This is a genomic window from Psychrobacter sp. UBA6739, from assembly GCF_002453835.1.
Classification (GTDB): domain Bacteria; phylum Pseudomonadota; class Gammaproteobacteria; order Pseudomonadales; family Moraxellaceae; genus Psychrobacter; species Psychrobacter immobilis_A.
On the sequence record NZ_DKHR01000058.1, the window covers coordinates 57,672 to 115,342 of the forward strand.

General features: G+C 42.2%; 48 protein-coding genes (2 of these 48 cut by a window edge). 28 read left to right on the forward strand and 20 right to left on the reverse strand.

Annotated features, from left to right (window positions below; genetic code table 11):
• Together B2575_RS12425 and B2575_RS12430 are read right to left on the reverse strand one after the other, a co-directional pair.
• Positions 1-574, reverse strand: partial view of a flavin monoamine oxidase family protein gene (locus tag B2575_RS12425; protein WP_060490921.1) — the 5' portion only. Its footprint begins 1,028 nt before the window's first position; only the first 574 of its 1,602 coding nucleotides appear in the window; its start codon is at positions 572-574; its stop codon lies off the left edge, out of view.
• A 165-nt stretch (positions 575-739) separates the two neighbouring features.
• Entirely contained in the window at positions 740-2,209 is a 1,470-nt protein-coding gene (locus B2575_RS12430) for a cytochrome c (protein ID WP_296242390.1), read from the reverse strand.
• Between the two features lie 640 nt (positions 2,210-2,849).
• Here B2575_RS12430 and B2575_RS12435 point away from each other — a divergent pair.
• Positions 2,850-3,035 (forward strand): hypothetical protein, encoded by a 186-nt coding sequence (locus B2575_RS12435; RefSeq protein WP_296242393.1) that lies wholly within the window; start codon positions 2,850-2,852, stop codon positions 3,033-3,035.
• A gap of 103 nt (positions 3,036-3,138) precedes the next feature.
• Here B2575_RS12435 and B2575_RS12440 read toward each other — a convergent pair whose 3' ends face one another.
• From B2575_RS12440 to B2575_RS12450, 3 genes are all read right to left on the reverse strand, one after another.
• Complete coding sequence (locus B2575_RS12440; protein ID WP_238049054.1) at positions 3,139-3,741, reverse strand: flavodoxin family protein; 603 nt, start codon at positions 3,739-3,741, stop codon at positions 3,139-3,141.
• 86 nt (positions 3,742-3,827) lie between these two features.
• The gene (locus tag B2575_RS12445) at positions 3,828-4,793 is read right to left on the reverse strand and encodes a polyphenol oxidase family protein (RefSeq protein WP_296242396.1); all 966 of its coding nucleotides are present in this window, start codon (positions 4,791-4,793) and stop codon (positions 3,828-3,830) included.
• A 109-nt stretch (positions 4,794-4,902) separates the two neighbouring features.
• Positions 4,903-6,156: an RluA family pseudouridine synthase gene (locus tag B2575_RS12450; RefSeq protein WP_296242397.1), complete on the reverse strand. Its 1,254-nt coding sequence runs from the start codon at positions 6,154-6,156 to the stop codon at positions 4,903-4,905.
• A 780-nt stretch (positions 6,157-6,936) separates the two neighbouring features.
• Here B2575_RS12450 and B2575_RS12455 point away from each other — a divergent pair.
• From B2575_RS12455 to yfaE, 19 genes are all read left to right on the forward strand, one after another.
• Positions 6,937-8,136, forward strand: coding sequence for an outer membrane protein assembly factor BamD (locus B2575_RS12455; RefSeq protein ID WP_238034152.1), 1,200 nt, complete (start codon positions 6,937-6,939; stop codon positions 8,134-8,136).
• A 208-nt stretch (positions 8,137-8,344) separates the two neighbouring features.
• Entirely contained in the window at positions 8,345-10,507 is a 2,163-nt protein-coding gene (locus B2575_RS12460) for a DNA primase (protein ID WP_296242398.1), read from the forward strand.
• A gap of 532 nt (positions 10,508-11,039) precedes the next feature.
• On the forward strand, positions 11,040-12,956 hold the full coding sequence (gene rpoD, locus B2575_RS12465; RefSeq protein WP_045452235.1) for an RNA polymerase sigma factor RpoD: 1,917 nt from the start codon (positions 11,040-11,042) through the stop codon (positions 12,954-12,956).
• A 178-nt stretch (positions 12,957-13,134) separates the two neighbouring features.
• Positions 13,135-13,341, forward strand: a complete 207-nt coding sequence (locus B2575_RS12470; protein ID WP_045446174.1) for a ParD-like family protein — start codon at positions 13,135-13,137, stop codon at positions 13,339-13,341.
• Entirely contained in the window at positions 13,334-14,107 is a 774-nt protein-coding gene (gene map, locus B2575_RS12475) for a type I methionyl aminopeptidase (RefSeq protein ID WP_201559801.1), read from the forward strand. The genes B2575_RS12470 and map overlap by 8 nt, the downstream gene beginning before the upstream one ends.
• A 185-nt stretch (positions 14,108-14,292) precedes the next feature.
• Positions 14,293-15,219 (forward strand): bestrophin family protein, encoded by a 927-nt coding sequence (locus B2575_RS12480; protein WP_201614446.1) that lies wholly within the window; start codon positions 14,293-14,295, stop codon positions 15,217-15,219.
• 633 nt (positions 15,220-15,852) lie between these two features.
• Complete coding sequence (gene tenA / locus B2575_RS12485; RefSeq protein WP_296242404.1) at positions 15,853-16,500, forward strand: thiaminase II; 648 nt, start codon at positions 15,853-15,855, stop codon at positions 16,498-16,500.
• A 163-nt stretch (positions 16,501-16,663) separates the two neighbouring features.
• Positions 16,664-17,362 carry a class I SAM-dependent DNA methyltransferase gene (locus tag B2575_RS12490; RefSeq protein ID WP_296242406.1) on the forward strand — a complete coding sequence of 233 codons (699 nt, stop codon included), beginning with the start codon at positions 16,664-16,666 and terminating at the stop codon, positions 17,360-17,362.
• A gap of 256 nt (positions 17,363-17,618) precedes the next feature.
• A complete protein-coding gene (locus tag B2575_RS12495) occupies positions 17,619-17,939 on the forward strand; it encodes a YbeD family protein (protein WP_198330996.1) in 321 nt (106 codons plus the stop codon).
• A gap of 537 nt (positions 17,940-18,476) precedes the next feature.
• Complete coding sequence (nrdA, locus tag B2575_RS12500; protein ID WP_296242409.1) at positions 18,477-20,753, forward strand: class 1a ribonucleoside-diphosphate reductase subunit alpha; 2,277 nt, start codon at positions 18,477-18,479, stop codon at positions 20,751-20,753.
• Between the two features lie 182 nt (positions 20,754-20,935).
• Positions 20,936-23,884: a hypothetical protein gene (locus tag B2575_RS12505; protein ID WP_296242411.1), complete on the forward strand. Its 2,949-nt coding sequence runs from the start codon at positions 20,936-20,938 to the stop codon at positions 23,882-23,884.
• Positions 23,877-24,341, forward strand: a complete 465-nt coding sequence (locus tag B2575_RS12510) for a response regulator (RefSeq protein ID WP_296242413.1) — start codon at positions 23,877-23,879, stop codon at positions 24,339-24,341. Before B2575_RS12505 ends, B2575_RS12510 begins: the two co-directional genes overlap by 8 nt.
• Complete coding sequence (locus B2575_RS12515) at positions 24,322-25,485, forward strand: response regulator (RefSeq protein WP_296242415.1); 1,164 nt, start codon at positions 24,322-24,324, stop codon at positions 25,483-25,485. The genes B2575_RS12510 and B2575_RS12515 overlap by 20 nt, the downstream gene beginning before the upstream one ends.
• Positions 25,486-25,551: 66 nt before the next feature.
• On the forward strand, positions 25,552-25,779 hold the full coding sequence (locus B2575_RS12520; RefSeq protein ID WP_296242416.1) for a hypothetical protein: 228 nt from the start codon (positions 25,552-25,554) through the stop codon (positions 25,777-25,779).
• A 79-nt stretch (positions 25,780-25,858) separates the two neighbouring features.
• A complete protein-coding gene (locus tag B2575_RS12525) occupies positions 25,859-26,110 on the forward strand; it encodes a type II toxin-antitoxin system Phd/YefM family antitoxin (protein WP_296242417.1) in 252 nt (83 codons plus the stop codon).
• Complete coding sequence (locus B2575_RS12530; RefSeq protein ID WP_193007955.1) at positions 26,100-26,387, forward strand: type II toxin-antitoxin system RelE family toxin; 288 nt, start codon at positions 26,100-26,102, stop codon at positions 26,385-26,387. The genes B2575_RS12525 and B2575_RS12530 overlap by 11 nt, the downstream gene beginning before the upstream one ends.
• Before the next feature lie 36 nt (positions 26,388-26,423).
• Complete coding sequence (locus B2575_RS12535; protein WP_296242418.1) at positions 26,424-26,807, forward strand: hypothetical protein; 384 nt, start codon at positions 26,424-26,426, stop codon at positions 26,805-26,807.
• Positions 26,808-26,879: 72 nt separating this feature from the next.
• Positions 26,880-28,013 carry a class Ia ribonucleoside-diphosphate reductase subunit beta gene (nrdB, locus tag B2575_RS12540; protein ID WP_296242420.1) on the forward strand — a complete coding sequence of 378 codons (1,134 nt, stop codon included), beginning with the start codon at positions 26,880-26,882 and terminating at the stop codon, positions 28,011-28,013.
• Between the two features lie 52 nt (positions 28,014-28,065).
• A complete protein-coding gene (gene yfaE, locus B2575_RS12545; protein ID WP_045446158.1) occupies positions 28,066-28,332 on the forward strand; it encodes a class I ribonucleotide reductase maintenance protein YfaE in 267 nt (88 codons plus the stop codon).
• A gap of 126 nt (positions 28,333-28,458) precedes the next feature.
• Here yfaE and B2575_RS12550 read toward each other — a convergent pair whose 3' ends face one another.
• Positions 28,459-29,787, reverse strand: a complete 1,329-nt coding sequence (locus B2575_RS12550; RefSeq protein WP_045452213.1) for a S1C family serine protease — start codon at positions 29,785-29,787, stop codon at positions 28,459-28,461.
• A 317-nt stretch (positions 29,788-30,104) separates the two neighbouring features.
• Here B2575_RS12550 and B2575_RS12555 point away from each other — a divergent pair, with 317 nt between their 5' ends.
• A complete protein-coding gene (locus tag B2575_RS12555; protein WP_296242424.1) occupies positions 30,105-30,938 on the forward strand; it encodes a Nif3-like dinuclear metal center hexameric protein in 834 nt (277 codons plus the stop codon).
• Between the two features lie 1,054 nt (positions 30,939-31,992).
• Entirely contained in the window at positions 31,993-33,201 is a 1,209-nt protein-coding gene (locus tag B2575_RS12560; protein ID WP_296242426.1) for a transglycosylase SLT domain-containing protein, read from the forward strand.
• Positions 33,202-33,339: 138 nt separating this feature from the next.
• On the opposite strand, the gene B2575_RS12565 is transcribed toward B2575_RS12560, so the two are convergent.
• The 3 genes from B2575_RS12565 to B2575_RS12575 form a co-directional block, all read right to left on the reverse strand.
• A complete protein-coding gene (locus B2575_RS12565) occupies positions 33,340-36,339 on the reverse strand; it encodes a LysM peptidoglycan-binding domain-containing protein (RefSeq protein WP_198330995.1) in 3,000 nt (999 codons plus the stop codon).
• 350 nt (positions 36,340-36,689) lie between these two features.
• On the reverse strand, positions 36,690-37,184 hold the full coding sequence (locus B2575_RS12570) for a nuclear transport factor 2 family protein (protein WP_060490899.1): 495 nt from the start codon (positions 37,182-37,184) through the stop codon (positions 36,690-36,692).
• Positions 37,185-37,652: 468 nt separating this feature from the next.
• Positions 37,653-38,936, reverse strand: a complete 1,284-nt coding sequence (locus B2575_RS12575) for a CNNM domain-containing protein (RefSeq protein WP_296242462.1) — start codon at positions 38,934-38,936, stop codon at positions 37,653-37,655.
• Between the two features lie 552 nt (positions 38,937-39,488).
• Here B2575_RS12575 and yajC point away from each other — a divergent pair.
• The 6 genes from yajC to B2575_RS12605 all read left to right on the forward strand — a co-directional run bounded on the left by yajC (position 39,489) and on the right by B2575_RS12605 (position 46,331).
• Positions 39,489-39,818 (forward strand): preprotein translocase subunit YajC, encoded by a 330-nt coding sequence (gene yajC, locus B2575_RS12580; protein ID WP_045446152.1) that lies wholly within the window; start codon positions 39,489-39,491, stop codon positions 39,816-39,818.
• Positions 39,819-40,226: 408 nt separating this feature from the next.
• On the forward strand, positions 40,227-42,104 hold the full coding sequence (secD, locus tag B2575_RS12585; protein ID WP_296242429.1) for a protein translocase subunit SecD: 1,878 nt from the start codon (positions 40,227-40,229) through the stop codon (positions 42,102-42,104).
• Positions 42,105-42,113: 9 nt separating this feature from the next.
• Complete coding sequence (gene secF / locus B2575_RS12590) at positions 42,114-43,367, forward strand: protein translocase subunit SecF (RefSeq protein WP_296242431.1); 1,254 nt, start codon at positions 42,114-42,116, stop codon at positions 43,365-43,367.
• Between the two features lie 313 nt (positions 43,368-43,680).
• Positions 43,681-45,102, forward strand: a complete 1,422-nt coding sequence (locus tag B2575_RS12595; RefSeq protein ID WP_414707441.1) for an MATE family efflux transporter — start codon at positions 43,681-43,683, stop codon at positions 45,100-45,102.
• A 142-nt stretch (positions 45,103-45,244) separates the two neighbouring features.
• Positions 45,245-45,976 carry an AzlC family ABC transporter permease gene (locus B2575_RS12600; protein ID WP_296242433.1) on the forward strand — a complete coding sequence of 244 codons (732 nt, stop codon included), beginning with the start codon at positions 45,245-45,247 and terminating at the stop codon, positions 45,974-45,976.
• On the forward strand, positions 45,966-46,331 hold the full coding sequence (locus tag B2575_RS12605; protein ID WP_045452206.1) for an AzlD domain-containing protein: 366 nt from the start codon (positions 45,966-45,968) through the stop codon (positions 46,329-46,331). Before B2575_RS12600 ends, B2575_RS12605 begins: the two co-directional genes overlap by 11 nt.
• A gap of 275 nt (positions 46,332-46,606) precedes the next feature.
• Here B2575_RS12605 and purF read toward each other — a convergent pair whose 3' ends face one another.
• The 11 genes from purF to B2575_RS12660 all read right to left on the reverse strand — a co-directional run.
• Positions 46,607-48,142 carry an amidophosphoribosyltransferase gene (gene purF / locus B2575_RS12610; protein WP_296242435.1) on the reverse strand — a complete coding sequence of 512 codons (1,536 nt, stop codon included), beginning with the start codon at positions 48,140-48,142 and terminating at the stop codon, positions 46,607-46,609.
• Between the two features lie 317 nt (positions 48,143-48,459).
• Positions 48,460-48,957 (reverse strand): CvpA family protein, encoded by a 498-nt coding sequence (locus B2575_RS12615; protein WP_045446136.1) that lies wholly within the window; start codon positions 48,955-48,957, stop codon positions 48,460-48,462.
• A gap of 136 nt (positions 48,958-49,093) precedes the next feature.
• Positions 49,094-50,128, reverse strand: a complete 1,035-nt coding sequence (locus B2575_RS12620; RefSeq protein ID WP_060490895.1) for a quinone-dependent dihydroorotate dehydrogenase — start codon at positions 50,126-50,128, stop codon at positions 49,094-49,096.
• Positions 50,129-50,310: 182 nt separating this feature from the next.
• A complete protein-coding gene (locus B2575_RS12625) occupies positions 50,311-50,856 on the reverse strand; it encodes a DUF4870 family protein (protein ID WP_296242437.1) in 546 nt (181 codons plus the stop codon).
• Positions 50,857-51,021: 165 nt separating this feature from the next.
• Entirely contained in the window at positions 51,022-51,588 is a 567-nt protein-coding gene (gene gspM / locus B2575_RS12630) for a type II secretion system protein GspM (RefSeq protein WP_296242439.1), read from the reverse strand.
• Positions 51,589-51,636: 48 nt separating this feature from the next.
• The gene (gene gspL, locus B2575_RS12635) at positions 51,637-52,893 is read right to left on the reverse strand and encodes a type II secretion system protein GspL (RefSeq protein ID WP_296242441.1); all 1,257 of its coding nucleotides are present in this window, start codon (positions 52,891-52,893) and stop codon (positions 51,637-51,639) included.
• 115 nt (positions 52,894-53,008) lie between these two features.
• The gene (locus B2575_RS12640; protein ID WP_296242443.1) at positions 53,009-53,467 is read right to left on the reverse strand and encodes a SixA phosphatase family protein; all 459 of its coding nucleotides are present in this window, start codon (positions 53,465-53,467) and stop codon (positions 53,009-53,011) included.
• 84 nt (positions 53,468-53,551) lie between these two features.
• Positions 53,552-54,847, reverse strand: a complete 1,296-nt coding sequence (locus B2575_RS12645) for an NAD(P)H-dependent glycerol-3-phosphate dehydrogenase (RefSeq protein WP_193011029.1) — start codon at positions 54,845-54,847, stop codon at positions 53,552-53,554.
• A gap of 170 nt (positions 54,848-55,017) precedes the next feature.
• The gene (locus B2575_RS12650; protein WP_413786968.1) at positions 55,018-55,602 is read right to left on the reverse strand and encodes a nitroreductase family protein; all 585 of its coding nucleotides are present in this window, start codon (positions 55,600-55,602) and stop codon (positions 55,018-55,020) included.
• A gap of 248 nt (positions 55,603-55,850) precedes the next feature.
• Positions 55,851-56,951 carry a cell division protein ZapE gene (gene zapE / locus B2575_RS12655; RefSeq protein WP_193007911.1) on the reverse strand — a complete coding sequence of 367 codons (1,101 nt, stop codon included), beginning with the start codon at positions 56,949-56,951 and terminating at the stop codon, positions 55,851-55,853.
• Between the two features lie 300 nt (positions 56,952-57,251).
• On the reverse strand, positions 57,252-57,671 hold the 3' portion of the coding sequence (locus B2575_RS12660; RefSeq protein WP_201605626.1) for an alpha/beta hydrolase. 240 nt of this gene lie beyond the right edge of the window; the window shows 420 of its 660 coding nt (coding positions 241-660); the start codon falls outside the window, past its right edge — the gene reads right to left on this strand; its stop codon occupies positions 57,252-57,254.

A 57,671-nucleotide genomic window follows, 5' to 3' on the forward strand; every position in this document is an offset into this window, starting at 1 on the left:
CACCAACGTTAACTGATTTCGATAGTAGCTCCGCGACATGACCTTGGATGTCGTTTTTCACATCACCCAAGCGCTGCGGCACGCCGTCGAAATGAGTACTGCGATGCAAATAAGCACGATCATTGGTTTGAATAAAGGGCTGCATTTCAACGCCAAACTGTTTGCAATAATGGAAGACGGCATAATGATGGCTTGGCAGACGCCACGGTCCACCATTAAAGTAATTGCCCTCTTCAAAATCACAGGTGACTTCTTCGCCGCCAAGCTCGGTATATTTGTCCCCACTGTTCAATGTCCAGCTACGACCGCCGCCACGATTTTGATATTCGAGTACTTTGACATCGTAACCCGCTTTACGTAACTCATAAGCTGCAGTCAGCCCGCCAAGACCCGCACCAAGAATGACGATACTAGCGCCAGGAGGTGCACCCTTAAGATCCATGGTCTCTTTAAAACTCGACTCTGACGCAAATCCTAACGTCGTCATTGCCTGATACATCGCAGTCGCGCCCGCTGTTTTACCAATCATCGAGAGCAGTTGGCGCCGCGTTGGTGATTGAAGCATGTCTTTCATAATAATGTCCTTAAAGTAGACGTTCCTGCAAGACGGTAGGCATATATATTATTAATCAACTCGACTTAGTTCTACGTCTGTTTTTCGAGCTGTTGTGCCTTACCATGTTGCCTGTAGATCTTGTCCTATAATAAATATGTAAATCGTCTTTATAGAATCAATGAATTAACGACGGCGCCTAGACCGCAAGATTGCTCGTATAATAAACACAATGATAATAATAGCCACGATGATGCCGATTACTGCCAGTAAGCCCGCATATTTGATTAAGAAGGGCTTGTCAGTACCTGTCGTTGCGATACGATCAACATCACTAGCACTCACCTCACTACTGTTGAGACCACCAAAATTCACACGCACATAATTGGTAATACCAGCGATTTGCTCGCTATTTAGCTCATCTGAAAACCCTGGCATGATAGGTGACGTGTTAGTCGCGCCTTCTACCCCATGAAGAATCATATTGACCAGCGCATCAGGTTTCTCACGGCGAATACTGCTGAGTCCAACGATAGGGGCGTAACGCGCATCAGGCTGACCATAACCGTCAACGCCGTGACAGCTGCCACAGGCTGCCAAATATAGCGATTCTGGTGAATTGCTGCCATTACTCACCTGTGCTTTGGCTTGGGCTAAATAATCTTTTTGCGCCAGTAAATCATGAGTGATAGATTCGCTAATGGGTGTTGGTAAACGCGAGACATCAACGGCTGCAACCTTATCATCTGTTTGGATAGCAGGCACCGCTTTTAGATAAGAAGCAATGGCATTCAAATCTTCATTTTTTAAGTAGCGCGTACTATGTGCAACCGCCTCGCCCATAGGACCACCCGCATAGGCACGCTGGTCAAGCTCACCAGTACGCAGATAAGTGACGATATCTTGCTCACTCCAACTACCGATACCGCTCGACTCGTCAGGCGTGATATTTGGTGCATGCCAATGACCAAGCTGAGCACCTGATAGATACATTTTTTTATCGAAACCCATAGTGCTATTACGCGGGGTATGGCAAGTGCCGCAGTGCTCTAAGTTATTGACAATATATTCACCACGTTGCTGCGTCTCGGTGAGACCATCACGGTTTTCAGTAGACGGAACATTAAGAAAATTCCAGCCAATCATTAAGCTGCGAATGTTAAAGGGAAATGGCAGGTCAGTTTTATATTTTGGTGCTTCATCGATAGCAGGTACGGTTTGCAGATAAGCAAACAACGCACTGATATCTTCTTCTTTCATGCCACTATAAGAAGGATATGGCATGGCAGGGTAAAGCATATGGCTTGGCGTAAGACCTTTTTGCAACGCGTTCTTTAGGTCCGTTTCGGTATAATCACCGATACCATAACGTTTAGACGGGGTAATATTGGTTGAATAGATATCTCCCATCGGCGTTTCGATCGCTGTACCGCCAGTATAGTCTTCGCCATGACATGCCATGCAATCGGCCGCACGGGCAATGTAAGCACCGCGATTGACAAGCTCGCTATTGGCTGGACTAATATTAGGTAAACTGGCATTAGGCAGGCTAGCATTCGCTAGGCTGGTATTGACGACGCTTGCGCCTTCAGCCATCGCAGCGCTGGAGGTCATACCAATGACGAGCATCGATAACATCACAGAAATTGGCTTCATAATATCCTCATATAGCTGGCACCTAGGGTGTTGTAATTATTATTAGTATGAACGATTTAGATGAAACATTTAGTATTGAGCAAGCCTTAATGAGTGACGACTTGTTATACTCAATTGACAGTCCATTAAATGAGGTAGCAAATCATCCAGTAAATGCTTAATAAAATAGCGTGATAAAAGTAATTTCATAAACATAGTTACTAAATGATGTCTACTCACTCTACTAATGTAAGACTATTTCGCTACTATTACTTAATGAGTAACGTATTGGTCTCAAATTTTTACAAAACGTAAAGAACTGCATTATCATTATCAGTTTTTGATAACGTAATATATTTTTTTATATTATAATAATAAGCTATTTGAATAATATCTTTAAAATCAGTAACTAAAGTTCTATTTTTTGGGCGCATATCTTTTATAGAAAACCTATCATTGTGAATAATTGTCATATATGCGCTTCATTTTTTGTCATCATCGATTTTAGTTGTACATAATAGATACATAGACTTAAGTTAGCACTCGCTTTTCTTACCAGTCAAATTTTTATAATGCTATGAAACAAGCTATTGCAACGCACCATATTTTCTTTATGATAGGCGCTATTTCCACGTTGCCGATCGCCGCCTGAGACACCAATATGAAGTTACCGATTCTTGCTTATATACTTACATCAGCGCTGTTAATGACAGGCTGCCAATCATTTCAATTTGTCGACAGCCCTATCCCTGTGAATACCACCCCTACCAATAGCATCTTGGTCAAAAATACGCCTGCCACCACTGTGCAGGTTCAAAATAATGCCAGTACAAAAAATCAAAATTAGTGCCATCACATTCATAAAATAAGCAAAAAAAAGGCAGATATCGGTTTGATATCTGCCTTTAATGTTTAATAAATTACCTTGAATGATTCAATAGCCATTCATTTCAAGGGCGCGCCGCTGGCTGATGCTTGATAATTGTCTTAGCCAAATGATCGCCGAACCAAATAGCCGTATCAATATCTCCCCGTCCTGGCGTTTCCTCAGGGGGACCATCAAGCGACTGGGTCATCAAGCCCAAAAAGCTAGATAAACGGTTTAAATCATGAGCCTCATGACCTGTCGGCATCAGCGGTAATCCAATCCAGTTCATGCCATGCTGCATCGCATACAAAGAAATCTGCTGCAATACCGCCAGCTTATCACCGCTCAGCCCACCAGAGTTAGCAAAAGCGGCTGCCCATTTGCCTTCCCATTTACGATGATACCAGCGCTTTGAGGTTTCATCCATAAAAGTCTTAAATTCAGCAGTGACACTACCCATATATACGGCACTACCGAAAACCAGCAAATCCGCCTGATCCAAATAATCCCAGTCAACCTTGTGGACATCAACGGCTTTGGCCTGTGCTGCTGGCAATTGCTGATGCGCCCCTTTAACGATCGCTTCAGCGACGCGCTTGGTATGACCGTAGTTGCTATGATAAATAACAGCAATAGATACAGTCGGTATGCTATCAGTAGTGGACGATTTGGCAGGTGTATTCATACAAACTCTAATAATGGCTATAAATGGTTAAATAAAAACAATATAAGTTCAACAGTTAATTGCGCGCAACAGCAAATAGCGTAATCCTACGCAGCGCCACGTACAATGACCAGCGCCATTCGACCTGTAGCAGGCTGCTGCAAATGCGTTTGACGCCGATAAGAATAATAGTGGTCATCAGTATAACTACAGCTGCTAGATAAGGCATCATCTACTATAACGCCCGCCGCACTAAGCTGATCTGCTGCCAACTTTGGTAAGTTTAGCTTGATTTTTCTCGCGTCAACTGTGTTACAGCTTGACAGCTTATCAACCGTATCCTGTACATGTTGAGTATTGCTATCGCCTTTAATAGTAGCCACAGAATCTATGACATATAACGAATCAAAATGTTCAATACTGGCTGTGTTCAATAACTTATTTTCTGTGCAACCTTTCAATAATTGATGGCGAACCTGAGCGCCAACTTCATAGCTGTCTTGACTGATACAAACACCAATCCAAGCTTTGATTTGTCCCGACTGCGTAAAACAGTGCACAGTCGCTTGAATAACCCCGCAAGCCAGACCTTGCCAACCCGCGTGAATCGCTGCTATTTGACCACTAGCTGGCTGATATAGAACTATCGACACGCAGTCAGCCGTCATTATCGCCAGCCCAAGCCCTTGTTGCCGACTGACCATCGCGTCAGCAGACATTGGCATCATACCTAGCGCTGTGCCATCAATATCATGAATTTGCTTACCGTGAACTTGGTTAACCCAGTGTAAGCGTTTGATGGGTACCTGTTGGCAGGCTGTCGACGATAAGGGTGCAAGCTGCTCATTGATGGCAGATAATAAACGCATGCGATTGCTCAGTACTTTTGCAGCATCGTCATTGACATGCAAACCTAAATTTAGCTCACCATAATTCGCTTGACGTTGCTGCCGTACTAGCTGTACTGTGGGCTGGTCTTGTGAGTCAACGTCATCGCTTGAAAAGGCAGCTGTTTGAAAAACAGCCACATCATCAATCTGTGCAAGCAATGTCATAGGAAACTGATGAGTCATGGCTGATTTACCGTCTTAATGAGTCATTTTTATGTCACGGATCGCTATTTACTACTAGGCTCTGTTTTTTACAAGCGACTTTACGCTCTCGCCTACAAGGAGCGGCGGTCTACTCGTCATCATAGCCATCACTTAGCACAGCCATTAACTGCTGCATATCTTCAGGCAATGGTGTGGTGACTTCAATATCTTCACCAGTCGTTGGATGCACGAAACCCAGTGTATAGGCATGCAAGGCTTGACGCGGAAAATTATTAATCGCTTGACGCTGGGCTTCTGTCAGTCCTGCCCGCAATTGACGACGACCACCATAGACACGATCACCCACTATCGGATAAGTAACATGACTTAAATGCACACGAATTTGGTGAGTGCGTCCCGTTTCAAGACCTACATCCAACAAGCAATAATTGCCATTAAGCGCGGTCACATTCAATAAATGTGTCACAGCTTCGCGTCCTGCCGTCATTACCGTCATTTTAGTACGCTGGTTGCGGTGACGACCGATTGGGGCGTCAATACGGCGATGGCGCGATAGACTCGCTGCATCCCCTGCTACCACACATTGATAGTGACGATAGACCGACTTGTCCTTTAGTTGCTCCATCAGCGCAAGCTGTGCTGGCTTGGTTTTGCCAATCAACAATAGCCCTGAGGTATCTTTATCAATACGGTGCACCAGACCTGCACGCGGCAGATGGTGCTGCTGCGGATAGTGATACAGTAGTGCATTGACCAAGGTGCCGGTTTGGTTGCCCGCACCAGGATGCACTACCATGCCAACAGGTTTATTGATGACCAATACGTCATCATCTTCATAGACCACATCGATGTCTATATTTTCTGGTTGATCTTCACTATGCTGCTCTAATGTGGTCGTTAACTGCAGCACATCACCCGCTCTGACACGAATTTTCGGTTTTTGCACGCCACCATTATACAGCAGGCTGCCATCACTGATCCAACCTTGTAATTGAACACGTGAGAAATCGGTAAATATTTTTGAAGCCAATTTATCAATACGTAAACCAGCTTCGTCTTCTATAACCGTATGCGTCATATTAATAATTACTGGCACCACTTGACCGGCGGCTGACGCTTCATCATCGTCGCTATCATCAATGTCGTCAGCATCTTCATCGCTGCTATCTATCATATCATCGTCAAGCACATCACTATCTTTTAACATAGCTTTTTCTGACACAGCGTCTTCTAAAACATGATCGCTATGGCTTTGCTCATCAAGCATCGACTGATTATCGTCAGGTAATTCACTATTATTTAAAACGTCATTTGGCATCGGTGACTCTTGTGCTGATGAATCAGTCTGTCGTGATTGATTCGGTGGTAAATGGGTAGTCATAGCATTATTATTCATAGCAGATTTATATATGGCAAAGCGCCTGACATGGTTTTGAAAGGTAGCTTTTGAGAAATTTCTAATAAAGTGTTAAGCGTAACGCTATAAAAAACAAAAGGCCATTCGCTATCAATCACTTATCATAAAAGCGATCGTCGTCGAAAAAAGCGGAGGCAATACCGTGCTAGTGTATCACGCCAAGCGCCTAAGCCCTATAGAAGCTGTGTGTTATCTGTCATTTTTTGATTATACCGCGGTGAGCGTCAGCGCCGTACTTAACTCTCTAAAATATGACATTGCTGTAATTTACTGTATATTTGTCAGTGTCAGCGACATTCGATATCGCTCGTGACAGCAGCTCATGTTAAAATGCCAAACTGACATGCGCTGGTGTACAGCTCATTGCGAGCAGCAGCATATCGCATCTGTGTTGCAGTAGACTAATAACTGTACAATACTGACTCAAATTCGATGAGCACGATTGGATTAAGTACAATATAGATGGCGAAAAAATAGACGAAGCAAACGTTATTCTATAAAGTATAGCCATATTTTGCTGTATGCTATGCCACTGTATGCTTATCGAATTTTTATTAAAAGCATTTGGTTTGATATAAACCCTATGCCATCAAGCGTTTTTTAATAACGATAACTGGTATGTCCGATGATTGACATAGTAGATGACAGACCACTATTGATGCCTACGCATCGTTTTTTATCATTAACCTAATATCTAGTATGATAGCGTCGCTGCTATTATACGTCTTGTGTCGGAGAAGAAGTATGCAAGCTGTTGGCAATACGTTTATCAAACTGTCCTCAATAACCCTACTTGCGCTAAGCGTAAACTTAGTGGGCTGTCAGACTTTCAAAAATCTGACTGGCGGTAAAGACGTCGATGCGGTAGAAACTGCCGAAAAATCAGAGCAGAACTATTATAACGACGCCATTACCCAGATTGATAAAGGCCGCTATACACAAGCCATCGAAGATTTGACCAATCTGCGCACTTTTTATCCTACTGGACAGTACGCTGAGCAAGCATTACTCGACATGATGTACGCACAATATGCCAGTGGTAAGTATGAAATGGCAGCTGCCAGCGCTGAGCAATTTATTAATCTGTATCCTTCTAATCCGCAAGTCAGCTACGCTTACTATGTGCGCGGCGTGGCCAATATGCAAGGCTCATCAGAAGGTCTAAAACTGTTTAAGCTCAATCAAGCTGAGCGTGATACCGCCTATTTACGTATTGCCTTCGCTAACTTTCAAGAGCTTATTAATAAGTACCCTAACAGCCCTTACGCGCCAGATGCCGCTCAGCGCATGACTTTCATTTATAATCAGTTTGCTGAAAGTGAGATGAGTGCCGCCAACTGGTATATCGAGCGCGAAGCTTATGTCGCTGCTGTTAACCGTGCCAAATGGGTGTTTCAATACTATCCACTTAGTGAATCCATCCCAGACGCAATCGCGGTCTTAGCTTATAGCTATGACAAATTGGGTATGTCTGATTTGGCAGCAGAATACAAAACTCTATTGCAGATTAATTATCCCAACATGTTAAGTGCTAATGGACGCGTTAAACTCGACACCAAACGTGAGCGTTCTTTCATCAACAAATTGACTTTTGGACAGTTAAGTCGTTTTAACAAAGATACTTCATCAGTTGCGACAGGCGACTATAACGGCGCGACCAAAACTCAGGTTATTCGTAACGCCAGTCAATTGAGACTGCCAAGCGATAATGCAGCAGCCAGTGCAGCGCAAGGTACTTCACCTGTGCGCGCCAATACTGGCATTAACGTCGGCTTGGGTCTGCCTGAAGCTTCCGCTGAGCGCATTACTAGCCAATCGAGCACTGGCTCTACGGCAAGAGAAGCCAATGTCGATCCGCAAAACATCAATCCTGTACGCCGTACGACATTGCCTGTTCAAGGGATTGATATCATGCCAGCAGATGTCGATATGAATGATGAATAAATGCGCTGGATTTGAGGCAACGTCTTTTCTTTAATTAAGAGAACGTTTCTTCTTTTTAGCACATCAACGCACATCATGAAAAAAATAAGGTCAACGACAGAGTTGGCCTTATTTTTTCTGTTTCTGTTTCATTATCTATGCCCAATATTGTTTGTGCCCGATATTGCCTATGCTTAAGATAATACACCTATGGTAAACTGTTTTTTGCATGAGTATTCCAAATCACATTCTCGACCAATTAAATAGCCAAGCTGACTTAATCAGTATCATTGGGCGTCATACGACGCTTAAACGTGCTGGTAGTGAGTTTAAAGGCTGCTGTCCATTTCATGGCGAAAAGTCGCCCTCTTTTTATGTCAATCCACAAAAAAACATCTATCACTGCTTTGGCTGTAGCGTCGGCGGTAATGCCATCAGTTTTTTACGCGATTACGAAAATTTAACGTTCATTGAAGCGGTTAATGAGCTATCAAAGCAGACAGGCATCGAAGTCCCAAAAGAAGAGCAACAAAACGTCAGCTACCAGCGCCGTGTATCAAAACCGATTGCACCACCGCCAACACGTAATCCGACTATCGACGCTAAAAGTCCTGCTCAAACAATTAATGTACCTTCTATTAACGCTACTTCGGCTATTCAGCAACAAAACCAGTACGGCGATACCGATCAACCCGTTTATCACGACAGTAACAACGGCTACGATGGGTATCCGCCGCTAGATGCTTACGACTCAGCATCTTATCCAGAAGATTCTTATGGCGCAGACTACCAGGATGATCATAGCTATCCGCCAGAATGGTTGACAGGTGGCGATACTGACGCTGCGGCATTGTACGATGATCATAGCGTTTCCGATAAAGACGGTAACCTGTATGAGCTGTTAGAGCAAATCCAGCAGTTTTATCAGCACAATCTCACCCTTCATCCGCATGCCAAGCACTATTTTTTATCGCGTGGTATTACAGAAGATATCTTTGAAACGTTTGGTTTGGGCTATGCGCCATTTGGTTGGCAGCATCTTGAGCATCAGTTTCCGCAGGATATTGAAGGGCTCAAAGCGTTAGGCTTAGTGCGCCAGTCCGAGTCTGGACGTGATTATGATCTACTCCGTGATCGGGTCATTTTCCCGATTCGAGACAATCAAGGACGCACCATTGGCTTCGGTGGACGGGCGCTCGATGATGAAGTAAAACCTAAATATATCAACTCCTCTGACTCGCCCGTTTTTCATAAACAGCATGTGCTGTATGGCTATTACGAATCACGCCAACAACGTGCCGACAGCTGGCTGGTGGTCGAAGGCTATATGGATGTGATCGCCCTTTACCAAGCGGGTATCTATGGCGCTATTGCTTCCATGGGTACGGCGATCAATGAAAGTCAAATATCACGATTACTGACGCTGAACCCAACCCTAACGTTGAGCTTTGATGGCGATAGCGCTGGGCAAAAAGCCGCTTGGCGCACCCTTGAAGTTGCGCTACCCGTGCTTGCCGATGACAAAGAGTTGCGGTTTTTGACCCTACCCAACAATCATGATCCTGATACGTTTATTAAAAGTCAGGGTGGCGATGCCATGCGTGAGCAAATCGCGAATGCCATGCCATTGTCACAGTATATTTTTGCCTATTTAAGCGAGCGTTACGATTTAACCTTAGCAGAAGGCAAAGCCAAGCTCATGTCGCAAGTACGTGCCTTGACCACTGCATTACCTAAAGGCAGTAGCTTTCGCTATTTGCTGAACAATGACGTCTATCAGAAGCTGGGTGGTAAACGTAGCCAAAATATCGAAGCCAAAGATGCGCTGCTAGATTTTGATGGTGACATGACCATCAGTCAGCAATTGCAGCTTTGTTTTTTGTTTCAGCCACGTGCCTTAATTGAAGACCCTATCGAAGCCATTTGGCAGCAGGCAGGTATTAATGATTTACAGCTGCCAGCACACATCAAGCAAAAAGCCGCGCCTGACATCTTGCGTCCGCTGGCTTGGGAAGATTTGCAAGATATCGCCTTGCTGGATATCGTTAGCACCATCAAACGCTGCCTGAATCATTTACCCAAAGATGCCAACGCCGCCGCACACTTTATATTGTCTAATGTCAAACCAATCACCCAAGAGACACTTAGCCGTAGCTGGGGCGGATTTTATAAGACATTAATTGGCAGAAATATTTTGAGCTTGGATGAGTTGATCGAAAACTTGGTGATGCAGTTGCTCAAGTTACATCTGCAAAAAAAGATGCAAGAGCTCATCAAAAATCCTGATCATATCAAGCTGGCGATTGTCCGTAAGCAGTCGCAGTTATTAAATGACTGGTTACGCGCGCAGCAAGCTGAGCAGTCAGCGCAGATGGTTACCGTCAAATCTTAACGTTTGCCATTATTTTTGCTAAAAAATCTCTAACCCTTTAAAAGTATAGCGGCTGCCCCCACTACTAATGATTATGCCCAATAGCATGTATTACCATTTAATCATTTGGCTGATATAAAATAATCAGCAAAAAACGGTCGGTAGATATCACTACCTCGTGCTTGATTACGCTGGTGTGTGTTAAACTGTGTCGCTAACTATTTATAGCCCGATTTAATAGATGGCGATAAATCCGCCTCATTAAGCACAAATTTTAGATATTATTTTGAAGTATCCGTTTTTAGGTACCGTTATCTTTATATATTATTTTTTAGATAATGTTATCTTGAAGAGTTTTTAGCGCGACCAATTTCTAGCAGTTTTTTAGCATTGTAATTGTAGTATTTTGAGCCTTTATTCATATCAACTCATTTTTGATATTATTGACAACCTCTACGCCATATTTTGATGAATCGATTGATTACATCAACGCACTGAACGAGCGATAGCGCGTCACAATATAAAAATGTCCGATGCAAGTAAGCGAGTATTTATGAACGATAAGTCAGTTTCTAAGTCCACATCTCAACTGGCCACCTTAATCCAAATGGGTAAAGAGCAAGGCTATCTCACCTATGCTGAGGTGAATGACCAACTGCCCGACTCTATTACCGAAAGCGATCAGATCGAAGATATTGTGCAAATGCTGACCGACGTTGGTATCAAAATCTTTGAATCTGCGCCTGATGCCGATGACATCTTGATGAACGACGATTCAAGCGATGATGACATGGCAGCGGATGAGGCAGCGGCGGTATTGGCCTCTGTTGAGACTGAGCCGGGTCGCACCACTGACCCTGTACGTATGTATATGCGTGAAATGGGTACGGTTGATCTATTAACCCGTGAAGGTGAGATTGCTATTGCCAAGCGTATCGAAGAAGGCATTCGTGACGTACAGCATGCGATGTCTTACTGGCCGGGCACCGTACAGTTCGTCCTTGATGAGTATCAAAAAGTACAAGATGGCGAAAAAAAGCTTTCTGACGTCATTACTGGCTTTTTAGATCCTGAGACCGAAGCAGACAAAATCGCTGCCCAAGAAGCGAAAGAGGCAGCAAAAGAAGAACGTGAACGCATAAAAGAAGAAAAAGAAAATCCACCTGTGATCAAAGCAAAAGCCAAAGCAGCGGCGCTTGATGATGAGGACGAGGATGAAGACGACGTTGAAGAGGAAGCTGAAGAAGAAACCAGCGGTATCGATCCTGAAGAAGTACGTCTGCGTCTAGAAGAAATCGAACACTTATTTATTAAAGCCAAGCAAGCCTTGCTAGATTATGGCCGTGGTAGCACAGAAGCAGATACTGCTTATGCCCTACTTGCCGAACGCTTTATGATGCTTAAGCTAAACAATCGCTTGTCAGACCAAGTCATGGCCATCATGCATGATGTCTATGATGATGTACGTAAGCAAGAGCGTCAGATTATGCGTTTGGTCATTCGCCGTGGTCGTATGCCACGTGAAGAGTTCCGTAAGACTTTCCCTAGCAACGAAACCAACGTTGATTGGCTGATTGAGCGCATCAAAGGTAAGCCTGCATTTGCTGGTACGCTAGAAAAAGTCACTGATGATGTTATTTTATTGCAACGTCGCATTCGTGACTACGAGCAACAGCTCGACATGAAAATCCACGACATGAAAGACGTGGCGCGCCGTATGGCAGTCGGTGAAGCAAAAGCTCGCCGCGCCAAAAAAGAAATGGTCGAAGCTAACCTGCGTTTGGTTATTTCTATCGCGAAGAAATATACCAACCGTGGTCTACAGTTCTTAGATCTAATCCAAGAAGGTAACATCGGTCTAATGAAAGCAGTCGATAAATTTGAATATCGCCGTGGTTATAAGTTCTCGACCTATGCGACATGGTGGATTCGTCAGGCAATTACCCGCTCTATCGCTGACCAAGCGCGTACCATCCGTATTCCTGTACACATGATCGAGACCATTAACAAAATAAATCGTGTTTCTCGTCAGTTGCTACAAGAAATGGGACGCGAGCCAACGCCTGAGGAGTTAGGTGAACGCTTAGAGATGGACGAAGTTAAAGTCCGTAAAGTACTGAAAATCGCCAAAGAGCCTATCTCTATGGAGACACCCATCGGTGATGATGAAGACTCGCATCTAGGTGATTTCATCGAAGATGGTACGATCTCAAGCCCTGTTGATGATGCGACCGCAGCTGGTCTGCGTGAAGCGACTCGTGATGTATTGGGCAATCTGACTGAGCGTGAAGCACGCGTACTAAAAATGCGCTTTGGTATCGACATGCCAACCGACCATACCTTGGAAGAAGTGGGTAAGCAGTTTGATGTAACACGTGAGCGTATTCGTCAGATTGAGGCAAAAGCACTGCGTAAATTGCGTCATCCGTCACGCTCTGAGCATCTGCGTTCTTTCTTAGAGAATGATTAATCATAAAGCAAACTAAGCACCAATAAAAAAGCCGAGTCTATCTCGGCTTTTTTGTGTCATCGATTTGATGGCTCGAATGCTATAACTACATGTCTTCATCGAGGAATACAAGAACGAGCTTGCAATGGAACTATACAATATGTATGATTCGTATACATTTCATATACTAGGTAAAACAATGGGTATTGTTAAAATTGATGATGCGCTACACGAAGAGCTTCGTAAAGCCAGTGCGGTAATGGTACGTTCGATTAACGCGCAGGCAGAGTATTGGATAAAGATAGGTATGTTGGCCGAGGCCAATCCTCACGCATCTTATACCGATATCATCAGCGAGCAGTTAAAACGAGCAGATGTTAATATAGGAAATCTTATCGATGGCTAAAATCGCGCTAAAAACTACTGAAGAGTTGGCCATCATGCGTGAGTCTGGACGCTTATTGGCATCGGTTTTTGCTTACTTAGATACGCACATGGTCGCTGGCATCTCCACAATGACTGTCAATGATTTGGCTGAGCGCTATATTGTGGATGTTTTACAATCACGACCTGCCAGCAAAGGTCAATACGGCTACCAATACGTGCTCAATACTTCTGTCAATCAAGTAGTTTGTCATGGTGTACCCTCAAGCAACCAAGTCCTAAAATCAGGCGATATCATCAATGTGGACATTACTTTAGAAAAAGGCGGTTTTATTGCCGACTCTAGCAAAATGTATATGATTGGCGATGTGATGCCCTTAACAAAATGCCTCGTCGATAACACTTATGAGGCCATGTGGGCAGGTATCCGTGTTGTCAAACCGGGTGCAACGCTCGGTGATGTTGGGCATGCCATTCAAAGCCATGCCGAACAGCACGGTTACTCTGTCGTTAGAGAATACTGCGGGCATGGTATCGGTCGCGAAATGCACGAACAGCCTGAAGTTTTACATTATGGTCGCGCAGGTGCAGGCTTGGTTCTAAAACAAGGTATGACCTTTACTATTGAGCCAATGATTAATCAAGGCAAAGCCAAAGTAAAAATGAAAAAAGACGGCTGGACGGTGGTGACTGCAGACAAAAAGCTTTCTGCCCAATGGGAGCATACCATCGCGGTGACTGCCGATGGTTATGAAGTGCTGACGCTGCGTGAAGAAGAGACCCGTTAGAGCGTGCTTACAGTTTTCCTTGCTGCTGCGTAATACAAGAGTGATTCAAGTATTTAAGTATTTAAGTATCATCTTATTATTGCCATATTGGTAACTACTGATATCATAGGTCGCGATGATTTGAGTATACGCTGATTGATACCCTTGCCATCGCTTTTTTATACATGCCATCGATAGGAAACACCATGATTGTCCGGCAAACCCCAAACGCTCTCAAGATACTTTTTACCCTGCACGGCTCTGTCATTCCAAAAATTTATCCGCAAATTTTGCTGATCGCGCTTCTCAGCACACTTATAACAATTATTCAGCACTGGCTTCCTGACTCTTTTCCTTATTATGGTATGGCTCCTTTTACCTTGCTAGGAATCGCGTTGTCGCTATTTCTTGGTTTTCGCAACAATGCCAGTTATCAACGCTGGTGGGAAGCTCGAGGACTTTGGGGTCAGTTGGTATATGATGCGCGTAGCTTAACCCGTCAAGTGCTTTCTTTTATAGATGCTGATACCGAAAATGGGCGCGAGACTGGGCGAACGATGGTTTACCTGACCATTGCTTTTGCGCATGCTGTGCGCCATCGCCTGCGCGGATCGTCACCTTGGCATGATGTCGAGCCTTTTGTCGCATCAAAACACCATGATAGTATGCGCCAAGCGCGCAATCTACCTGATTACATCATGCGCCTCATGGGTAAGCAGCTCGGCGACATTCGGCGTCAAGGGCTGGTATCAGAACAAGTCATACAGAATATGGACGAGCGCCTGACGTCTATGACCATTGTATTGGCGGCCTGCGAGCGCATTCATAATACACCGCTGCCGTTTGCTTATATGCTGCTGGTCCATCGCACGACCTATCTGTATTGCATCATGTTGCCTTTTGGCTTGGTGGCCTCGCTCGGTTGGGTGACCCCACTGATTTGTGCCGTGATCGCTTATACCTTTTTTGGTTTGGATGCCCTCAGTGAAGAGCTAGAAGAGCCTTTCGGCTTAGCCGCCAACAAACTACCCCTGACTGCATTGTCGCGTACTATCGAGATCAATCTGCGAGAAGCACTAGAAGAGGCAGATATTCCGCCTGAGATCACTCCTATCAATGGTTATTTACCATAGCCTCTTAGCTGAACGCCTATAAATCATAAAGCAATCAATGCTAAATGAGACAGTGCCCCATAAACATATTGACTTAATTTATGAGATATTTTTTATATACCCTACCGTCGGGTAGCTAAATAATATAGGCAATAGTAGAGCGTTTATGAATAAAAAATGCATTTGAAAATAGTGCTTTCTCTCGCCATTATCGTGGTACTTGACCAGCTTAATAGAAGGTAAAATCTTGCCTATTTACGCTTGCAAGACAACCTTTATTCATGGTTTTTTGCGCATCACTTGCTAATGATGACTGAATTCGTCTACCATAGGGCCGATTGCTTAAGTACGAGCAGTTTAAACTTATGTAAACTTTATATTTATTTCTGAAAAATAAACCTTGTCGGGGTGCTTTGATTTTTGATGCTTTAACTACAATTCAAAATCATGGCTGAGAGTTACCCGCGAACCTGATGCAGTTAGCACTGACGTAGGAAACAAGCGTGACATTTTATAGCACACCTCTTAAGCATACATTGCTAAGCAAGCCTTGCCAGTTTATTCACATAATTTGGTAAGGTTTTTTTGTGCCTGCTTACTTATCACCTCCTACTCTTTGCTTACTCGCGCATTTTATAACAGTAAGTGAATACTATGAACTACCAAACATTACGCCACCATTGCCCCACATGGGCTGACTACATCCAACATGATTTTGTCAAACAGCTAACGGCAGGTACGCTCGCCCCTGACAGCTTTCGTCACTATCTTGTGCAAGACTATTTATATCTTATTCACTATACCCGTGTGATGGCGTTGAGCGTGTATAAGAGTGATACGCTGGCACAAATGCGTGTCGGTCAAGCAGGCATTAACGCCATGCTCGATATGGAAATTGGCATGTATCTCGATTTATGTCATGAGTGGGGCATCCCACTTAAAGAAGTAGAAAGCAACCCTGAATCTGCCGTGACTATCGCCTATAGCCGCTACCTATTGGACGCTGCAATGTCAGGCTCATTGGCTGAGCTTTATGCGGCGATTGCTCCTTGTTTGATGGGTTATGGCGAAATTGGTAAACGCATTAAAGAACAAGGTTTTGTCGCGGACAATCCTTACCAGCCATGGATTGATGTCTTTGCCAGTGACGAATTTCAAGCGATTACCGCGCAGAATGAAGCGCAGATTAATACGCTACTAGCACAGGCTAACCCCTCTCAGGCAGACAAATTCCAACAGTTATTTAATACTGCTTCACGTATGGAAGTGAATTTTTGGCAGCAGGCGCTTGATCTGTCCTAGCCCCTATGCAAAGTGCTAGCTTTATGGCAAATTTAACGTCACGTACTATTCAATATAATTGATTCAATTTAAAACAGTGATAAGGCAACCGAGTGCAGATGAACGCTGTCACTCTTTTATAGTGGATTAACGATACAACAAAAAATACTCAAGGAGAAACACCATGGCAGCATTCGATGAACACGCAAGCGCGTATGACAGCTGGTTTTTTGACAACCAAAACTTACTGACCAGTGAGCTAAAACTTGTCGCTCATTTCTTAAATAAGGACAGTGAGATATTGTCTATCGGCTGCGGTAGTGGACTGTTTGAGTCACTATTGGCGCAGGATTATGATCTCCATATCAGGCACGGCATTGAGCCTTCTAAAGACATGGCCGCCATTGCCGAAAAACGCGGTCTGCAAGTGGATATTAGTCCTGCCGAGACTTGCGATATTGAGCCAAATAAGTTTGATATCATCATGTTTAACGGCAGTGTCAGTTATATTAGCGATTTGGATATCTGCATTAAAAAGGCATTTGATGCCTTAAAAACGGGCGGTAAATTGATTGTTATCGATGTGCCAAAAGAAAGCGGTTTTGCCAGCTTATATAATTTAGCAAGCTCATTAAATACTTGGGAGCATCCGCTACTTGCGCACATCTCCCCTGCTGATCCCTATCCTATTGAGCTGGTTAAATCAGCAAATTGGCGCACCTCTGATGAAAAAATCGCGCTGATGCAAGCCAATGGTTTTGTCGATTTTGAGTATGCACAAACCTTACTGACCCATCCTATGTATGCCAATGACAAAGTGCAAGAAGTCATCGAAGGCTATGACCGTGGGGATTACGTCGCTGTTTGTGCTTATAAAAAATGAGCTGATATGTGTATTAGCATTTGATTATCATGGATAACTGAGCAAAATTTATGACAGATCACAGTGATCCATAGCATACTGTCATTGCCATTTTAGCACTTGAATTATAAGTTTAGTGCCACTATAAATGGTGAATAAAGCTCTTATGCTAATAGCTAACATTTAATAAAGCGAGGCACACATCATGACTGACGATCCAAAAGACAGCACCAATCAAAACAACAACCAAGCACCAGCAAATGAAAAATCAGTAAAAATGACCAACCTAACGCCCAATCAAGGTGTGGTCACAGGCAAAAGAACGGATATTCAAAATCCTGAGCTCTGGGACTTTCCAATGAACTATCCACTTAGCATCATTGGTCATGAAGGCGAGCGTGAGAACTTACTAAACGAAGTGAAGCTTATCTTGGGCAGTCAGTTCCCTGATTTCGATTTGGCCTCGATAGAAGTGAAACCGTCTAAAACGGGTCGCTTCCATTCAGCACGGGTCAATCTATATCTTACAGCAGCCGATCAGGTCAATGTACTGTATGCCTCACTCGACGCTGCCAAAACAGTCCGTTTGGTCGTATAAACAGATAATTGTCGTTTAAAAAAAGCCAGCTGCTTTTCCGTCGAAATCGTCACTCGCTATTAATCACATACGGGTGGCGATTTTTTGTGGTTTGCTGTACAATCTGCGCCCTCATGATTATTGTTCTATATCCCCTTATTGGTGGGTCATTTACTCGCGAATGAAAAGCAAATGATCCTACGATTTTTACAAAAAACTTATTATTTGAGTCAATCGCGTCTAACCCTTACCCCATCGTCCTTTGCTAAAATTCGGACACAGCACAACCTCACAGCAACATAGTTTGATGCTAAAATCAATATAGTATTTTCAAAATTTTCCCGCTATATTGTGCCTACCTACTAACAAACACGCTATATGTAGTACTCAGTGAATTTAATTGTCACTATGAGTAGCGGTAGATTTTTGCCTAAAAAAACACCTATCGCGGCGCAAGCATCGTAGCATTATAAAGAATGCCTGCCGTTTACTGACTGTGCAGCATCACTATAAGCAACATTATAAATAATTACCAAGTTATCAACTTAAGAGGGCAACATGACACACATCGACAAAATCAAAGTGACCAAACGTGACGGACGATTAGAGCTTATTGATTTGGATAAAATTCATAAGGTAATCGAGTGGGCAGCTCACAATTTGGATAATGTGTCTGTGTCGCAAGTTGAGCTAAAGTCGCACATTCAGTTTTATGAAGGTATCAAGACTCGCGATATTCACGAGACCATCATCAAGTCAGCAGCAGATCTTATCTCTGAAGATACGCCTGATTATCAGTATTTGGCTGCGCGTTTGGCGATTTTCCATCTGCGTAAAATTGCTTACAATAAATTCCCCCCGCCGCACCTTTATGATCATGTCAAAAAACTGACCGACGCAGGAAAATACGATCAGCATATCTTAGCTGATTATAGCCGTGCTGAATTTGACGAGCTAGAAGAGTATCTTGATCACTGGCGCGATATGAACCTTGCTTATGCCGCTGTTGAGCAAATGGCAGGTAAATACCTCGTCCAAGACCGCGTCAACAAGACCGTCTTTGAAAGCCCGCAGTTCTTGTACATGCTGGTTGGTATGTGTTTGTTTAGTCGTTATGACAAGTCAGATCGTTTGGACTACGTAAAGCGTTTTTACGATGCGACGTCGCAATTCAAAATCTCGCTACCAACACCTATCATGGCAGGCGTGCGTACGCCATCGCGTCAGTTTAGCTCATGCGTATTGATCGAATGTGGTGATAGCCTAGACTCAATCAACGCGACCACCAGCGCCATCGTACGCTATGTGTCACAGCGTGCTGGTATCGGCATCAACGCGGGTCGCATCCGCGCCCTTGGTAGCCCTATCCGTGGCGGTGAAGCCCAGCATACTGGCTGTATCCCATTCTATAAATTGTTCCAAACTGCTGTTAAATGCTGCTCACAAGGCGGCGTCCGTGGTGGTGCAGCGACGTTGTTTTACCCACTATGGCATTTAGAAGTCGAGTCATTACTGGTACTTAAAAACAACCGCGGCGTGGAAGACAACCGTGTGCGTCATATGGATTATGGCGTCCAGTTAAACAAAACGATGTACACTCGCCTGATCAAAGGTCAAGACATCTCGTTATTTTCACCAGGTGATACCCCTGGCTTGTATGATGCGTTCTTTGAAGATCAAGACAAATTCGAAGCGTTATACACCAAGTACGAAAATGACCCAAGCATTCGTAGCCGTCAAATCCCAGCCGCTGATTTGTTCAGCCTAATGATGCAAGAACGTGCGAGCACGGGTCGTATCTACATCCAAAACGTCGATCATTGCAATACGCATAGCCCATTTGACCCAACGGTTGCGCCGATTCGTCAGTCAAACCTATGTATGGAAATTGCCCTACCGACCAAGCCACTTGATAATATCAATGACGAAGAAGGCGAAATCGCGCTTTGTACGCTATCAGCGGTCAACTTAGGTAAAGTTGAAAACGTCAGCGATATCGAAGAGCCAGCCGAGCTAATCGTCCGTGCGCTTGATGCCCTGCTCGACTATCAAGACTATCCAGTCAAAGCAGCTCAAAACGGCAGCATGCGTCGTCGTACGCTCGGTGTGGGCGTGATTAACTATGCTTATTACTTAGCTAAAAATGGCGTGCGCTATTCAGATGACAGCGCGCTTGGTCTAACGCATCAAACGTTTGAAGCATTGCAATTCTATCTCTTGAAAGCATCAAACAAATTGGCAAAAGAGCAAGGCGCGTGTCCTGCGTTCAATGAGACGACGTACTCGCAAGGTATCCTACCGATTGATACGTACAAAAAAGACTTAGATAAAATCTGCCAAGAACCACTACATCTCGATTGGGAAACGCTACGTACTGAAATCACCACTCATGGTCTGCGCAACTCTACCCTAACCGCCTTGATGCCGTCTGAGACCTCTAGTCAGATTGCCAACGCGACCAACGGTATCGAGCCACCACGCGGTCTGGTGTCTATCAAAGCGTCAAAAGATGGCATCTTAAAGCAAGTCGTGCCTGAGATTGATAAGCTAAAAAATCAGTATGAGCTACTATGGCAAATGCCAAACAATGACGGTTACCTAAGGCTGGTCGCTGTCATGCAGAAATTCGTCGATCAAAGTATCTCTGCCAATACCAACTACGATCCGGTTCGTTATGAAGGTGGCCGTGTACCAATGAAGATATTGCTTAAAGATTTACTAAACGCGTATAAACTAGGTGTGAAGACGCTTTATTATCACAACACCCGTGATGGTGCGAACGATGCGCAAGCGGATATGGAAGATGATTGTGCTGGCGGTGCATGTAAGATTTAAGCTTTTGTTGGATGGCGGGTTTGGCTTTTGGGTTGGACTCGCTGTTCGTGATTCTTATAACATAGAAATAATATTCCCAATTGAAAAAAATATTATTAAATAATATTTCTATTATATAGATAAAGTTTTATAAGTAGATTACAACATAAAATTCAAAGTAAAGTTGATAGTTGAGTCACGAAATGAAGGATTTTAAATTACTTTCTATATTAAATAATCATAATACCAATGATGATGAAAAATGGTTTTTTAAAAACGCTAATATTAAGAAAAGAAATTTATTGAGAGCTTTATTATATGATGAAAATACTGACGCGAAGAAATCCGTTCATAAACTAAGACGAATATGTACAGTACAAGAAATTATTGTGATAGAGAATATAATAAATCATCTAAAAAAGGCTAATAATGACGATGAAGTAAACGTACTCGTTCAAAATTTATTTCCTAAAAAACCTATTATTATCAATCATTATAGACCCTTAAAGGCTTTAGACCTAAAAAGAACACTAGGACTAGTCAGTGCATATGCTGAACAAAATAAAGAAACGTTAAAATTCTTCTTAGAAAATATCTTTATTATTAATGAGTGTATATTACAAAAAGAGTTTAATAAGTGCGAAAATCATATAAATGAAGTTTTAGAAAAGTGCGGTTATAGTGCATTCTTGATCAGAAAAATTATATTGATAAATGAACTAACACACTACTCTAGTTCTGTAGATAGCCATTATACTCAAAATTTTATAGATGAACATAATGCAAATGGGATCAATAGCCTTTTAAGCTCTATTCAGCAATGCTACCAGCCTGACTTAGATTACTTTAGTTTGAAGAAATCTTTAATGAAATACACATCGGCAGATTCATTTTTATCATCTATGATTCGTATTCCGTTTAAACATAGATCTAAAGAATCTGAATTATGTACAAACTTGTACAATAATTTATCCAGTTCACTTATTGATGCGCTTATCTATATATACTTAAATGATGACTTATACGATATAGATTCATTAAGCGGCATAAATTGGTTTGTTAATATTATCGACTCTTACAAGGTTAATAAAACTGATATCTGTGAATTTTATATTGATTATTTTTTAGAAGAAAAAGAGTTAAGTGAAATCGAAAGTATATTTTATAGACATTCCAGTGCTTGGTATGAAGTAAAGGACATCAAATCATATAAATTATTCTTAGATTTCTTTAATGATAGTCCAGATTCAACCTATTTGGATTTCAATGATGATTCAATGCTATTAATTTTAGAAAAATATGTTAAAAAACATAATTTATCAACTTTGATCTCTGAAATTAGTACCTCAAATAGTGATAATAGCAATTATTTTACAGATATGATAAATGAAGGTTATGTTACAAAATCTGCTATGTTTAATTATACGACTTTTGTGACTAACGGAATGTGGATGTTATCAGATAAACATTTATTCTTGTTGATGGAACAGACTTCTGATTTGCCAAGAACTATTGATAGCGAGAAAATTCAGATAATGGCTGATGCATCTCCAAATTTATTATCAAAAATAATTTATTATATGTTAATAAGTAGAAAAACTAATAATGATGAGCACGGCTTCTTACTTAGAAAAATGATACAAGGTATTACGATAGAAAAATTTGGATCTAATCTTATAACTTTATTAGAATACTTTAATGAATTGTCTCCAACTGTTGCACTATATACGTACGAAGTATTGACTGAAGACTGTCTAGCTCTTATGCCATTTCTTATTGATTCCGCGTTTATGATTACAGAAACAAGAGCTAATCTTCATAACTGGAGAGCTGAACATTCCTCTACTGAGCTTAGAAATAGATATTATGAGATGGCGAAGACACTAAGAATCGAGCATCAAATAAATGAAATAAGAAACGAAATAGATGATCATAGGATTTATGTTGATATAACACGTTTTAATGAATGGTTATTTAATGAACTATACATAAATCTTAATAGTGCTATTATATCATCAGTACATTCAAGCTTATCAAACTCTGAGTCTCCATTACTTTTAGATTATATAGATATAATCTATAGACAGTTTTGCACAAATAGTGTGTTTGGAATTACATCTTACTTAGGTAGAAGGATAAGGCATGGTACTTTTAAAGGCCATGCTTTTTCGAGTATAAATAGCGCCTTAGAAGAAGAATTTCCATTTTTAGTAGATTCACCTTTTTTACATACTTGGCTGAAATGGAAATCCGAATATGAAGATAGAATAGATTACATAATTAACGAAAAACTTCACATTAAAACTGATACTAAAATGAACGGATTGATTAAACCAACTATTTATGATGGTTCATTTAAAGAAGCAATAGCTAAAGATTGTATAGAATATTTAATTAAAGACTATGAAGATAATGATGGAAATGGTCTTATATCAATAATTGATGAATATTGTTGGAACTTGATAACCATTAATTTACTTGAAATAAATAATTTCTTTCAGAAAGAAAGGTTTGAAATTATCGAACTTGCTAAAAATAACTTATTAGATAAGGCTGAAATATTTCTATTAGAAAATAATATTGAAACCTTAAAACCTTTTAGTCTAGATTTTCAAAGAAAAATTGATGATAAATATAAAAAAATCAATGATTGGTTTCAAAAACCAAGTAGCGTATCTCCCAAAGTTTTACTATCTTTATTATTTACCGTCGTGGTTAAACAGGTGAAAGAGACTTATAAAAACTTTAGATGTAAAGAAGAAATAGATATAGTTAATGATATTGAATTTATAGGAAGCCGTTTTCTTTGCGTATATGATGCGTTGTTTGTAGTTATTTATAATGCTGCTAAGCATGGCAAAGAGAATTCTTATCTATCTAGTCATATATCTTACGATCTCAGAAGTCAGCTTATTGACTTTGAATTAGTCTCCGAAATAAAGGACAAAGATACTGAATCTGAGATTAATCAACGATTACATATATCAGGTGACGAAGACATTGAAACAGCGCAATTGATTGAAAACAATAGTGGTATTAAGAAACTTTATAATTTAGATAGATATGATGAATATTTTACGCTTAGTAAAATTAAATGTTACGATAGAAAAGTATACGTATCCTTTAATTACTGGATTAAAAATAATGTTTAAAATTTTAGTTGTTGAGGATGATGAATTTAAGCTGAGTAGCTTAAAGCAGTTTTTGGTAAATAGTTTCAAATCTGTCGAACTACACGAAGCAACTAATTTATATGATGCTACTATAATCATAAATGACATTACTTTTGACTTAATCTTACTTGATATGTCAATACCTAGTCATCCTTTTAAAGTAGCTGGAGGTACTCCCAAATCTCTACCTATTGGCGGATTACAAGTTATTTTCGAACTAAAATCTTTGAAAAGGACAGATGATTGTATAATTATCACACAATATCCAGATATCGAAATTTGTGGAAGCCATTATCCAACAGCTAAAGCGGAAAAATCTATATTTGAACATTACAACTATAGAGTATTGAAATGTATCCAATACTCAGAAGGAGCATCGTTGTGGAAATCGGAACTTACTAAGGCACTAAGTAGTTATGAAAATTTTAATTCTTGAAGATGATACTTCTAAACTTGAAAGAATACGCTCATTTATAAATAGTGTTGATTTTGATATTTCACTAGAAGAATCCAGCAACTACAATTCTTTTTATAAGCAAATACTTACTCACAAGTATGACTTAATATTAATGGATCTTTTAGTTCCTCATTTCGACGGTGATGAACCAAAAGACTTAAGTAAAGAGTTAATGAAAGCAGTTAGAGATGAAAGTTGTATGAATTCAACTACAAACGTTATTGCTCTTACCAAGTTTCAAGATAAAGCTATAGCTCATTCTAATGATTTGAACACTAAAGACATAACTGTAATTACATTTTCGGATGATAATAATTGGCATGAACCTATAATTAGATATATATCTAAAAACATGTCTCTGCCTAAATATGATTTCGTAATCATATGTGCTTTAGAGAAAGAGACATTAGCTTTCGCCAAATTAGATTGTAGTCTTACAGAAAATAAACCTGTTAGGGGTTTAGACTGTAGAGAGTTAAAAATAAATGATTTTAGAGGTATGATCATAACCTGTCCACGCATGGGTTTGGTTGATGCAGCAATTACTTCCTCTAGAGCAATTGAGATTTTTCAACCTAATCTAATTTGTATGAGTGGTATATGTGCAGGTATAAAAGATGAGGTAAATATTTACGACTTAGTAATACCTGATGTATGTTATCAACATGACTCTGGAAAATGGACTGTTGAAGGCTTAACTAGTGAACCTTACTCAGTACAACTTGATAACGAAGTTTCTCTTAGATTAAAAAGCATCATAAACGTTAATAATTTTAATAATAGTTTAATGGATGGGATAACGCTAAAACGAAGTCAAATACCTGAGCATCTTGAAAGTATTGATTTAAAAACTATATTAGGTGTAGCTTCGAGTGGTAGTACTGTTGTTGCTGACAATGAAATGAGTAAAAATGTGTCAAATCAGCACAGAAAAGTAATATCTTTCGATATGGAAAACTATTCTGTTTATGAAGCTGCAAGATTAGCTAATTCATCGCCAATATTTTTCAGCATTAAGAGTGTAGTTGATAACGGAAACGATGAAAAAAGTGACAAATACCAAGAACTAGCTTGTGAAATTGCTGCTAAAGCTACATTAAGAATTATTGAATCAATTTTATAAGTTGCTTTATATTTACATATTAGAAATTGTTTCTTTAGTATTTCAGATAACGAACGAACTATCCCCATGTATACTCTCGAAAAGGAAAATTCATTTAGAAAGACTAACCTTGCTACAGCGAAGCTTTTTAGCCCCGACTATAGCGGTATCCTGCCAACGCTGATGGCGATGCAGGCTGTGGCTGGACGTATTATCGAGGCAACAGGAATGCGACCAGACACGATAGACTGCACGCCAGCGGCTAGGCAGATACAAGCGGTAGACGGGATTGGCTACCCAAAATATTTAAAATAAATACAATAAAAATTAAGACCTTATTTTCGTGCTAAAATTAACCCTATATTTGGAGCTTAATATTAGCGGAGAATGAGTCATGCAACCAATATTTGCAACACAAACAGCCAGTATATCAGAGCTGAAAAATAACCCTTCGGCACTGATTAAACAGTCAGACGGTGAGTCTATTGCTATTTTAAATCATAATAAACCTGTGGCTTACTTAGTTTCCACAGATATGTATGAGCGCATGATGGAAGCGATGGACGATATGGCATTAAGCCAAACGGTTAGTGCCCGAATGAACGACGGGCAAGTACCTATAAAGGTTACGTTAGATGACTTATAATCTTGAGTTTCATCCTCTCGCGTTAAAAGAATGGAAAAAGCTAGCGCCCAGTATTCAGCAGCAGTTTAAGAAAAAGTTACAGCAGCGATTGTCCAATCCTCATGTGCCTGCGTCAAAACTGTCGGGACATACCGATACTTATAAAATCAAATTACGCACCGTAGGCTATCGTCTGGTATATACCGTAAAAGATGATGTGGTGGTGGTTTATGTATTAGCAGTCGGCAAAAGAGAAAATAACAAAGTATATGATGCGCTTGCGACACGCCAGCCATAATTGAAACACACAAAAAATAAAAACGACGGAGGTCATGTGCACTATACTGCAATCATCAAAGACGGTGGTTTGTTTATCCCAAATGTATTTTCAGACCTAAACGATGGTGGCTCGCATATCGTACAAGTGGAAGTCAACATCACAGACGTCCGTGAGCAATTAAACGAAGGTACAGCAGCAAAACCAGAAGCATTAAAGAAAGTCACCACAAAAGTATTGAAAAAACCAGTAAAGAGAACGACTAAAAAAGACGTACAGAAAGAAATGCAGCAACTATCAGATGATGATGGCTTGAGTGCGCTGCGTAAGAGTGCGATCGATGAATTGGAAGGTTTGGACGATAGTGAGCTGAGTGAGATATTTAAAGCGTATATGAATGATGGACAGACGTCAGAACAGATATCTTTAGAGCACTTGTAATATAATCCAATCAAACCAAATCTAGTCAAAACCCTATAACCTAATAACCATATCAATGATAAAGGCAGTCTCATGACTTATTCGATTTTTTCCCAAACGCCAAACAATGCGCTAACAGAGCCGATGTTTTTTGGTAATCCGGTCAACGTGGCGCGTTACGATCAACAAAAGCACCCTATCTTTGAGCAATTGATTGAAAAGCAGCTATCGTTCTTTTGGCGTCCAGAAGAAGTCGATGTATCACGTGATCGTATGGACTACGGCAATCTGTCCTCACATGAGCAGCATATCTTCATCAGTAACCTAAAGTATCAAACGCTGCTCGACTCTATCCAAGGTCGTAGCCCAAACGTCGTGCTATTGCCATTGGTATCGATTCCTGAGCTTGAGACATGGATTGAGACGTGGACGTTTTCTGAGACCATTCACTCGCGCAGCTATACCCATATCATTCGTAATATTATCAATGACCCTGCTATCGTCTTTGATGACATCATGCAAAACGAGCATATCCTAGAGCGCGCCGCCGACATCGCCAAGTACTACGATGACTTGTATTATAACTCATCGCTATATAACCTATACGGTGCAGGCACGCATACGATCAATGGTAAGCAAATTACCGTTGATTTAAAATCGCTGAAAAAGCAGCTTTACTTGTGCTTGATGGCAGTCAATGTCTTAGAAGCCATTCGCTTTTATGTGTCATTCGCTTGCTCTTTTGCCTTTGCTGAGCGTAAGCTGATGGAAGGTAATGCCAAGATTATTAAATTGATTGCTCGTGATGAAGCGCTACATTTAACGGGTACTCAGCATATCTTGAATCTCATGCGCATCGGTCGTGATGATCCAGAGATGGTCGACATTGCCAAAGAGTGCTACGAAGAAAGCATCGAGATATTCCGTAAAGCGGCTGAGCAAGAAAAAGAATGGGCAGGCTATCTGTTCAAAGACGGCTCAATGATTGGTCTCAATAAAGACATTCTGTGCCAATATATCGAATATATCACCAACTTACGTATGGAAGCGGTTGGCTTACCAGTGGCATTCCCGACTTCTAAATCAAACCCAATCCCGTGGATTAACACATGGTTGTCTTCTGATAACGTACAAGTGGCACCGCAAGAGACGGAAATCAGCTCATACTTGGTGGGTCAAATTGACTCAGATTTATCAGACAGCGATTTTGATGATTTTGAGCTTTAGAGGCAGTATAAAAGACAGCGAAAAATGCTAGGGAAACAAACAGGATAAGACTATGACTTGGGTAATGACGAGTAAAAAGCAATTTTACTTGCATGATGACGAAAGCTTGCTTGATGGATTGCTACGCACCGGACATGATATCAATTATCAATGTAAGGAAGGCTATTGTGGCAGTTGCCGAATAAAGCGTATCGCCAGCTCACACGTCATTGACTATCCGTTTGCACCCCTTGCCATGATTGATGAAGACGAGATCCTACCCTGCTGTTGCCGTGTACAGGGTGTGATTTATATCAATCACGAGCCTACTATAGAGTAATATCAACCAAAATAGTGCTAAAAAATTCGAAACAAAAAGCGCGTTATCTTGAAGATAACGTGCTTTTTTACTGTCTATAAGTCGTTCAAGCCATTTTGATTAAGCTTTATGTGATGAAGAATGACCTTATAAGGGCGCGCCATCTCTTTCAAACAGCTGCAACAGCTCTTCACGCATACGGTCGCGCTCGGCTTCTGACATCATCGGCACGTCTTGTCTCTCACCTTGTAGATTTGGATCTTCTATACCACCAACATTTTCATCAAGAATCACGACTGGACGTTCCATCGGCTCTTGCGCTGGACGCTCTTCTAACAGGATTTTGACTTGGGCATTTTTACCACGACGTAATATTTGCGCATTCAGTGTGGTATTCGGTGCTTTACGAGCGACATACTGAATCAAGGTATTGGCATCCGTCATCTCGACGCCGTCAATCGTCAAAATAATATCGCCGATACGCAGACCACTCTTAGCAGCAGGACTCTTAGGAACGACATTAAGCACTTCTACCCCAGTCGAGGTTTCAAGCTGCGTTGGGTCACGTAACTGTGACTGTATCTCAATCCCCAACCAACCACGGCTCACCTTACCATCTTTGATAATGGCATTCATCACTTGCTCAACGATGGCGGTAGGAATAGCAAAACCGATACCCATAGAGCCGCCAGAGCGTGAGTAAATGGCCGTATTAATACCAATTAATTCACCAAAAGCGTCAACGAGTGCGCCGCCCGAATTACCTGGGTTAATCGCTGCATCGGTCTGGATAAAGTCTTCAAACTTGTTGACCCCAAGCCCAGTACGTCCTGTCGCCGAGATAATCCCTTGCGTTACCGTTTGACCGACACCGAACGGATTACCAATCGCTAATGCAACATCGCCAACTCTGATAGGTTCTTTACGAAAACCAAGTGGTGCCAAACCGGTCATATCTACTTTAATCACTGCCAAATCACTGTCTGGGTCTGTGCCAACGATTCTAGCACGGCTCTTACGACCATCATTAAAGGCGACCGTAATTTCATCGGCTTTTTCGATCACATGGGCATTGGTCACGATATAGCCATCTTCTGAGACAATCACCCCAGAGCCTAAATTGGTATTGCCCTGCTCTTCTGACGGTGCACCATGGAACTCAAAAAAGCGGCGCAACACAGGATCATTCATATAAGGATGCTCTGCCATCGTTTGCGTGGTGTAGATATTCACGACTGATCGTGAGGCGCGAGCAACCGCATTATGATAAGAAGAAATCGCTGCAGGTGTATCAGAAACAGGTGCTGACGCTTGCTGCTCAGCAGGTGTGGTTCTGGGCGGCTCCCATGCCTGCTCTGATGCCGTCTTCATACTCGCAAACAACCAAATAAATGCGGCAATCACGACTAGCAATAAAACCCAAGGTAACCATTTTAATACAGACGCCTTGCTGCTGGTGTTCCGAGATGACGACATATAAAACCTCTATAAATTTGATACAAACAGACGAAGATAAATAAGGTAAGAAGCATGGTAGATATTAGGACGCATTGAGCAGCATTTATCAAACATTTACAGCCCACTGTATAGCTACTTTTTTATGCACTATCTATACGGCACGCTTACATGTATAAATTATAACCGTCAATACTACCCAGTTGTAACGTATCGTGTACCATTTCAGTGAGTAGGATTGTCTATCCTACTGTAGCCACATGTTAAAATACTCATTATCAAAGGCCATATCTTAGCTATAAATGCTTGCCCCACTGAATCAATTATAAGGGAATACCATGACCACACACAATATCTCAACCGAGCACTCAGATACCGCCATTACCGTTCAAGCGCTGACCACATTCTGTGATGACTATTTATCAGCAGATGCTTTTAAAGATTATGCCCCTAATGGTTTACAAGTAGATGGGGGTCGACCTATCAAACGTATCATCACTGGTGTAACGGCTTGTGAGGCGTTGATTGATGCGGCTATTGCTGATAATGCAGACGCCCTTATGGTGCATCATGGTTATTTTTGGAAAGGCGAACCTGCCCCCATCACTGGCATGAAAGGTCAGCGTATCCGTAAACTTATGCAGCATGGTATCTCTTTGATTGGTTATCATCTGCCGCTCGATGCCCATCCTGTCATTGGTAATAATGCCAAGTTGGCTGACGCATTAAACATGACCGTTATCGGCGCTTTATACCCTAGTGAGTCGCATCCAGTGGGTAATATCGCCACTTGTAACCCGCAGAATGCTCAAAGCCTCATTGCTCACATTACTCAGACGCTAGGACGATTGCCATTGCATATCTCTGCCAATTATAGCGCACCGAATAGTACAAGCGCTCATATCGATAATAACAGAATTATCGAACACGTGGGCATTTGTACGGGCGGCGCACAAGATATGATCGAACAAGCTGCATTGATGGGCTGTGACGCCTTTATCTCTGGCGAAATATCAGAACGTACCACTCATCTTGCCCGTGAGCTGGGCATTGATTATTTCGCTTGTGGACATCACGCGACAGAACGTGGCGGTATTCAAGCACTCGGCAACATAGTCTCTCAAACATTTGGCATACCAGTAACTTTCGTAGATATTGATAACCCTGCTTAAACAATACCCTCAACTTTATTTATAGCTATCTAAATTTAGAATAATTTTCGTAAAACAAGGCTAATAATAAGCAGTATGGTTGTCCAGTATGCATAATTTTTGCGGCTTCAATTTTCAATAGTTTACCAATAACAAGGGCCTTTTTAACCGTCTATAGCCTAATTGTTAAGTTTTATCGCTAATTTCTTAACCACACTTGAATAATCCAAGGAATATCCGCATATTAATATCCGAAGAAAGAATGTCTTGTCATGAGGCTTCCCATTTATTACAGCTTCCGGTTATGGTACTTAAATGAGTATAACCGCCTAAAATCTTACTATGTTGTAGAGCTATTGAGGTCATATAGATAGCGAGGTTTTGGACGGTTTACTAATAGACACACTGTGCGTGATATATTTTCAGCAGCATGGTATGTCTTGATTTAAGTGTCGCGATACTGGGTTAGCAACCGCTGATTGGTAGTAAATTTTCTATCATTTTTTTATTAGTAATGAAAATAGCGACTTGCTTACCCTTATTGCTGGACAAAAAATTAATCACTGTTGACTCTATTACAAATGATTTAAAGAGGACATGGTCATTAATATCAGCATAGAAAAGCTGAGTGCATAAGCACCCCGCTCATTTTATGTTTTGTCTCAATAACTTAGTTCATGACCTTACCTATGTTTAATATATAGTTGTTTTATTCTTAGCCCTATCTATGCATCGATGAAGGAATCATCCGATTTATATCCTTCGCGGTGTTGTGCGTTCATCATTTTGTATTGATACTTTATATCGATGTTTTATATTGATATTTTGAGAGATTTTTTAGCCCTCTTACCTGATACACTGAATACGCCAGTAGATAACCAGCTAATTAAAAACTGCACCGCTACATCTGATAAAAATTCATTAGCGGCACTATTATTAAACAAGATGACGACGCACTTATCTTATTAAGAAGTGCGTGGTTGTCTAAAATGCAACATCGATGTATGACTACTTTATAAGCATACATTCATAAGCGTTTTACGGTAAGCAGGATGGCTAAAATCAGGAGACATCCATGCAGCGTATTACTTATCGTGTGAAAGTATCTGCGCAAGGGGCTAGACGCCGTATTTCTTATTTACTGCGTCCATCTAAACGCCTACCGAACACTAAAAGTAACATCGTTTCATCCGTTACCCCGACGACATCGAGTCGTTTTTCTAGAACCAAAAAGCTGGCGCAAGTTTCTAGTATCGCCCTTCTCTCTTTACCTGCTGAGAGTCTGACGACGATGCGTGCGCCAGTGCCAGCCTATGATAACGTCATGCTAGAAAGCACGTTAACCATCGCTGCCGTCCCCGGTGACAGCACTTATTTTGCGACTGACGGTTTTCAACATGGCTTTGGTTTTGATTTGGTACGTACTTATGCTGACGAGCTTGGCGTTGATATCGACCTAAAAGCGTATGCCAATGAAGAAACTGCCCTAAAGGCGCTAAGGTCAGGCGAGGTAGACATGGCATTGACAACAGCCAGTACACAGTTAAAGAGCAAGTTTAACTTATCGTCTATCAATATCAGTTGCGGCTATGACGCCAGCTTAACAAAGAATGGTTTACATCCAAAAGTCAGTTGGACGTTCAATTCATCCAGTGACCCATTATCACAAAAAGCCAGTTACTTTTTATGTGACAGCATTAAGCTGAAAAACACACAAAAACTTGCTGCCTTTTACAATCAAAACTTGCTAAAAGACGCCTATAGCCAAGATCATTTCCAAAAAACGTTGACCGAAAAACTGCCTGATTATCAATCGTCTTTTGAAGAGCAAGCACGCAATTATAATCATGATTGGGAATTATTGGTGGCCATGGGTTACCAAGAATCACACCTTGATGCCAATGCCGTATCGCCAACGGGCGTGCGTGGGCTTATGATGTTGACCAATAATACAGCCAAAGCAATGGGGGTCTCAGATCGCGTCGATCCCTACCAAAGTATCGGCGGCGGCGCGCGTTATTTAGAGCAAATGAAAGATGACTTTGCTGATGTGCCAAAGACAGATCGTATTTGGTTTGCGCTGGCTGGCTACAACATGGGACCAAATGCAGTAAAGAGTATTCAGCGTAAACTGCGAGATCAAGGTATTGATGATAAAAGCTGGGCGAACGTTTATGCGTACTTAGCTGACAATAAAGCTGCCAATAGTCGTTATGGCCAAGCCATGCATTATGTTAGCAATATTAGAAGTTATCTTGAAACTATTAAAACTCAAACCGTCTAGTTGATAAATATTATTAGATATTTTGAGAATTGAATGTCACAGATAAAAAAAGCTGCTCTTATAAAGAGCAGCTTTTTGTGCAGAATGATCTGTCTTAATCGTATCTACTTGGCTATTATTTCACTAAGCCACTTACTGTTAACGATTAGGCACGGTCAAGCGCTGACCACGCTGTAGCATCGTATCCGCCGCGATATTATTCATTTCAGCCAATTCTTGCGTAGAGACGCCATATTTACGTGCTAAGCCAATCAAACTGTCTCCTGACCCAACGGTGTAGCTCACTGTGAGCTTTGGTACTTTAAGCGTTTGTCCACGCTGTAATTGGGCATTGGTCGCGAGATCGTTGGTGGCAGCCAAATCGTCTATCGAAACACCAAATTGACGTGCCAAAGCAATCAAGCCATCACCGGATTTAACTTTATAGCTCTCGGTGTTGCCCAATTTTTTGCCACTGCTCGCTGTGCTAGTCGCGGCAGTGCTACTAGCCGAACTACTGCTTTGATTATTGCTACTAGAGGTCGCTACAACGCTACCACTGGCAGGAATCGTAATCGTACGACCGAGTATCAAATTAGAGTTGGTTTTCAGGTTGTTCGCTGTTGCCAAGTCACTAAGACCGATATTATAACGTTGAGCCACGCCTGTTAACGTATCGCCAGATTTTACTTTATAACTGACAGTTTTATCATTTAGCTGACGATCAACCAATTCTTTAGACACGGGTACTTTGATGGTTTGACCACGTTGTAAGCGTGCTTTTGCATCAAAGTTGCTATTCACCGCCGCAAGCTCAGCTGGACTGATACCCACGCTATTGGCAATGCCAATCAAAGTATCGCCAGATTTTACTTTGTAATTGGTGGTTGCTACCGAACTTGAGCTACTGTTACGGCTACTAGAGCTTGAGGTGTTTGCTGCATCGAAATCGACACTTGCAGGTACTTTTAGCGTTTGACCAACATATAGTGAGCTTGTAGTGCTCATATTGTTGAGGCTGGCAAGTGTATCAGTTGAAACATTGAACTGACGTGCGAGAGCAATCAAGCCATCGCCAGCTTTTACTTTATAGTTCTTAGTAGCCGTAGTTGACTTACTTGGCTTGGTCGAGGGAGCGGCAGGTGTGGTCACTGGCGCAGTTACCTTACCTGGTATCAGCCATAGCTTCTGACCGCGTAGTAGATCCGCTCTACTACTCAAATTATTGTAGGTTGCCAACTGAGTCACCGATAGACCAAAGCGGTTAGCAGTACCAATCAGCGTATCGCCACTTTGTACTACATAGCTCTCTGGTTGGCTTGCTGCGGTATTGTTAGCTGTGCTCAACGGTTCGATGGTTTTTGCATTGTATAAGTATAAAGTACTGCCTGATAACAGCTTAGAGCTGGCATCTATTTGATTCCATTCAGCAATATCGCGCCAACTGACACCCGCACGGCTGGCAATATTAGATAAGGTATCGCCACGCTTGACAGTATAAGTGGTACGTGCACCTTGGGGTTTTGGCTTGCTTACTGATGTTTTTGCAAAGCTAAGCTTTTTCTCTTCGCCACTGGCTTCTAGAATAGACTGCTGTGTCTGTACTGCGGATAAATTAATATTACCATCAGCATTGATCACATTGGTTTCAGGCGTGTTACTGCGAATTTGATTGGCAATAAAATCACGCTCTTCTTTGCTCAGTGGTGGTTCTTGAACAATCGTATTATTCTGTGTAATTTGAGCAGAGGTGGTCGGTAAACTGTTGCTGCTTTTTAGCTCAGCATTGATCTTGTTGGTTTCTGCCGTGCTCAATGGTGGCTCAGTCCGCACCGAGGCATTATTACTGTAGACAGAGCTGCTAGTAGGTGTGGCTGACGGTGATATATAACTGGTCGTTTGCTGCGGCACACTAGCGCTTGCAGCATAATCAGCCAAGGCGCTACCTGTCGATGGTAATGAGGAGCCAGTATAGGGTTTGTTATTATAGCTTGGCGTCGTGGTCGTGCTACTTGGTATGCTTGTATTACTCGATGCCAGTATATTGCCCGTACCATTGCCTCTCAATGAGCTCAATTTAACATCGGTATTAAGACTCACATCATTAGGAATAATAATACGCTGGGGACCAGAAGAATCAACACGCCCTGACGTTAAGGCCGTATTTAACCTTTCTAATTCATCGTAGCTCACGCCTGTCATTTGCGCAACTTCAGCTAAGCTCACGCCATAATTCACTGGCACACTACGGAAATGCTGACGGTTGGCGATGGCTGGCAAGTAGACACCATATTGCTCAGGCTTGGCAACAATTTCTGCTACCGCCAAGAAACGCGGCACGTAGTTCATCGTTTCAGTAGGCAATCTCAGAGACCAATAATCTGTCGGTAAACCCTGAGCTCTATTAGCATCGATGGCCTTTTGCACGCGACCAGGACCGGCATTATAAGCGGCTAATGCTAACTCCCAACTGCCAAACTGGTTATGTAGTGCGGTCAAAAAGTCATAAGCGGCGCGAGTTGATTCGATAACATCACGGCGACCATCATAGGTACTGCTTTGATTCAAACCATAAATACGACCCGTACTTGGAATGAACTGCCATAAGCCTGCTGCTGCCGCACTACTGGTACCACTTGGATCATAAGAGCTCTCAATGACAGGTAACAAAGCAAGCTCTGTCGGGATATTACGACGCTCAGCTTCTCGTACAGTGTGATAGATATAGCGACTGGCACGTGCAGTTAAACGGTTTAAATAGTCTTGTCGACTGGTAAACCAGCTTTTTTGCCCTTCAATACGCTGATTATAAGTCGGCTGACCGCCATTCATACGATAGCCAGCACGTAAGCGACTCCATAAATCACCATACTGCTGAATAGCAAGTTTGTTGCCTTCCACCATAGTCATGTCAGTGGCTTCGAGTAAATCGGCTAACTCATCCAAACTATCTGCATCTAAATATGCCGTTGAATAGTCCGTACTGCTGCTTGCTGCAGGCGCTTTAGTAGCTGGACGTTTAGTAATAATAGATGAGCTATTGGTCGCACCCTTTTTTACCGCTGACGTATTGCTACAAGCACTGATAAGTAGAGTTGATACCGCAAGCGTCAATGGCAACGCAATAAATGAGCGAGATTTTGATAGCACAGTAGACATGATATTGGAAGTTTCCTAACGACAGAAAGTGATAAGATAAAGTTGCTTGCTAGTATAGTATGCAATGTGAAGCAAAGACCAGTCTAATATAAAAAGATAATCATCATAAGTTGAGTTAATTTTTAGACCTCTCACGAAATGCAATCAATCATTTAATTATTCAACATTGTGAATCTGTATGGCTATTTATGATGGAATACTTAGCTTTCGAAGAGCCTAATTAATGCACTATGTTTTTTGATTACCCACTGATCAATACGCTTCTTAATCAATGCTGATCAATTAACACCTAATTGTTGATAATGCCTAATTGCTGACTAGCTAGTACTGAGTTATTGGTCGAGTAACGATTAATTAATCGTTACTTGTGATACGGCACGTAGCAGCACCGCATTACCAGTCGATAACGTCAGCGTCACTCTTGAAGTGGTGACAAATGAGACATTTTTACCATCTTTTACCCAGCTCTCATTGGTCGTTACATTGGCTTTGGCCTGATCGCCCGTAATAACGATATTATCCACAGAAATATCATAACGATAATTAGAGGTATTATTCCAACTATTTTGCAACAACTTCAAATAAGCATCTTTATCTAAACTGGTAGACTTACCTTTTCTAGATAATGAAATCAGTGCATCGTCAGATACAAGACGGGCGACCTGATTGACATTTTGGCTATTCGCTGATGACTTCATTGCTGCTATATAGTTCTGCACCAAAGCTTCGGTCATGGCTGCCGCTTGCGCACTGATACTCACAGTACTTACAACGGTCACTACCGCCGCCACGCTGGCACTTTTTAGCAATAATGCCAAAAGCCCTTTTCCCCATAATCGTTTCATCATAATCCTTAGCAATGCTGTTATCGTTGTTGCCATCTTTTGATGACTAACGTTTTTTATTGATTAAATATAGTAGTCGCTTATTACTCATTAACATCATAATAAATGAAGCGAGCACTGGTTAGCATGTGCCCTCTTCGTTTTCGTTTTCGTTTTCGTTTTACTTGTAAAAAATATCTGTTTAATTTAATCATCACCTACTTATTAATGATGACAGCGTACTTTTACCATAGAGTGAGACTATCATTCAATTCTCACAGCTATGTGACACCCTGTGTAATTATTGCGAATACTAAAATACCAACCATATGGCACAATTATTTCTGAAAATATGAGTCACTGCCCATCGCTGTAATAAATACAAGATATATTAACTGAGCCGCTTACGCAGTACACGACTCAGTTTTTGCTCCAGTTTTGATTCGCTTTCTGTCAATCTAATCTCAATTTAATAAGCCAAACTGAAGCTTACTTAGCGTCCGTACTATTATCTTCGTATTGTTGTTCATCATCACTAAGCTTCATACCCAATCGCTCTACTCGTCTGTCCATCATTTGTCGAGCCAGGGCTTGCATATCTTCGACGCGGTCTATTTCATCCACAATCTCAAGTCCCAATAGCGTCTCAAACACATCTTCTAAAGTAACCAAACCTTTGACTTCGCCATACTCACCGACTGTAATCGCAATATGAATACGGTTTTTTAGCATCAGCTCTAACAAATCAAACAGTTTCATTTTTGAAAAAACAAAAGTAATGTCACGTTTAAACTGAGTCAATGGCTTGTGCATCGCATGATTTACTTTGGCTAATAACATGTCTGTTTTTAATACAAAACCTGTGATGTTATCTAAGTCACCATCATAAATTGGCAGTCGTGAAAACGTCAATTTTGGGCGATCGACCAACAATTCAGCGACTGTTTTGTTTTCTTCAAACGCCAGCATCACCGAACGCGGGGTCATGATATCTTCGACTTTAATCGCACCAAATGCCAGCAAATTGCGAATAATGCGCGATTCTAATGGGTCAATCTGTCCTGACTCTTCACCGATACTGGCAAGTGCCGCAAATTCACGACGACTGAATGCTTGGGGTTCTTTGCCACGTACTAGCAATTTGGTTAACTTTTCTGATATCCAAATAAGTGGATACAACAGCAGAATAATGCCTCGAACGAAATAAGCGACCATACCGCTTAGTTGACGCCAGTACAGTGTCCCAAGCGTTTTTGGAATAATTTCAGATAAAAACAAAATCGCCAAGGTCATAATGGCAGAAAACAGTCCAAACCATGCACTACCAAACACAATCGTAGCTTGGGCACCAGCACCGATAGAACCTAATGTATGAGCCACTGTATTCAAAGTCAAAATAGCCGCTAATGACTGATCGATGTTATCAACCTTTAAGCGTCTTAGCATATTTGCTTTTTTCGGATTGCTTTCTTGAACATCAGCGATATAAGACGGCGTCATGCTCAGTAATGCAGACTCAGCCAATGAACAGACAAACGAGATACCGATGGCGACAACCACAAAAAGTATGAGTAATAGCACACTGATCGCGGTAGGCTCTGCTAAAGCATCAGCGGCAAAAGCTGGATATGGCAATAGCAGCATCGCCGTCAGCGCTGATAACCCAGCAATTGAATTGGTACGACGAAGACGCTTTGAATAGCGTGATGTCGGAGGAGGTTTAGCAGACGCTTCTTTACAAGCGCGCGGACGACACAAACGAGGTACAGACATAAAAGTGGTAAACAAGTTAGGTAACCTAAACAGAAAAAAAGTAAAAGGGATAATAATATAATGAGCAAACGATACTAAATCGTTAAAGGCTAACAACAAAACAGACATGATTAATTAGCTATTAGTTATCTGCTAAAACGATGGTAACTCGCTGCTCAAAACTGATTTAGCAGCAGATAATAGGATCTATTATATACTAATAAACCGTGTGCTAAATGCAGGGAATTATTGCCATTTGATAGTAGCATTGATGATGCCATTTCACAATAAGACGCTATTGTTAAGTCTTTGTTTTTTGGTATCCTTGACCATACCTTTTGCTACGCTACTACTACCTAGCATCCATTCGCTGCTTGAATTTTGTTATACTCTCAGCGTTTTGGCGTCACTTATATGAGGTGGCAAAAATATCGCCGCAAAAAGTAATGACCGCTAGCATGCCATTACCTTAAGAAAAACATACTCAGCCTATGATTAACAGTTACCAAGTCTGGGATTTTTTGTTACTATGCGTTTAATTTTATTATTATCTATGACTTACTGAGAGAAATTATGTTGTTATTTATTCAAGCTGCCCATGCTGCACCAGAAGCTGCTGGTGCGATGTCACTATTTAGTCAAATACTATTGCCTGTTGCTTTTTTTGCGATTTTTTACTTCTTAGTGATTCGTCCACAGTCTAAGCGCACCAAAGAACATCGTGCCATGGTCAATGCATTGACTGTCGGTAGCGAAATCATTTTTGCTGGTGGTTTGATGGGTCGCATCAAAGCCATTGAAGGTGACTATGCTGTGGTCAGCCTAAACAATAATACTGATGTCAAAGTACAACGTGCTTCTGTTATTTCAGTGTTACCTGCTGGCACAATCGAAAGCGTTTAATGATTGAAATATTAGTCGCGTTTTATTAATGATTACTAATCTGTCATTAATAAATATAGTTATTAATACAGTGCCAAAGAATGACCGTACCTTATTTACGGTCATTTTTCGCTATAGAGCAATGATGTAAAAACAGTCTCATAGAGTATAGACAATTTATGTTTATGCTTTTGACCATGCTGTCTTTATTGATTTTATCAGTGATATTTTGCTGACTATATATTTTTGATGACTATATAAAGATACGTCTGTATTATTTGCTCTACTGTTTTACTATCATCGCGGATGATCGCAATGGTGCATGATGACGACTGCTAGATACAGCACTCAACCATTGCTATCGCTAACTTCCCATCTGCTAACTTGTGGCCTACGTCGCCAGTCGTTTATCAACCTAAAGAAGTGATTATGCAATATCCCGCTTGGAAATACTTACTTATTGCCGTCGTGCTAATCATTGCCGGTCTATATGCTGCTCCTAACCTCTATCCTGATGAACCTGCCGTGCAAATTACAAGCGCCGCTGCAGGTACACAGCTGTCTGAAGGTATCTTGACTGAGTCTCAAAGCTTGCTTGAAGAGGCTGGCATCAATAACCACGATGGAACGTTTGAGGGCAACAGTGCACTGGTACGTCTTGACAATCCAGTCGATCAGCTCAAAGCTCAGGAAGTACTGCGTCAAAACTTGGGCGAAGACTATGTCGTCGCGCTTAACTTGGCGCAAACGACGCCGCAGTGGCTACGTGATATCGGGGCAAAACCGATGAAGCTCGGCCTTGATTTACGTGGCGGTGTACGTTTTGTACTAGAAGTCGATATGGACAAGGCGCTTGAACAGCGTTTGACCAGTGCCAGTCGTGACATGCGTCGCGAGCTACGTGCTGAGCGAATTGCGATCAAAGGCATTAAGACAGAAGATCGAAGTGTGGTATTACATTTCGCTGATACAGATGCTCGTAACCGTGCACAGAATGTTCTGCAAGGCTCAATGGGCAATACGTTTAGCTTGCAATCCTCTATTGATGAGCAAGGTCCTGCGCTGATTTTAGCGTACAATGATGCAACGCTTGATGAAATCAATAGCTATGCGGTTAATCAGAACTTGACCACCCTTCGCAATCGTATTGCTGAACTTGGTGTGACTGAAGCTTTAGTACAGTCTCAAGGTGCTAGCCGTATCGTCGTCGAGCTTCCTGGTGTACAAGATACTGCTGAGGCAAAACGTGTCTTAGGGCGCACTGCAAACCTTGAGTTCCGTATGGTTGCTGAAGACAGCGAAAACTATACGGGCGGCATCCCTCCAGCGGGTACCGAAGCTTTCCCGTTTGAGACGCTTGATGGTCCGCCGGTACTGCTTGAACGTCAAGCGATTGTCACGGGTGATAAAGTCACTAATGCTCAAACTGGTGTGGATGAAAGCGGCTCTCCTGAAGTCAGCATTACTTTAGATAGTGCTGGTGGTAAGCTCATGCAAAATGCCACTCGTACCGCCGTTGGCAAACAGATGGCTGTATTGTTCATCGAAAACAAGCAAAGAATCACTTACGAAGAAGATCCAGAAACTGGCGAAACTGGCGAAGTTAGAACGCCTTATGCTGAAACCAAAGTCATTAACCGTGCCAATATTCAAGCGGTCCTTGGCTCCTCTTTCCGTATTACTGGGCTAGATAGTAGCGCGGAAGCTGCCGAGCTTGCACTACTGCTACGCTCAGGCGCACTTGCCGCACCGATGTACTTTGTAGAAGAACGCACTATTGGCCCATCATTAGGTCAAGACAATATTGATAAAGGTCTATTCTCTACGCAAGTCGGTTATCTATTAGTGTTTGCGTTTATGATTATCTTCTATCGTCTATTTGGCGTGATTGCCAACGTGGCGCTGGCCGTGAACGTTATTATCATCATTGCTATTATGTCAATCTTAGGCTCTTCACTTACCTTGCCTGGTATTGCTGGTATCGTTTTGACCATCGGTATGGCCGTCGATGCCAATGTACTGATCTTTGAGCGAATACGTGAAGAGCTAGCAAACGGGGTACGGCCCAAATCCGCCATCGTGGCAGGTTTTGATCGAGCCTTTAGTAGTATTTTCGATGCCAACATCACCACCCTATTGATTGCTTTTATTCTATTTGCAATTGGCACGGGTCCGATTAAAGGCTTTGCGGTTACATTGGCTATTGGTATTGTCAGCTCACTATTTACCGCTATTATGGTGACACGTGCGCTGGTACAGATTGCTTATGGTAAGCGTAAATCTATCAAACGTTTGAGCATCGGTTAGGAGAACATTATGACGATTGATAAGAACAATCCTTTAGAACAGCAGAATAATCCAGATCGAGATGGTTCAAGTGGCTCAAATGTTGAGGCAAGCACACACCGCCGTAAAAAACCACGCCGTGATGGGAAAGGTAGTAATACCAAAGCCAATAACCCAACTACCGCTAAATCAAAAAAAGACAAAGCTCTGAGCAGTGGTAAGGATGCGGGTAAAGGCAGTCAAGCACTGTCAGCCAATCCTGAGATAGAATCGGGTGATGCCGCTGATGACGCTGCTGCAATCGCTGAAGGCGGTATCAAAGCCGTTGGCAACCAGCGTATTATTCCGTTTATGAAGATAGAAAAGCCAATGGCACTTTTATCTCTATTGATGGTTATTGGTAGTATCATTGCAATTGCAGTAAACGGTCTAAACTTAGGACTTGATTTTACGGGTGGTGTGTCCGCAGATGTGCGTTACGAGCAGCCTGTTGAGCAAGTTGAAGTCGTACAAGCATTGGCCGATAATGGCTTTGATGATGCCGTGGTACAGTATCTTGGTACGCGAGAAGAACTCCTCGTACGCTTGCCACCACAGTCTGATAACGTAGACGGCCTAAATAGTAGCCTGACTAAAGCATTAACCCTGCCTAATAATAATGTTGAAATCAGTAACGTTAATATTATTGGCAGCCAAGTTGGTAATGAAATTTATCTAAACTCAGTCATGTCACTGGTATTAGCATTGGTCTGTATGTTGGGCTATGTTGCCTTACGTTTCCAATTTAAACTCGCTCTTGGTGCGGTATTATCGCTGTTTCATGATGCTATCGTGACCATTGGTGTTTTTGCCTTATTTGGCTTTCCTTTCGACTTAACCGTCTTGGCGGCCGTCTTGGCACTGGTTGGTTATTCTATCAATGATACAATTGTTGTGTATGACCGTATTCGTGAGAATTTTCGTCGTGTCCGTGGTATCACACCTCGCCAGACCGTTGACCTGTCTTTGACCGAAACGTTGCGCCGTACCATTATGACCATTTCCACTGTTTTACTGGTTGTACTTGCCATGCTATTCTTAGGCGGCGATGGACTGTTCTGGTTCTCAGTAGCGCTCTTCATTGGTCTGCTTGCCGGTACTTACTCATCAACGTATATTGCAAGCTCGATTCCATTACGTATGGGTCTATCACGCGATGACTTTATTGTGAAAGTAAAACCTGAGTTTGAAGAAGAAATTGTCACTTTCAATGATCCAAAAATGTTTGAACAAGACAATGCTTAATAAATTTTATACTTTCTAAAGCTAATCGCTAGCTAAGATAGTATTTAAGCAAGCATCAAAAAAAGCACCTGACTCGTGAATAATGAGTCTAGGTGCTTTTGTCTTTGTAGCTATTTTTGCCTTGAATATCACACTTGCTAGAGCTAACTCCATTTAAAACAGAGTCAAGGCAACAAAGTACAAATATATAAGTCATACTTCAAGTAAGGTTAATGCCGTAATGCCTTTATAGTGAATTGACTATACGGTAATGTCATAGCGTTAATGACATTAACTCTGTCCTTCTTGTTTTTCATCGATAAACGAGCCAAAAATGTCAATGACCACCTCGCCACCTAGTGCTATGCCACCGATTGATACTCGCTATACACGTATCATTGCTATTGCGTTGCCCGTTTTATTAGCCAACCTAGCAATGCCACTACAAAGCGTCATCGATACCGCGATCGTGGGTAATATGAATGACACGGCTAAACTTGCCGGGATGGGCTTGGCGATACAATTATTGTCTTTATTGCTCGTGAGTTTTAACTTTTTACAATATGCCTCGTCTGGGCTATCGGCTCAAGCGCTAGGACAATCGCTCAATCATGTTGATAATTCTACTCATACCACAAAGTTGTTAACCCCAACCCCATCACCCCTACTATCAATCTTGCAACGTGCCTTGTTATTAGCATTTATTATTGGCGCCATTCTGTTACTGGCAAAACCTTGGTTGATAGATTTTGGCTTGCAAGCTCTATCTGCCAACCCCGACAGTGGGCAAGCGGCAAAGACTTATTTGGATGTACGCTTTTGGGGCGTCATCGCTGAGCTAATGAACTTTGCCTTTATTGGTTGGTTTGCTGGTCAAGGTAAGACTCGCTACATGCTTTACCAGCAAGGCTTTATCGCCATGCTGAATATCGTTCTGACCTTGTTTTTTGTCTACGGGATGCAGATGGGCTTGGTTGGGGTGGCGTTAGGAACCACTATTGCCTTTTGGCTGGGCGTGATATTAGCGTTGTGGCTCAGCCGTCAGCATTTGCAAATATCTTGGCAAGCCTTATTCACTGCCGACAAGCAACATTTTTCTAAAGAAAAAATGCTTAGGCTATTTTCATTAAATAAAGATATTTTTATCCGTACTCTGATCTTGACGTTGAGTTTCGCTTGGATTACCCGCTTGTCGGCTCAAAGTGGTGACGTCATCCTAGCCGCCAATGCTATTTTGCTTCAAGTATTAAGTATCTCAGCCTTTGCTCTTGATGGCGTGGCGGTATCGGCTGAGACGTTAAGCGGTCAAGCAGCAGGACGACGGGATTGGCCACGTTTTCGTATTATCGTCAAGCGCACCGGTATCGTCAGTTATGGCCTAGCGATAATGTTAAGTGCAATATGGTGGCTGGCAATGCCAACATATTTGCAATTCATGACAAATATCGATTCCGTTTTTACGCTGGCATATGAGTACCACCTTTGTGCGGTATTACTACCTCTCGTTGGCGTTGGTGCCTATTGGCTAGATGGTATATTTTTTGGCTTAACTGCCGGTAATGTGATTCGTAACGCAGCTTTGATACTCGCCGCTATCTTTTTTCCACTCAGCTGGGTGCTCTACCAACAGTGGGATATGACTGGTATTTGGCTAAGCGTGTGGTGTTTGTTATTACTTCGGCTGATTATTTTGGGTGGCTTCTTGTACCGGGCTCATCAAACAGCCAGCTATGAAAAGCTCCAGCCGACTGTGTAATGTTCTTTAGATCAAGTATGTTCTTGCTAGGATACTTTTGCTACTACTCGGGCTTGTCTTCATTTTAAAACCAGTTTTCTAACATTAATCTTTCAGAAAAATATTAATAATAACCAAAAAACAGCAAAAATTAGGATGTCATGTGACTACTCATTCAAAAGAATTACATCAACAGCATGAGACCAGCTACGACTGGGCAGCGGGGTTCAAAAAAAGCCTACCTGTGGCGATGGGCTATTTACCTGCGGGTATCGCCTTTGGTGTGCTGGCACAAGTTGCCGGTATCCCTGTATGGGCAACGATTATGCTGAGTGTTGTACTGTATGCGGGCGCCGCTCAATATGCTTGTTTGCCGATGCTGAGCGCTGGTTTACCGATTGGTAGCATCGCAACCAATATTGCCGCTATTAATTTACGTCATGTATTTTATGGTATGCCATTATTGCAATACCTACCAGAACATAAGCTTGCCAAAACCTATTGCCTATTTGCCCTGACTGATGAAACTTTCTCTGTTATGACCAGTTTACCCAATGAGTCAAGACAAGCGTTGATACTACCATTGAGCTTATTTAATCAAAGCTGGTGGGTACTAGCGAGCACTATTGGTATCATGATCGGCAGTACTCTGAGCGATTTGGTACCACATTTGGATTTTGCCTTAGTCTGTCTGTTTGCGATCTTAGCTTATGAGCAGTTCCAAAGTATCAAACGTTATTTCCCGATTGCTATTGCTGTCATTTCTTTAGCGGTGGCCTCCTTATTTACTAGCAATTGGTTATTATTGGTGGCAATCACCATTTGTATGCTATTGATTTTAGCTCGTGGGTTTTGGACGCAGCGTAATATAACGGGAGCCAACAATGACCAGTAGTTACCTTATTTTTGCAACTTTTGCGATGGCCGCCGTGACCTTTATCACCCGCGCGCTACCCGCCTTAATACCCAGAAAGTTGTTAGACACACCTTGGCTGCATCGACTCAATGAGAGCTTGCCACTATCAGTCATGGTATTGCTTATTTTAACCAGCCTTTCTTATCAAAATTTATCAGCAACGACTGGGCTAAATAACGCTGAACTGCATTTATTGATGGCACAAATTGGTGCCCTTATTTTGGTGTTGTTCGTTTATCATATCAGCCGTCAATTATTGGTCAGTATGGTCGTTGGCATCGCCGCCATTAATGGCTTGCTATGGGTATTTACTAATTTTTTAAGTGGATACTAGAAAATTGATAAATATGTGAATGGGTAACAGCTTCTATAGTCAAGGAATTTTAGAATCGCTACAAGGCGACCGACCACAGATAGTACACTGAGTACATCTAGGGCGGGTAACACCGTAGCGGTTTAAAAGTGCTCTGACTATAGTTCATATGAATAATTTTAAACCCTGTAATTGAACTATATTTAAAATAAAAAAAGGCTGGATTCTTATGAGAATCCAGCCTTTTACTTTCTAACAGTGCTGCAAAAAACTGATACTTTTAAGAAATTGATAGCTTAAAGCTCTTCGACGCCCATCATATCAACTGGGGTATCAGCCACTATCTGTACGCCTTTTTTGCCTGTCTTAGCAGTGTCATTGCGTTGCTCTTGTAGATGCTCAAGATACGCTTCATTGATCTGCCCAGTGATGTAGCAACCATTAAATACGGCACAATCAAAACCTTCAACTTTGCTGTACTTGGTATCTTTTACTGCATCAATCAAGTCGTCCAAATCTTGGAAAATCAATCTATCAGCACCGATGATATCGCGTACTTCTTCTACCGTATGACCTGAGGCAATAAGCTCACTGCGTACTGGCATATCGATACCATAGACATTTGGATATTTAACTGGTGGCGCGGCGCTAGCAAAAAATACTTTATTCGCGCCAGCATCGCGTGCCATTTGGATGATTTCATGGCAAGTGGTACCACGAACGATAGAATCATCAACCAACAGTACGTTTTTACCTTTGAACTCAAGTGGTACGGCGCTGAGTTTTTGACGAACTGATTTTTTACGTTGTTGTTGACCTGGCATGATAAAGGTACGACCGATATAGCGGTTTTTCATAAACCCTTCACGGTACTTAATATTCATTTTTAGTGCCAGCTCCATCGCTGACGTACGCGAGGTATCCGGAATAGGAATCACCACATCGATATCGTGATCTTCACCCCATTCAGCAAGGATTTTATCAGCCAGCTTTTCACCCATACGTAAGCGTGCTTTGTAAACTGAGATGTTATCCATGATAGAATCTGGACGGGCAAAATACACATATTCAAAGATACAAGGCGTGTATTCTTGCTGCTTAACACACTGATGGGTATGTAATTTATGATCTAAATCAATGAATATGGCTTCGCCAGGTTTGACATCACGGATAATACTAAATCCTGATCCTGTCAGTGCAACTGACTCTGAGGCAACCATGTACTCGGTGCCGCCATTCGGTGCCATGCGCTTACCGAAAATAAGCGGACGAATACCGTTTGGATCACGAAATGCGAGCAAACCATGACCAGTAATCAAAGCGACCACACCATAAGCGCCTTCGACGCGACCATATACAGCCGTGACTGCTTCAAAAATATCAGCAGGCGTTGCTTTGGTTTTACCCAAGTTTTGCATTTCATGGGCAAGTACGTTTAGCAATACTTCTGAATCTGAATCGGTATTAAGATGTCGGCGATCTTCGATGTATAAAGACTTGGCTAAACTCTCAGCATTGGTCAAGTTACCATTGTGTGCAAGGGTAATACCATAAGGTGAGTTGACATAAAATGGTTGAGCTTCGGCACTGCTTGACGTGCCTGCTGTTGGATAACGCACATGACCAATACCAAACTTACCAACCAATTTCATCATATGACGATTCATAAATACGTCACGCACCATGCCATTTTCTTTACGTAGATAGAGTCGTCCATCTTGCAAAGTGACAATACCTGCTGCATCTTGCCCACGATGCTGTAGCATCGTCAAACCGTCATAAAGAATCTGATTGACTGGTTCGTGAGCTGCAACTCCAATGACTCCACACATAATAGCTATATCCTATTTTGACTCATTAATTAGTACTACAATAGTGGCAAGACTGCTAACAGTAGATTATCAAAAATGCGTACTGTTACTCACCGACGACCTGATGATTGTTGTTCAGAATTTAACGAATATTTATCTTTTGACTATTAGCAAAATGCACTATTTATTGGCATTTGTGGTCTCTAGATGCGATCAAATAGTTTTTTATCAAGGATAACTTACAAAGAGGATATGATAGAAGCGATAACCTCTAGCACCACAAACCCAAGCTATCAGCATCGAATCATTGATACATTAAAGGCTAACCGTAAAAATACTTACGACTGATTGACTTGATCCCAAGCCATACCTAACACATCTGAGACCAACGCTTTACCCATCGGGGCATAAGGCAATAGCTCAGGCGCGAGCACTGACGTTTGCCATTGTGGCATTTGCACCAGTAACGGCGCACTGACGCTAAGCACAACTAAGACCATCAGTACATTTTTAGCAGCACCCAGTACACCGCCTGCCATTTTGTCAACGACACCCAAGCGTAAGGTTTTAAGCACGCCTGAGAATACAAACGCCACTAAGTGCATAATGGCCAATATGATTATCACTACCAATAAAAATGCCATTGCCATTTGTAAAACAGGGTTTTGTACCATGCCTGATAGTTGCGGCGAAACCACTCCTGCCAAACGCGTGGCAGCAATCAAGGCAATAAACCAACCGACTAGACCAACGGCTGTTTTAATCAATCCGACTTGAAAGCCGCGCCATAAGCCGATCAAAACAACAATAGCAATCACGATATCCAGACCACTCATGTTCTACGCCTCATACCTTATTGATTTTTATCGGATATTTACTTTCGTTTTTGTGACATATTAATCTTTGATGACTCAGCTCAAAATACAGTCGTCTTGTGCATCTGATAGGTAATGAGCTAGGAATACTGATCCGCTATAGCTCCATCGCGTCGTAATAGCCACCGATTGCTTGAATACAAGACTGTACCAGCCCAGGACCACGATAAATGAGCCCCGTATAGAGCTGCACCATATCTGCACCCGCTTCGATTTTTTTGACGGCTTTTGCACCACTGTCAATACCGCCGACGCCTATTAAAGCGACTTTACCATCTAGCTGATCGGAGAACTGTTGTAAAATTTGGGTACTAATGTGGCTGACTGGGCGACCGGATAGACCACCTGCTTGCTCACCATCAGGTAAATCTTCAACACCAACACGGCTCAACGTTGTATTGGTCGCAATCAACCCATCAATCTCAAAATCGAGCAATTGCTGCGAGATATAATCTACTTGTAGCGGCTCTAGATCAGGCGCAACTTTCAATACCAGTGGCACATAAAAACCATATTCAGTGGCTAATTGGCTGTGACGATTTTTAATCGTATCCAAAAGCTGAGTCAAGGCCTCGCCACTTTGTAAATCACGCAGATTCTTAGTATTTGGTGAGGAGATATTAACGGTGATATAGGAGGCATGCGGATAAGCACGCTCTAAACAATAGACATAATCATCGGCGGCTTGCTCTACTGGTGTATCGGCATTTTTACCAATATTAATCCCAATATTGCCTTTGTATTGACAGCGCTTGACGTTTTCAATCAGATAATCGATACCTTGGTTATTGAAACCCATTCGATTGATGATAGCGTCTGCTTGCTTGATTCTAAACAACCTTGGCTTATCATTGCCTATTTGCGGTCTTGGCGTGACCGTGCCCACTTCTATAAAACCAAAGCCCAGCTCAGCCAACGCATCGATATAATCACCATTTTTATCAAGTCCTGCCGCTAGGCCGACCGGATTGGTAAATTGCAAGCCCATACAGTCTGTGGGCTGCATTGACTGACCGTATACCAAACCTAAAACACGTGCTTTATGAGCTTTATCTAATAAAGATAAGGTCATCTCGTGGGCGTGCTCTGGATCCATCTTAAACAAAAAAGGGCGAAGTAAGGCATAAGACATAGTAATGGCAGACCCTGCTCGAAAGAAATAGTGAGTGAATAGTGCGAATAAAATCAAGCGCTGCGATTATATCAGCTTAACAGAAATAAGAGCAAAGTTTCATGCGCTAAATTTCTGTATTAGAGTGCTAATAGCTATACCTACATATTGGCTAAGGAACTGACTGATGTATTCTACAGTCCCTAAGGTACAGGACGACCATCCGTCAGGGCTATCCAACCACGGACGATACGATAAAGATGCCATATGAAGGTGAAAATCATGATTAGCAGGCCAAATACCGCTAACAATACCGAACCAATGGCAATATTATTGCTATCAGCCAGCATACTGATGCCAAAACCCCCTAATGCAAAGGTAACGATAATAATGCCTAAGAAGAAAAATACGATGCTATACCAAAAGGTCTTAATCTGCCAATCGAAATGCGTGGACAACCACGAACCCTCTGCGTCATGGCGCTTCGCATAGTTCATCACAATTGGTACAACCCACAGTAATCCAGCGGTAAAATAGCTAATTACGTATAAAAAATAAGTAATGTGATTATAAGTGATTAAAGAACGGCGCTTACCATTGCTCATATTGTCACTCGCCCCATAGCTCTGCCTTTGCTGAGTCATTTCATAATCAAATGCAGCTTCAACTGACGCATTACTCTGGTGTTCAGCAGTTCTGGTCTGCTGATGGCTACGCGTGTCAGGTTTGCGATCAGAAGATTGATTCATCTTAAATATCCATCTCTGGCTGTGTGATAGTTAATTAATTGTGTCAAACGTGCAATTTTTCAATGACACTAATGACAAATGGTTATTTTAGAAACTGATGATCAGTTAATTTGGGGCGACAATAGACGAGAATTAAAATACTTCCAGTTTCCACAGCATATCGATTTATGAGGTGACAGTCGCTTGTACTTGAATGGCTTTGGTAACCAAATCTTGCTGTATCGATAGCTGACTGAACTGCCAACCTTGCTGTTCGAGCTTTCCAAGTGCTGTGCTGACCACCGCTTGACTGGCATGATTGAAGCTCAGTTGCACGGCATCACCCGTCGCAACGACTTGGGCGTTGGCAATACCTGAATTGTTTAACAATGCACTGATACTATTGGCAGGTGGCATGGCGGCTTCACCATCCGCTGTATTCATCGCATTACTATCGATATTGCCAGCTTGGGCACGCAACCAAAAATAATCAGCCACTTGCTCTTGATAGTCGCGCTTACTGTCGTTTGCCGCTTGATGAATACTATAACCACCATAACCACCAATGAACAATAATAAGAAAATAGACAGTACGGCCAATGCCAACTGATCACGTGGCGAAAGTGCCTGCCAGCGTAACGATAGCATCTGTTGGAAATTGTTTACACGCGTTGACAGCACATTGGTTCCAATACTGTTACTGGTCTCTGGCGTGATGTTATTACGTTTGGTGCGGCGCTGCAATCGTTTCATTTTCCAACCTTTTTGACTTTTATTACCACTGCCTAGTTGGCAAATAAATTATGATGCCGCTACATTGGTTCGCGTCGTGTCATTATTTTCTACGACATTCACCGTAACCTGACCACTAAACTGCCCTTGCTCATTACTGTTTACCTGTGCAAGCTTGGCATTTAAACCCTGCGCAACAAGTGTGCTCGTAAACTTATCAAGACTATTACGGTCAGAGGCAATCAAGGTAAAGCTGAGCGCTGATGGCTGCATCACTAACGCTTGCGCCCGCAGTGAAGACTGTTTGATTAACGGGGATATGCGAGTCAATGCTGCCATATGAGAGGCTGGTGCTTGGCTGTCACTGCGCAGCTTTGGTTGCAATTGCACTTGCAGTTTGGTGCGCGAGCTTAATGGCTCATTTGGAAACCAAGCTTGATACTGCGCCGCAATCTCAGCTTTGGTCGCTACCGCCGCCTTATTATACTGATACCACTGCAGGCCATCGGTCGCCATCTGTAATACCAGTGCCGATAACGCGACCATCGCTGCCACACGCAAATACGGTGAGAGCTTTGAGTCCGTTGATTTAATAAAGAAGTTAAGCGCGTGACGCTCAGGGCTGTCAACAGGCTTGGGTGGCGTAGTCAAGGTAGTTAATAATAACTGATGATCTGCAACAAGCGCGGCCGTTTGTGCCATAAAGCTCGTGGGCATTGACGAATTTGTTGGCTTTGAAAGATCATCTAAAGCCGTTATGGGCGGCAATATATTCACTTCACTTAAATGCGGGAAACGTTCAAAAATTAAGGGCAAATAACTGACAGCCATACCTTGTCGCAATGACTGACGCAGTAGCATGGCTTGCTCATCTTGATACAGTGTTACTTGCTGACCTGCCCCTTCATCTGGCGTTGGCAGCAATAAAAAATCAGGCAGTAACGCCGTTATGCTCATGCCAGCGAGCTTAGCACTCTGCTGCCATGACTCGATATCGCTTTGCGCCAGTGCATACAGTTGGTGATTATCGGCTTCACTGATTTGCCGAATCGCCAATTGCTCGACAGGGGTCAAGGATGTCTCTTCAAACAAGTATTGCTTGCCGCTATTGCCCAGCTGTTTAAGCTGAGTCGCATTCAGCTCAGTATCTACCTGCAATATATGGCTTGATGGAAAATATACACACAAAGTCTTCTGCGCATTGGTTTTATAATTGCCATAGATTGTTTGCAGCTGTTGCCAACCATCGACCGTTTGCCATTGCTGAATATCTTCATGCCAGACAGCTAGCGGGCTATGCTGCGCTCGTAACCAAACATGTAACACTAAGCGTGTCCTTAATTATTAAAGCTGTTTTAAAGGTAGGATTCAGACAATTTCATTCTTTAACCAGTTTAACACTACTAAGCGTCAACAGTATCACTGACGATTCGACCTAATCTCAATACGGCTGCTCAGGCACAAAACGATCAATCTCTCTTGCCATACCTGCCATTACAAAGTCCATCTCAAACACCCTTGCTTCTGCAAGAGAAAATGATTCAGGATAATCGCCGGTTAATAGACCAGCGATATAAGCAACGATAGACATATGACACACCACTACCAGACATTCAGCGTCAATATCCGCAATATCTATTAAAGCTTGACGCGCATCATCAGAAGGCGTGATATTTTCCTGTACGATTGCTGGAACCTTGGGCGCGCGCGTCTGAAATACTGCTAGCGTCTGCTGCGCTCTATCATAGGGGCTGACGACAAAATAATCAGGATGATAGTGAGTCATCACATACTCTGCCGTCTGCATTGCTTGCTGTTGACCAAAGTCAGTTAACTGGCGCGCGCTGTCTGGACGTGATTCATCTTCTGCTTGACCATGACGTACTAGTATAATTTTCATAACCTTCCTTTATGCATTGTCATGATGACGTTGTTTACACAATAATCATTCTTAGAACAACGTCATCATTTAACATTGGGATTTTTACTTACTGTCAGTATCGCCACTTTCATCATCAGTGCTATCGCTTGACGTCTTCATCTGCGCAGTTAGCGCCGCATTACTATGATCATGTGCCATTACAAATTCAACATCACTACGGAAGCCCGCTTCCATGAGATGTAACGCCACACCTAATGCTGCTTTATCTTCATAAATGACCGCATACAATGCATGGGTAATAGGCATGTAGATGCCTTGCTTGGTAGCTTTCTCATGCACTTGCTGAATGGTATTGACCCCTTCAGCCGTTTGACCGAGTTTTTTCACCGCAGCCTCAATACTCATACCGCGACCGAGCATGTTGCCGATACGATAGTTACGACTGAGCTCTGAGCTACAAGTGGCGTATAAATCACCCACACCAGACAACCCTAAAAACGTCAGTGGATTCGCACCCGCTTCCACGCCAAAGCGGCTCATCTCTGCCAAGGCACGGGTCAAGATCATTGCCTTGGTATTTTCGCCAACATCATAAGCTGCCGCCATTCCCATGGCAATCGCATAAATATTTTTTAGCGCGCCGCCAAGCTCCACACCTTTGACATCATCACTGGCAAACACTCGAAAAAACGCACTATGTAATGCGGCTTGTACGGCATGGCGCAATGGCTCAGATTCACTAGCAATAACGGTCGCTGATGGCATGTTTTTCATGATCTCTATCGCAAGGTTTGGCCCCGACATGACACCAAAATTCACTTCAGGTAGCTCATCTTTAATAATGTCGCTCATCATGGCAAAAGTATCTTTCTCCATACCTTTGGTCAATGACACAATAGACTGACCACTGATAAATGGTGCAATATTCTTTAGGGTCTCACGAAAAGCCAAACCAGGCACCGCAATAAAAACGATATCTTTATCTTTGACGGCTGCTGCCAAGTCATGGCTGTACTTAAGACTGTCATCAAGCTTATAACCTGGTAAATATTTTTTATTGGTCTGCGTTTTTACCATCGCCTTTACCGTACGCTTGTTACGTACCCACAGCGTGGTATCACAGCCATTTCGTGCAGCCAAGTTTGCCATTGCTGTACCAAAACTACCACCGCCTAAAAACGCCAAACGTAGCTTGGTAGGATTACTGTGAATATCCGCCATGTTTTTTGCCACTGCTGATTCTACCGCGCTAGGATTGAGTTTTTTACGACCAATACCCGATTTGGTAGCACGTTCGATGATACCTGCCAGCAGACTATTTTGCTTTTCAGGGGCATTCGTATTCACCTCAGTATTATCGCTACTGATGTCTTTGTTGCTATCATTAGGGCTGGTCATTTGCTGTTATCCGTATTGGCTGATTTATTATTAATAGAATTTATAATGACTTATGACGCTTTAGAGCTTAGAGTATTGATGCTATCTATCTTTTTGCTATACGACCGACTGTCTTTTTAGAGAGCGGTATTCGTCAAGAGAAAAGCGCCACTAAACAGCGCTTAGATATATTATGACTCAAATCGCACTAAAGACTCGATATCAATCGGTTTACGGGCGGGTTCATTTTTGGGACTGGTGCCAGTATAAACAAAAGCCGTCACATAATCATCTGGACCAACGTTAAAATATGATTTAACAGCAGGTTCATTACATAGCAGTCCCGTACGCCACACTGTACTAAAACCTTGGGCTTTTAGCGCCAAAATCAGGTTTTGTACAGCTGCACCCGCACTTAGCATTTGTTCAAAAGGGGGAACTTTTTTGTGCGCTTGTATTTTTGTGACAACCGTGATGATGACGGGCGCTCTTAATGGCATGGCCTGAGTTTTTGCGATGTCCTTTTCGGACAGCGTTTCGCCCTCTTGCACTGCTTTGGCTTGAGCCGCTGCGACCAAAGCATTGCCCAATTCATGACGGGCATCCCCCTGTGTCACTATAAAACGCCATGGACGCAGTTTTTTATGATCTGGCGCTGTCGTTGCACACTCAATCGCTATTTCGATTTGGGCATGTGTCGGTGCGGGCAAATCTAAATTGCCCATACTGCGCCTTGAGTTGATCCAACCAATCATTTCTTCACTGCTAATCGGCATACTGTCTGTGGTGATGTCTTTGGTCGACAGTTTTTTATCATTTTCGTCGGATGTAGTCATTACCGCTCCTTATTTATTATTATCTTTTATGCAAAAAACCAATGCTTTGGTTTGCTCTCGATACTGTCAAAAAACATGTTATGTCAAACGAATATATGCCAATATTGAGTATGAGTGACTTGAATGAAAAACCATGAGTGCTTTAATCGACAACTTGTAGATTATCATCGGCTATGAAGAGGCTTTGATTATGCCGCATCATCGACCCGATGCTCCATGCGCAGATAATCCTCTGACTGCATCTCAAGCAAGCGCGAGCGTGTCCGTTCAATCTCAAACGCCAACTTCTCTCCTTGATATAGGTCCAAAATCGACTGCTGTGCTCTAACCAGCAACTTAACACGGCGATCATAAAACTCATCAACCAGATAAATAAACCGACGGGTCGGATCACGTAAGTCATCGTCTAAGGCAGGCACGGCATTGACCAATACTGTACTGAACTGCTTGGCAATTTCGATGAAATCAGACGCTGATCGTGGCTCCATACATAAATGACGGAAATCACAGAATAAAATATCCTCAGTGCGAGCGTTAATTCTAATTTCGCGACCATTAATCGTAATCGGCTCATTACTGATTTTTTGGTTATTGGATAAACTGGCAAAACGGTTGGCTAACCAATGATGATTCGCTTTCGTCATAGGCGATTCATATAGCTCTGCCTGCTGCAATACGCGCAAACGATAGTCGATACCAGAATCGATATTCATCACCGTAGTATGACGCTCCACTTCAGCGATAGCGGGCATAAAACGGTCACGATGTAAGCCGTCTTTATACAACCCTGATGGCTCAATATTTGAGGTGGCGACCAATGTAATACCACGATTGAATAGCATGGTAAATAAATCACCCAAAATCATGGCATCAGAAACGTTAGAAACAAAGAACTCATCGAAACAGATAATAACCGCTTCTGCATAAATGATGTCGGCGACTTTTTCTAATGGGTCACTCTCACCTTGCAGCTTATTTAGCTCTTGATGAACACGCTGCATGAAATGATGAAAATGCAGACGCATCTTGCGATCAATGGTCAATGAATCATAAAACATGTCCATCATCCATGTTTTACCACGACCTACCCCGCCCCACATATACAAACCCGTTGGTGCTGTCGGCTTGGACTTTAAAAAGCTAAAAAAGCCTTTCTTCTGTGGCGCACTATTGATGAGCTGATGATGTATCTCATCAAGATAGCTCATGGCCTTAAATTGCTGCTCATCTCGAGTAAACTCATCTGTACTGACGGCTTGCTCGTAACGTTGCAATGGAGATAAACTCATAATACGACTCATCATTAGACAAAATAAATAGTAAGGTAATGGTTGACTCTGCATGAACTCGTCAAAGTAAAGCGATCAGAGCTCATGACTTAATAGCGGTTCTCTATCCTAATATTACTAGGGTGTGTCATCAATTAGATTGTGAGGCTTAAAATGAGAAAAATTGTAGATAAACAAGGAAGCAATTGCCGTTAATATGAACATATTGACAAAATTTCTGACGATGTTTAGCAAAATTTAGCCATTTTAAGACCACTAAATGTATTCATGTGCTAATTGATGACACGCCCTAGGTAACAACTAAGCGTCGCTACCAAAGGTATGCTTTTCTAATAAGCCTTTCAATTCTGACAGACGTCCATGAAAAAAGTGCCCTGCGCCATCTACGATGCTGACAGCAATCCCCAATCGCTCCGCAAATGCTTGCATATTATCAGGGTCAATCACTTCATCAGCATTGCCATAAATCTCAAACGTTTTATCGGCTGGCAAGCTTATATCACTGCTGTCATTTTTTTCAACGGATGGAGCAATAAGGGCGATTTTAGTAATCTCAAAATCGCCTAGCCCCCAAATATGAGGGGCTTCAAGCACCTGCTCAGCCACCCGTGCTGTCACATAACCGCCAAAAGAGAAACCACCCAACCATAACTTGCGCGCATTGGTTTGCTCTGCAATCCATTGTAGCACGGTCATTGCATCTACGACTTCACCATCCGC

Coding starts and splice junctions, on each gene's coding strand:
- B2575_RS12490 (WP_296242406.1), top strand. CDS start 16,664: ATGGCAGCATTCGATGAACACGCAAGCGCGTATGACAGCTGGTTTTTT.
- B2575_RS12460 (WP_296242398.1), top strand. CDS start 8,345: ATGAGTATTCCAAATCACATTCTCGACCAATTAAATAGCCAAGCTGAC.
- B2575_RS12435 (WP_296242393.1), top strand. CDS start 2,850: ATGAAGTTACCGATTCTTGCTTATATACTTACATCAGCGCTGTTAATG.
- tenA (WP_296242404.1), top strand. CDS start 15,853: ATGAACTACCAAACATTACGCCACCATTGCCCCACATGGGCTGACTAC.
- B2575_RS12495 (WP_198330996.1), top strand. CDS start 17,619: ATGACCAACCTAACGCCCAATCAAGGTGTGGTCACAGGCAAAAGAACG.
- B2575_RS12525 (WP_296242417.1), top strand. CDS start 25,859: ATGCAACCAATATTTGCAACACAAACAGCCAGTATATCAGAGCTGAAA.
- B2575_RS12480 (WP_201614446.1), top strand. CDS start 14,293: ATGATTGTCCGGCAAACCCCAAACGCTCTCAAGATACTTTTTACCCTG.
- rpoD (WP_045452235.1), top strand. CDS start 11,040: ATGAACGATAAGTCAGTTTCTAAGTCCACATCTCAACTGGCCACCTTA.
- nrdB (WP_296242420.1), top strand. CDS start 26,880: ATGACTTATTCGATTTTTTCCCAAACGCCAAACAATGCGCTAACAGAG.
- zapE (WP_193007911.1), bottom strand. CDS start 56,951: ATGAGTTTATCTCCATTGCAACGTTACGAGCAAGCCGTCAGTACAGAT.
- B2575_RS12605 (WP_045452206.1), top strand. CDS start 45,966: ATGACCAGTAGTTACCTTATTTTTGCAACTTTTGCGATGGCCGCCGTG.
- B2575_RS12565 (WP_198330995.1), bottom strand. CDS start 36,339: ATGTCTACTGTGCTATCAAAATCTCGCTCATTTATTGCGTTGCCATTG.
- B2575_RS12615 (WP_045446136.1), bottom strand. CDS start 48,957: ATGAGTGGTCTGGATATCGTGATTGCTATTGTTGTTTTGATCGGCTTA.
- B2575_RS12645 (WP_193011029.1), bottom strand. CDS start 54,847: ATGACCAGCCCTAATGATAGCAACAAAGACATCAGTAGCGATAATACT.
- B2575_RS12555 (WP_296242424.1), top strand. CDS start 30,105: ATGACCACACACAATATCTCAACCGAGCACTCAGATACCGCCATTACC.
- B2575_RS12505 (WP_296242411.1), top strand. CDS start 20,936: ATGAAGGATTTTAAATTACTTTCTATATTAAATAATCATAATACCAAT.
- B2575_RS12550 (WP_045452213.1), bottom strand. CDS start 29,787: ATGTCGTCATCTCGGAACACCAGCAGCAAGGCGTCTGTATTAAAATGG.
- B2575_RS12530 (WP_193007955.1), top strand. CDS start 26,100: ATGACTTATAATCTTGAGTTTCATCCTCTCGCGTTAAAAGAATGGAAA.
- secD (WP_296242429.1), top strand. CDS start 40,227: ATGCAATATCCCGCTTGGAAATACTTACTTATTGCCGTCGTGCTAATC.
- nrdA (WP_296242409.1), top strand. CDS start 18,477: ATGACACACATCGACAAAATCAAAGTGACCAAACGTGACGGACGATTA.
- B2575_RS12450 (WP_296242397.1), bottom strand. CDS start 6,156: ATGACTACCCATTTACCACCGAATCAATCACGACAGACTGATTCATCA.
- gspM (WP_296242439.1), bottom strand. CDS start 51,588: ATGAAACGATTGCAGCGCCGCACCAAACGTAATAACATCACGCCAGAG.
- map (WP_201559801.1), top strand. CDS start 13,334: ATGGCTAAAATCGCGCTAAAAACTACTGAAGAGTTGGCCATCATGCGT.
- B2575_RS12560 (WP_296242426.1), top strand. CDS start 31,993: ATGCAGCGTATTACTTATCGTGTGAAAGTATCTGCGCAAGGGGCTAGA.
- secF (WP_296242431.1), top strand. CDS start 42,114: ATGACGATTGATAAGAACAATCCTTTAGAACAGCAGAATAATCCAGAT.
- B2575_RS12650 (WP_413786968.1), bottom strand. CDS start 55,602: ATGCCGATTAGCAGTGAAGAAATGATTGGTTGGATCAACTCAAGGCGC.
- purF (WP_296242435.1), bottom strand. CDS start 48,142: ATGTGTGGAGTCATTGGAGTTGCAGCTCACGAACCAGTCAATCAGATT.
- B2575_RS12575 (WP_296242462.1), bottom strand. CDS start 38,936: ATGTCTGTACCTCGTTTGTGTCGTCCGCGCGCTTGTAAAGAAGCGTCT.
- B2575_RS12430 (WP_296242390.1), bottom strand. CDS start 2,209: ATGAAGCCAATTTCTGTGATGTTATCGATGCTCGTCATTGGTATGACC.
- B2575_RS12595 (WP_414707441.1), top strand. CDS start 43,681: ATGTCAATGACCACCTCGCCACCTAGTGCTATGCCACCGATTGATACT.
- B2575_RS12510 (WP_296242413.1), top strand. CDS start 23,877: ATGTTTAAAATTTTAGTTGTTGAGGATGATGAATTTAAGCTGAGTAGC.
- B2575_RS12455 (WP_238034152.1), top strand. CDS start 6,937: ATGCAAGCTGTTGGCAATACGTTTATCAAACTGTCCTCAATAACCCTA.
- B2575_RS12470 (WP_045446174.1), top strand. CDS start 13,135: ATGGGTATTGTTAAAATTGATGATGCGCTACACGAAGAGCTTCGTAAA.
- yajC (WP_045446152.1), top strand. CDS start 39,489: ATGTTGTTATTTATTCAAGCTGCCCATGCTGCACCAGAAGCTGCTGGT.
- yfaE (WP_045446158.1), top strand. CDS start 28,066: ATGACTTGGGTAATGACGAGTAAAAAGCAATTTTACTTGCATGATGAC.
- B2575_RS12445 (WP_296242396.1), bottom strand. CDS start 4,793: ATGACTCATCAGTTTCCTATGACATTGCTTGCACAGATTGATGATGTG.
- B2575_RS12515 (WP_296242415.1), top strand. CDS start 24,322: ATGAAAATTTTAATTCTTGAAGATGATACTTCTAAACTTGAAAGAATA.
- B2575_RS12640 (WP_296242443.1), bottom strand. CDS start 53,467: ATGAAAATTATACTAGTACGTCATGGTCAAGCAGAAGATGAATCACGT.
- B2575_RS12625 (WP_296242437.1), bottom strand. CDS start 50,856: ATGAATCAATCTTCTGATCGCAAACCTGACACGCGTAGCCATCAGCAG.
- B2575_RS12570 (WP_060490899.1), bottom strand. CDS start 37,184: ATGAAACGATTATGGGGAAAAGGGCTTTTGGCATTATTGCTAAAAAGT.
- B2575_RS12520 (WP_296242416.1), top strand. CDS start 25,552: ATGTATACTCTCGAAAAGGAAAATTCATTTAGAAAGACTAACCTTGCT.
- B2575_RS12620 (WP_060490895.1), bottom strand. CDS start 50,128: ATGTCTTATGCCTTACTTCGCCCTTTTTTGTTTAAGATGGATCCAGAG.
- B2575_RS12440 (WP_238049054.1), bottom strand. CDS start 3,741: ATGAATACACCTGCCAAATCGTCCACTACTGATAGCATACCGACTGTA.